Origin of the sequence: Pseudomonas sp. G34 (genome assembly GCF_031119625.1) — a bacterium.
Classification (GTDB): Bacteria; Pseudomonadota; Gammaproteobacteria; order Pseudomonadales; family Pseudomonadaceae; genus Aquipseudomonas.
Window position 1 is genome coordinate 113406 of record NZ_JAVHZV010000020.1, and the last position, 56518, is coordinate 169923.

The following is a 56518-nucleotide window of genomic DNA, read 5'->3' on the forward strand; positions in this document are numbered from 1 at the left end:
CGGCAGCACCTTCCAGGCTGCTGGCACCGCCGGTGGCCAGCAAGCGCCCCTCGCCGGCCAGGGCGGTCGAGGTGAACATGCCCAACAGCAGGGCACCGGTCAGTTGCGATAGCCACATGGTCAATGCACCAGGGAAACGGGAGAGGTTAACGGCCGCTGCATCCAGGCCTCGAACGCTTGCGCGGTCAGCGGTCGGCTGATCAGGTAGCCCTGCACGCTGTCGCACTGCCAGCGGTCGAGCAGGTCCAGGCTGCGCTGCAGCTCGACGCCTTCGGCCACTACCTTGAGGCCCAGGCTGTGGCTCATCTCGATGGTCGAGCGCACGATCACCGCGTCTTCGCTGGTGTCGTCCAGCTCGCGGATAAAGGACTGGTCGATCTTCAACTCCTGCACCGGCATGCGCTTGAGCTGTGCCAGTGAAGAGTAGCCGGTGCCGAAATCGTCCACCGACAGGCCGATACCTTTTTCACGCAGCCCGTGGAGCACCTGCAAGGCCACGGCCGGGTTGAGCATCACGCCGCTCTCGGTGATTTCGAAGATCAGCTGCGAGGCGGGAATCTGGTAATGCGCCAGCAAGCGGCCGACGCGGGTAGGCAGCTCGCCATCGACCAGGTCCTCGGTGGAGATGTTCAGCGACAACTGCACCACCTGGCCACGCTGGCGCCAGGCCTGCAACTGCCGCACGCCCTCCTCGATCACCCAGGCGGTGAGGGTCTGGATGCTGCCGGTGCGCTCGGCCAACGGAATGAATTCGCCCGGCGAGACCATGCCGAACTCTGGGTGCTGCCAGCGCAGCAGGCCTTCGGCCTGGAGGCACGCCGGATTGCGCAGGTCCAGCTTGGGTTGGTAGTGCAGCAGCAGTTCGTCACGCTGGGCGGCGCGGCGCAGGTCGCGGATCAGTTGCACCTGGCGCTGCTGGGCGGCATCGCGGCCACACTCGTAGACCTGGATGCGACCGGCCAGGTGGCCGGCGTCCTGCATGGCGATGCTGGCGCGGCGCAGCAGTTCTTCAGGCGTCACCCCATCGCTGGGGTAGCCGGCAATGCCGATGCGGCAATCCAGGGCGATGTCGAGGTTGTCGACACGAAAAGGCTTCATCGACAGCTGCTGCACCCGGTCGGCCGTGGCCACCGCGCTGTCGACATCGGCGCCATCGAGCAGCAGCACGAACTCGTCGCCGCGCAGCCGTGCCAGGCTGTCGGCGGGGCGCAACGCCGCCTGCAGGCGGGCGGCCAGCTGTTGCATGACGCGATCACCACCCCCTGCCTCGCAGCTTTCGCTGACCGTGCGGAAGTTGCCGATGCTCAGGTACAGCAAGGCGATATGCCGCCGGGCCATGATCGCACTGCTCAGGCGCTCGAGGGCCAGGTTGCGATTGGGCAGGCCGGTCAGCGGATCATGCAGGGCATTGTGGGCCAGCTGCCGTTCCCGTTCGGCAATGCCCTGCTGCATGCTCTGGAACGCGCTGGCCAGGCTGCCGAGTTCATCGGAGCGGTCGAGGGCCAGGGGCACGTCGTAGTCGCCCTGGCCAACACGCTGGGCCGCACCGGCCAGCAGGCGGATTGGCCGCGACAGGCTGCGCGCCAGCAACAGCGCACCGAGCAGGGAGGCCACCAGGGCGGCCACGGCGATCAGCAGAATCTGCCTGTTGAGGGCGGCCACCGAGCCACGGGCCTGTTCGAGGGAACGCTGCAACAGCGCCTGCACGCGGAAACCGTCGCCGCTGGCGATTACCAGGCGTTGCACCAGGAAGGGTTCGTCACCATGCATGACCTCGCCGCTGTCGCCGTCGAAGGTGATCATCGGCATGTCCGGCAGGGTGCTCACGCGCACGTCCGGCTGGCCTTCCAGGCTGCCGGTGAGGGTCAATTCCAGGTGAGTCAGCTGGTTCAGTTCGCGGGCGAAACCTTCGTCGATGGAGAAACCCGTCACCAGCCGGGCAATCGGCACCGGCGCATTGACGGTGGCCTGCACCAGCAGATAGATGCGGCCATCGACCGGCATCAGCAGGCTCTGCCCATGCTGGCTGAGTTGCCCGTTGATCCGCTCGGCCTGCGCCACCGAGAGCGGCGCCAACGTGCTGGCGGTCAACTTGCCGTCCATGTCGAACATCATCACCAGGCCGGCGTTGATCCGCGCGCCATGGTTGAACAGCGCCGAGCGGATGGTCGCCTCGTCGCCACTGGCCACCGCTTCGCGGAAACCGAAATCGCTGGTCAGCACCTGTACCGCATCACGCAACTGCCGCGCATGGACGTCGAGCAGTTGCCCGAACACGCCGGTTCCCACCTCCAGTTGCTCACGCGCCTGGGTGCGGATCGAGGCAGTGGTGGCCGCCTGCACGGCGAAATACAGCGCGCCGATCACCACCAGCAACAGCAGGATCAGCACACTGGCGATACGCGCCTGGAAGCTAGTGCGAACCATGTTCCACGGCTTTCTTGAAGGCATCACCAAAGGCGCTGGGCGGCGCGCCCGGTGGCTCGGCTTCACCGGCGGCCTCGACCGGCAGGGCGAAGCGCTGCGCCGCGGCGCCCTCGACCTTCAACGCCTCGCCCTGGTGCGGCTGCATGTCGGGCAGCGCCGAATGCCAGAGGGTCACGCGGTAGTCGCCAGCCGGCAGGTTGTCGAAGCTGACCTTGCCCTCGGCATCGCTGACCGCGAACCAGGGATCATCGGTGACATAGATGTAGCCCACCATCCAGTCGTGGATATTGCAGCCCAGTACTACCAGGCCGGGCTTGTCGAACAGCACCGGCTCGCTGGGGGTCCCCTGGTACAGCCGCAGCTCGAAGCGCTTGGCCGGCGAGAACGAATAAACCTGATGACGAATGTCGTCGCGATTGGGAAAGGTCACCGCGGTGCCGGTACGCACGGCCAGCACACTGGGCACGAAACGCATCTCCTGCTGGTCCATCACCGCCTTGCCGGGCGCGGCGGCGCCACCTGCCGGGCCCTGCAGCGTCACCACGGCATTGCCCAGCGGCGCGCCCTTGGCGTCCACCACAGCGCCCTGCAGACTGGCGGCCTCGACGAGGCCCAGCGCGCCAATCAGATACAGAGGTGCAGCAAGGAACAAAGGTTTGGTCATAGGAGCTCGTCAAGGGCCGGCCAGCCCTGCCGAAAGGCCACAGGGGCCTCTGCGCTGATCAGGAAGGTCTGCGGGAAAGATTAGCCGCCCGCGGCGATAAGTTCGAGCTTTTATAGCGGCCATAACAGGCAAAACGCCACTATCGGACGAAATGGCCGCAACCCTTGGGCCTGGGGTTATTCGCTGCCGCGCAGACGCTTTGGCGTGAGCCCCAGGTAGCGGCGCATGGCGGTGGTCAGCGCGCTCTGGCTGGAGAAACCGCACTCCTCGGCGATACGCACCAGCGGCAACCCGCTGCCACGCAACAGACGAGTGGCGCGATCGAGGCGCGCCTTGAGCAGGTACTGGTGCGGCGTGAGGCCGACGCTGTCCTTGAATTGCGCGTGGAAGTGGCTCGGGCTCAGGCAGGCGACATGGGCCAGCTCGGCCACGCTGATGCGCCGCGCCAGGTTGTCGGCGATGTAACCGTCCAGGCGTTGCACGTCCAGCGAGCCGTGGCCGCGAACGGACGGCTCGCCGAACAGCCGCAGGTGCAGGGCGCGCAGCAGCACGCCGCCCAGCGAACGGGCCAGCATCGGGTCGCTGCCGTAGCGCTCCAGCTCGGCGCCGGCGTAGCAGAGCAGGTGCTGGAAGTCGGCATCGAGTTGCGGGTAGCGCGGGGTGTCGAACAGGTGACCGAGCAGCTGCAGGTCTTCGCTGCTCATGTCCTGCTCGTTGAGGTCGACGATCAGCATGCGGTTGTCGCCGATACCGGCGAACTGGTGGTCGGCATCGCCCGGCACCAGGCAGGCACGCATGCGGCAGACCTCACCACCCCGCCCCACCACCTCGAACTCGGCACGCCCGGACACCGACATCACCAATTGGTGATGGTCGTGGGTATGTTCGTGGGCCTGATCGTCCAGGCGCATGAGGCGGGCCTTGAGCATGATTCGCGACTCGATGGGCGAAGTGCCCACTCTACCGCGTTGCCGGGCAAAACTGTATGGGTGGCGACAGGACGCCTGAAGCCGCGACAACCCCAGTGTCGCAGGGCCGACAAGCGAAACGCCTGAGCCACGAATAAATGTTGAAAAAAGCCGGCGGCGCCCCATCTAACCCTCAACGTCAATGGACAGGTGCCGCATGAACGACCCGCACGATATCGAAATCGCTTCGGAGCAGACCAGCCACAGCCTGATGCTGCCCGGCCAGAACCTGCCGGACAAACTCTATGTGATTCCGATCCACAACCGCCCGTTCTTCCCGGCGCAGGTGCTGCCGGTGATCGTCAACGAGGAACACTGGGCGGAAACCCTGGAGCTGGTCAGCAAGACCGAGCACAAGACCCTGGCCCTGTTCTACGTCGACAAGCCGGTCACCGACCCCCGCCACTTCGACACCTCCAGCCTGCCCGAACACGGCACCGTGGTGCGTGTGCACCATGTCAGCAACGACGACGGCAAGCTGCAGTTCGTCGCCCAGGGCCTGACCCGCGTGCGTATCCGCGGCTGGCTCAAGCATCACCGCCCGCCCTATCTGGCCGAGGTGGATTACCCGCGCAACGCCAATGACTCGCGTGACGAGGTCAAGGCCTACGCCATGGCGCTGATCAACGTGATCCGCGAGCTGCTGCCGCTCAACCCGCTGTACAACGAGGAGTTGAAGAACTACCTCAACCGCTTCAGCCCCAACGACCCCTCACCGCTCACCGACTTCGCCGCCGCGCTGACCACCGCGCAATCGAAGGTGCTGCAGGAAGTGCTCGACACCGTGCCGATTCTCAAGCGCATGGAAAAGGTGCTGCCGCTGCTGCGCAAGGAAGTCGAGGTCGCACGCCTGCAGAACGAACTCTCCGACGAGGTGAACCGCTCGGTGGGCGAACACCAGCGCGAGTTCTTCCTCAAGGAACAGTTGAAGATCATCCAGCAGGAACTGGGCATCACCAAGGATGACCGCAGCGCCGACGCCGAGCAGTTCAGCGGGCGCCTGGAGGGCAAGACCCTGCCCGAACAGGCGCGCAAGCGCATCGACGAGGAGATGAACAAACTCTCCGTGCTGGAAACCGGCTCCCCGGAATACGCGGTGACCCGCAATTACCTGGACTGGGCCACCAGCGTGCCCTGGGGCGTGGTCGGCAAGGACAAGCTCGACCTCAAGCATGCCCGCAAGGTGCTCGACGATCACCATGCCGGCATGGACGACATCAAGCAGCGGATTACCGAGTTCCTCGCCGTGGGCGCCTTCAAGGGCGAGATCGCCGGTTCCATCGTGCTGCTGGTCGGCCCGCCGGGCGTGGGCAAGACCAGCATCGGCAAGTCCATCGCCGAATCCCTGGGCCGGCCGTTCTACCGCTTCTCGGTCGGCGGCATGCGTGACGAGGCCGAGATCAAGGGCCATCGCCGCACCTACATCGGCGCCCTGCCCGGCAAGCTGGTGCAGGCGCTCAAGGATGTCGAGGTGATGAACCCGGTGATCATGCTCGACGAGATCGACAAGATGGGCAGCAGCTTCCAGGGCGACCCGGCCTCGGCGCTGCTGGAAACCCTCGACCCCGAGCAGAACGTCGAATTCCTCGACCACTACCTGGACCTGCGCCTGGACCTCTCCAAGGTGCTGTTCGTGTGTACCGCCAACACCCTGGACTCGATTCCCGGGCCGCTGCTCGACCGTATGGAAGTGATTCGCCTGTCCGGCTACATCACCGAGGAGAAACTGGCCATCGCCAAGCGCCACCTGTGGCCCAAGCAACTGGACAAGGCCGGCGTGTCGGCCAAGCAGTTGTCGATCAGCGACAGCGCCCTGCGCGCCCTGATCGAAGGCTATGCCCGCGAAGCCGGCGTGCGCCAGCTGGAAAAGCAGCTCGGCAAGCTGGTGCGCAAGGCGGTGGTCAAGCTGCTCGAAGACCCGCAAAGCAAGGTGAAGATCGCCGCCAAGGACCTGGAAGGCTACCTGGGCATGCCGGTGTTTCGCAGCGAGCAGGTGCTCTCCGGCGTCGGCGTGATCACCGGCCTGGCCTGGACCAGCATGGGCGGCGCCACGCTGCCGATCGAGGCGACGCGCATCCACACCCTCAACCGTGGCTTCAAGCTCACCGGCCAGCTCGGTGAGGTGATGAAGGAATCGGCGGAGATCGCCTACAGCTACGTCAGCTCCAACCTGAAGACCTACAAGGGCGACCCGACCTTCTTCGACCAGGCCTTCGTGCACATGCACGTACCCGAAGGCGCCACGCCCAAGGACGGCCCGAGCGCTGGCGTCACCATCGCCAGCGCCCTGCTGTCCCTGGCCCGCAACCAGGCGCCGAAGAAGGGCGTGGCGATGACCGGCGAGCTGACCCTCACCGGCCAGGTGCTGGCCATCGGTGGCGTGCGCGAGAAGGTGATCGCCGCGCGCCGGCAGAAGATTCACGAGCTGATCCTGCCCGAGGCCAACCGCGGCTCCTATCAAGAGCTGCCGGACTACCTCAAGCAGGGCATCACCGTGCACTTCGCCAAGCGCTTCAGCGATGTCGCCAAGGTGCTGTTCGACTGACCGTCCTATGCTGCGGGCTGCCTGACGGGGCAGCTCGCTACCGCTTAGTACCTGTTCACGATCTTCATGCCCGGTTCTATCCACGTTGGCTGCGACATGGCGATAGCGGCCGTTGGCGATCTCGTGGGAGGGGCTTTAGCCGCGAGCTCTTTACGCCTGGTCAGGCAAAATCGAGGCTAAAGCGGATCACCCCCCGGCCTGCTCCACAAAATCTCTGTCAGACCTGTAGGGCTCTAGCTCGCAAGATCGTGAACAGGCTCTTGTAGCCCCCCGTGCCTGCCTGCTGGCAAATCGATAGATCGAAACCCGAATGCTGCTGTCAGAACCTGACCCGGCTGCCGTGAGGCTCGCCCGTGCAGGTCGATCCGTGGCGGGGCGATAGTCGATATAAGGAGAACGGGGATGCCCCGCACCGACAAGGAACATTTCATCGGGCTCGAGTGGCTGCGCTTCATACTCGGCCTGTACATCGTGGTCTTCCACACCCTGCACAACTACCCCGAACAGCAGTTGCCAATCCTCAAGCAGCTCAGCGGCGCGGGCTTCTTCGCCACCAGTACCTTCTTCGTGCTCTCCGGCTTTCTGCTCGCCCACGTGTACTGCCAGCGCGGCCAGATGCGCGAACCGGCGGTGAGTTTCTGGAGCCGGCGCTTCGCCAACCTCTACCCGCTGCATATCTTTTCGCTGCTGCTGACCATCTCGGTGATCTTCGTCATCAGCAGCCTGGGCATTCCGCCGGACGACACCAAGGCCAGCGTGCGCTTCGTGGTGTACGACACCAACGAAGACATGACCGACATCTCGCGCGCCACGCTCGAGCATTTCATGAGCAACGGCGAGCTGGCCTTCAACAGCGTGCTGCAACTGTTGATGCTGCAGGCCTGGAACCCCTTCTACCTGACCTTCAACGCGCCACTGTGGTCGATCTCCACGCTGTTCTTCTTCTACCTCACCTTCCCCTTCGTGGCGCCGCGCCTGGCGCGCCTGAAGCACAAGGTGCTGTGGCTGGGCATCATCACCCTGATCTACCTGATTCCGCCGCTGCTGGTGATTCTCAACGGTGACTACGGCATGCCGTTCACCGGCATCCTGCACCGCAACCCGCTGGTGCGCCTGCCCGAGTTTCTCGCCGGCATCCTCGCCTACGGCCTGTTCCGCGACCTGCAGGATGCCGGCCGCACGCCGGGTGCTGGCGGGGTCGGGCTGATGATCGCCACGGTGCTGGCCTGTTTCCTCGGCACGGCCTGGCTGATCGAAGGGCCGCAGTTCTGGTACTACCTGCTGCACAACGGCCTGCTGCTGCCGGCGCAGATCATGCTGATCTACCTCTGCGCCCTGGCAGCCTCGCCAAACAGCGAATCGGTGCAACGCTGGTCACAGCGCCTGGGCGCCGCCTCGCTGCCGCTGTTCGTGCTGCACGTGCCGGCCTTCACCCTGTTCTCACGCTCGGAAAAACTGCTCGGCGTGGCCTCCGGCGAATGCTTCGCCAACTGGGCGCAGTGCGCGGCGCAGGCTGGCGAGCAGGAGCTGTCGATCGTCTTCTACCCGCTGTTCCTGCTGCTGACCGTGATCCTCTGCGTGTGGGCCCAGGAGAACGCCGTGGTGCCGACCCGCAAACGGCTGCTCAAGTGGCTGCCCGTGCGGCGTAGCACAAGCTGAGCCAAAGGAAAGGAAATTCCCAGGAATCATCTGCAACGGCGACGGTCGGAAGGAGATGTTCGGCCGACCGTGCCGCTGTTTCTTACTGTTTTCTGGAGGGATCCGTGATCCTCAAAACCGTCAAGGCATCTGTCCGCCACAGCATGCTTCCAGCCGCGCTGTGCCTGGCCTGTACCACCACACTGTTCAGTGCCCAGGTGCTGGCTTTCTCCCTCGATGACGTGGCTTCGCAAGCCAAGGGACTGCTGGACAAACCCTACGCGGCATCTGCCAGCAACCTGCCCAGCGAACTGCGCACCCTGTCGTTCAAGGACTACCAGCAGATCAAGGCACGTGAAGACAAGTACGAATGGGCCGACAGCAAGACGCCCTTCAAGCTGAGCTTCTATCACCAGGGCATGCACTTCGAGACCCCGGTGAAGATCAACGAAGTCACCGCCACCAGCGTCAACGAGATCAAATACGACCCCGAGCGCTTCGACTTCGGCGACGTCAAGGTCGACAAGGATGCCACCAAGGATCTGGGCTACGCGGGCTTTCGCGTCATGTACCCCATCAATGAAAAGGGCAAGCTCGACGAGATCATGAGCCTGCTCGGCGCCAGCTACTTCCGGGTGGTGGGCAAGGATCAGGTCTACGGCACCTCGGCCCGCGGCCTGGCCATCGATACCGCGCTGCCCAGCGGCGAGGAATTCCCCTATTTCCGCGAGTTCTGGATCGAGCGCCCGAAAGCCGGCGACAAGCACCTGGTGATCTTCGCCCTGCTCGACTCGCCCCGCGCCACCGGCGCGTACCGCTTCATCCTGCGCCCCGGCAAGGACGCGGTGGTCGATGTGCAATCGCGGGTATTCCTGCGCGACAACGTCAGCAAGCTGGGCGTCGCGCCGCTGACCAGCATGTTCCTGTATGGCAGCAACCAGCGCTCGACCAAGGCCAACTATCGCCCTGCCCTGCACGACGCCAATGGCCTGGCGATTCACACCGGCAGCGACGAGCATATCTGGCGCCCCCTGAACAACCCGCAGAACCTGGCGGTGAGCACCTTCGAAGTGCAGAACCCGAAAGGTTTCGGCTTGCTGCAACGCGGCCGTGACTTCGCCCAGTACGAAGACCTCGACGACCATTACGAGCAGCGCCCCAGCGTGTGGATCGAGCCCAAGGGCGAATGGGGCAAGGGCAAGGTCGAACTGGTGGAGATTCCCACCCCGGACGAAACCAACGACAACATCGTCGCCTTCTGGACGCCTGACGAGCAGCCCAAGCCGGGCGAGCCGATGCAGTTCGACTACCGCATGCACTGGACCAAGGACGAGCGTGCCCAGCTGGGCCAGGACATCGCCTGGGTCAAGCAGACCATGCGCAGCGCCGGTGAGGTCAAGCAGCCCAACCTGACCCGCAAGCTCGATGGCAGCATCGCCCTGCTGGTCGACTTCGAAGGCCCGTCCCTGGAGGCGCTCAAGCCCGACGCCGCGGTGGCCAGCAACTTCAGCATCAACGACAACGCCGAGGTGCTGGACAACCACCTGCAGTACAACAAGGCCACCAAAGGCTGGCGCATGACGGTGCGCTTCAAGGTCAAGGATCCCAAGCAAGCGGTAGAAATGCGCGCGGCTCTGGTCGAGGGTGACAAGACCCTCAGCGAGACCTGGAGCTATCAACTTCCGCCCAATACGGTTGCCCCGCAATGAAAACCACCGAGCAGTCCGCCCTGGACGAGTACCTGGACAGCCTGCCTCTGAGTGCCGCCGAGCGTGACGCACTGGCTGATTGCCGCGACTTCGGCGAACTGCACAGCCGCCTCGCCGGCGTGCAGGCAGCCGATGCCGAACAGGCGGTGCACCAGTCCGCCGCCCGACGCATCGAGCTGGGCGCCGGCGAGTCGCTGCAAGACACCGGCCTGCTGTCGCTGGACGCCGCCGGCCGGCCAGTGCTGCGCGCCACGCCGCCGCTCAACCGCACCAAGATGACCCCCGAGCCGTGGCACACCAACCTGTTGAGCCGCGGCCTGCGCTCGCTGTTTGGCAAGCGCAATCCGCCGCGCCCGCCCAAGCGCGAACTGGAGCCAGCGCGCTGGCGCCGGGTCGGCTCGCTGCGCCGGCACGTCTTGCTGTTGCTGATGCTCGGCCAGACAGCCGTCGCCACCTGGTACATGAACAGCATCCTGCCCTACCAGGGCTGGGCGCTGATCAACCTGCAGGAGGTGATGGAGCAAGGCTGGCAGGAAAGCTTCTTCCAGGTCCTGCCCTACCTCGTGCAAGGCAGCATCCTGGCGCTGTTCTCATTGTTGTTCTGCTGGGTGTCGGCCGGTTTCTGGACGGCCCTGATGGGTTTCTGGGAACTGCTGCGCGGCTACGACCGCTACGGCATTTCCGGCAGCAGCGCCGGCGACGAGCCGATCGACCCGCAGGCGCGTACCGCGATCATCATGCCGATCTGCAACGAGGACGTACCCCGGGTTATCGCCGGCCTGCGCGCCACCTATGAGTCGGTCAAAGCGTCTGGCGAGCTCGAGCAATTCGATTTCTTCATCCTCAGCGACACCGGCGACGCCGACATTGCCGTCGCCGAACAGCGCGCCTGGCTGGAGCTGTGCCAGGAGACCGAGGGCTTCGGCAAGATCTTCTACCGCCGCCGCCGCCGCCGGGTGAAGCGCAAGAGCGGCAATATCGACGATTTCTGCCGCCGCTGGGGTGGCGACTACCGCTACATGGTGGTGCTCGACGCCGACAGCGTGATGAGTGGCGAATGCCTGACCAAGCTGGTGCGCCTGATGGAGGCCAACCCCCAGGCCGGCATCATCCAGACTTCGCCGAAAGCCGCGGGCATGAACACCCTGTATGCGCGCCTGCAGCAATTCGCCACCCGCGCCTACGGCCCGCTGTTCACCGCCGGCCTGCATTATTGGCAGCTTGGTGAATCCCATTACTGGGGTCACAACGCGATCATCCGCATGCAGCCGTTCATCGAGCACTGCGCCCTGGCACCGCTGCCGGGCAAGGGCTCGTTCGCTGGCGCGATCATGTCCCACGACTTCGTCGAGGCATCCTTGATGCGCCGCGCCGGCTGGGGGGTGTGGATCGCCTACGACCTGCCGGGCAGCTATGAAGAGTTGCCGCCGAACCTGATCGACGAGCTGCAGCGTGACCGTCGCTGGTGCCACGGCAACCTGATGAACTTCCGCCTGTTCCTCGTCAAGGGCATGCACCCGGTACACCGCGCGGTGTTCCTGACCGGCGTGATGTCCTACCTGTCGGCGCCGCTGTGGTTCATGTTCCTGCTGCTCTCCACTGCCCTGCTGGCCATTCACACGTTGATGGAGCCGCAGTACTTCCTGGTGCCGGGCCAGCTGTTCCCGGTGTGGCCACGCTGGAACCCTCAGTTAGCGGTGACCTTGTTTTCCACCACCCTGACCTTGCTGTTCCTGCCCAAGCTGCTAGCGGTGATCCTGATCTGGATCAAGGGTGCCAAGGCCTACGGTGGCGCCTTCAAGGTCACGCTGAGCATGCTCCTGGAGATGTTCTTCTCGGTGCTGCTGGCGCCGGTGCGCATGCTGTTCCACACCATGTTCGTCACCGCGGCATTCCTCGGTTGGTCCGCCACCTGGAATTCCCCACAGCGTGACAACGGCATCACCACCTGGGGCGACGCCACGCGCCGTCATGGCTGGCAGGCATTGCTGGGCATGGTCTGGATGGCCGGCGTGGCCTGGCTCGACCCGAACTTCCTGTGGTGGCTGTCCCCGATCGTGGTTTCGCTGATGCTGTCGATCCCGGTGTCGGTGTTCTCCAGCCGCCTGAGCCTGGGCCTGGGGAGCAAGAAGGCCAAGCTGTTCCTGATTCCCGAGGAGTCCAACCCGCCCCAGGAGCTGCTGTCGACCTACGCCTACACGCGGCACAACCGCGAACACGCGATGGAAAACGGCTTTATCGAAGCGGTGCTGCGCCCGTTCCCCAACGCTCTGGCCTGCGCCATGGCCACCGCGCGTCACGGCCAGGCACCGCTGCTCGAACAGGCGCGCCAGCGTGCCCTGGGCGAAGCCCTGGAACTGGGCCCGAAAAAGCTCGATGGCAAGCGCAAGCTGGCGCTGCTCAGCGACCCGGTGCTGCTGGCTCGTTTGCATGCACAGCTGTGGCAGCAGGCCGAGCAGCACCCGCTGTGGCGCCATGCTTATCAGCAGAGCCCGCCGGCCCAGCCAAGGCATGACAACCAGGCGCTCAAGCTGGCGCCGGTCAGCACCGGCTCACCCCTGGTGAACTGACCGCCACGCGGCCATCCAGCCCAGGCTGGCACGGGTATCGCCCTCTTCGGGGCGGTACTCGGCGCCCAGCCAGCCGCGGTAAGCGGCCTTCTCCAGCGCCTTGTGCACCGCGATGAAATCGATGCTGCCACTGCCTGGCGCACCACGCCCCGGACAGTCGGCGAACTGCACATGGCCGATTCGCCCGGCCAGCATTTCGATGGCAGCCACCGGATCGATGCCCTGTCGGGCCATATGGTAGATATCCAGCTGCGCCCGGAAATTGCCGTGGTCAACGGCAGCCAGCAGCGCCTGCAGGTGCTGCGGCGTATTGACCAGAAAGCCCGGCATGTCGAGGGGATTGATTGCCTCACTGACCACGCCAATGCCGAGCAGTCCGAACGCCTCGGCCGCCTTACGGATATTGCCGGCCAAGGTGTCCAGTGCCTGCTTGCGCGTCAGGTCCTCGGCCAGCCGCCCGGGCAGCACATTGATCACGCTCGGCCTTACCATGGCCGCGTAGGTCAGCGCCTCCTGCAACGCTTTATCGAATGCATCCTGGCGCTGCGGCACCGCTGCCAGCCCAGGGCCGCCCTGGACAAAATCGCCGCCCGGAAAATTCATCAACGCCAGCGGCAGCCCTGCCCGCTCAAGCTGATCCTTCAGGCGCAGCGCCGGCACCTCATAGGGGAACTGGATTTCCACACCGTCGAAACCCGCTGCCGCAGCAGCGACGATGCGCTCGAGCAAAGGCCGCTCGGTGAACAGCATGGTCAGGTTGGCGGATAGCTTCATGTACGACTCCCTGGGCTGCCCGCTCGATAGCTCGGCACGGGCGATAGAGAGGCTTTAGCCTCGATTTGCCTAGCTAGCTGAACGTGAAGAACTCGCGGCTGAAGCCGCTCCCACGCCATCGCTGAGCGACCGTTCTGCCTCTTGGTTGCCGCGTGAGCAACTTCTTACAGGCCGTCCTTTTGCAGATGATCGAGATCGACCGGATCGCCGCTGTGGGCATCGAGCCGATGACGAATGTCCTCGAACATCTGGTCGAATTCCTCGTGCTCGTGGCTGATCAGCACCACGCTCGTCGGCAGGCCATGCTTGTGCGCCAGGCGGCTGACCACACTGGCGAAGTTGAAGGCGGTGTCGCGGTGCAACTCGAAGGACTCTTCGAAGGCCGTACCGTCGACCTCGCCTTTCAGGGTCATGTGCAGCATCGGCCCCTCGGCCGCATCCTGGCGGATGTCGTAATGCAGGTCGATGGCGTAGAGCGGAATGTCAGCGGTTGCCACGCTGTTGCTGCGATGGAAATGGCCGGGCTCGAACATGGGTTGCCTCCTGTGCTGAGGGATTGACCGAAGCGCCAGTCAGCTTCGGACTCTTCACCATAGACAGTGCCGACAGAGGATGATGCGAAAACCCGACCGCACCACAAATGAGCACACAAAGCACCAATAGTGGGCAAATTCGAAACAGACAAGGCGCTGCAAATACCCAGCGCAGAGGGCTTGATACGCCCGTTTGAACTCAGTGCTTCTTTTCGGCGCGTTCCTGCACCAGCACCCAGGGAGCGACGACCACGGCCCACAGCGACGGATCACGATTGAGCAGGTCCTCGGCACGGGTATCGCTCAACACCGCGACACGCCCCGCTTCCAGCCAGGCGGCGACCACCTCCTGACGGTTTTCGGCGACCGCTTCGGCCACCTCGATCAGGTCCTGCTCGCTGTCGACCCACAGTAACGAGCCGCGAGCGAAGAACGGCTGCAGCTCTTGCCAGGTGATGGGAGCGGTTTCGCCGAGCAATTTGGCATAGAGGGTGCTTGGTTCTTGGTTCATGGCAGTTCCGTATTTCGATGGCCGTTTTTTGACGGCCGCCATGATAACGACGGATGGCTGACAGGCAAGGGACTGTCAACCGCCCGGCGGTCAGGAACCAGCCGTTTTTCTATACATTTCTTGCAATTACGCGACATTCTTACCGATCTCTTTCGACTGCCGACTTTCCAAGGCGCAAATCTGCGCTCTACACTGTATCGGTACAGTTGCCGGGGGATCTGGCCGGAAGTCGACTCCGGTTCTGCTGCTTTGGCTACCAGAACTACAACAAAACACAACGAGTGGAGCACTATGAACAACGCTACTAAGCAGATTTCCAAGCTGTTCGCCGCTATGGCCCTGGCTGGCTGTGCCAGCTACTCGGTCGCCGCCGACACCATCAAGATCGCCATGGCTGGCCCGGTGACCGGTGCCGTCGCTCAGTACGGTGAAATGCAGTTCGTCGGTGCCAAGATGGCCATCGAGCAGATCAACAAGGCCGGTGGCGTGAACGGTGCTCAACTCGAAGGCGTGGTCTACGATGACGCGTGCGATCCCAAGCAGGCCGTGGCCGTTGCCAACAAGATCGTCAACGATGGCGCCAAGTTCGTCGTTGGCCACCTGTGCTCCAGCTCCACTCAGCCGGCTTCGGACATCTACGAAGACGAAGGCATCCTGATGATCACCCCGGCGGCTACCAGCCCGGAAATCACCGCCCGTGGCTACGAGCTGATCTTCCGCACCATCGGTCTGGACAGCCTGCAGGGCCCGACAGCCGGCAACTTCATCGCCGACCACGTGAAGCCGAAGAACGTCGCCGTCATCCACGACAAGCAGCAGTACGGTGAAGGCATCGCCAGCGCCGTCAAGCAGACCCTGGAATCCAAGGGCGTGAAGGTCGGTGTGTTCGAAGGCATCAACGCCGGCGACAAGGACTTCTCCTCGCTGATCGCCAAGCTCAAGCAGCAAGGCATCGACTTCGTCTACTACGGCGGCTACCACCCGGAACTGGGCCTGCTGCTGCGTCAGTCCAAGGAAAAAGGCCTGGACGTTCGTTTCATGGGCCCTGAAGGCGTAGGCAACAAGGAAATCTCGGCCATCGCCGGCCCGGCTTCCGAAGGCATGCTGGTGACCCTGCCGCAATCCTTCGACCAGGACCCGAAGAACAAGGCGCTGGTTGAAGCGTTCAAGGCCAAGAACGAAGACCCGAGCGGTCCGTTCGTATTCCCGGCTTACGCTGCCGTTCAAGTCATTGCCGAAGGCATCAAGAAAGCCGGCAGCACCGACACCGCCGAAGTAGCCGCAGCCCTGCGTGCCAACACCTTCGAAACCCCGACCGGCACCCTCGGTTTCGACGAGAAAGGCGACCTGAAGAACTTCAACTTCGTGGTCTACGAATGGCACCAGGACGGCACCAAGTCCGAAGCCAAGTAAGCCCCCCGCCGAAGAAGCTGATTCATGAGCTAGCGAGCTAGCGCCCTGCAAGGCAAGAACAGGCGAGGAAGCGGAGTGTACTTTTGTACATGAGCATTCCGAACCTGTTCTTAACGCAGCAGGGCCGACGCGCAGCAGATCATGAACAGTTTCTGAACCAAGAGCCCACTGCTGCGGTGGGCTTTGTTTATTAGCAAGAATCCCGGTTTCGCGCTGCGCCACAAGCGCTGTCGTGCGCGCAAACCCAGGAGCTAGGCAATGCCTGATCTTTATCACTACCTGCAACAACTGCTCAACGGCCTGACCGTCGGCAGTACCTATGCCCTCATCGCCATTGGCTACACCATGGTGTACGGCATCATCGGCATGATCAACTTCGCCCACGGCGAGGTGTACATGATCGGTTCCTACGTCGCCTTCATTGCCATCACCCTACTGGCGATGATGGGCCTCGACAGCCTGCCCCTGATCATGATCTGCGCCTTCGCGGCGAGCATCATCGTCACCAGTGCTTTCGGTTACAGCATCGAACGGGTCGCCTACCGGCCGCTACGCGGCGGCAACCGGCTGATTCCGCTGATCTCGGCGATCGGCATGTCGATCTTCCTGCAGAACGCCGTGATGCTGTCCCAGGACTCCAAGGACAAGGCCATCAGCAACCCGCTGCCGGGCAATTTCATCTTTGGCGAAAGCGCCATGAACGGCGTGGTGATCTCCTACATGCAGGTGCTGATCTTCGTGGTCACCTTCCTGACCATGATCGGCCTGACCCTGTTCATCTCCCGCTCCCGCCTGGGCCGCGCCTGCCGCGCCTGCGCCGAGGACCTGAAGATGGCCAACCTGCTGGGCATCAACACCAACAACATCATCGCCCTCACCTTCGTCATCGGCGCCGCCCTGGCGGCCGTCGCGGCCGTGCTGCTGGGCATGCAATACGGCGTGATCAACCCGCACCTGGGCTTCCTGGCCGGCATCAAGGCGTTCACCGCGGCGGTACTCGGTGGTATCGGCAGCATCCCGGGCGCCGTGCTCGGCGGCCTGGTGCTCGGTGTGGCCGAAGCCTTTGGCGCCGACATCTTCGGTGACCAGTACAAGGACGTCGTGGCGTTCAGCCTGCTGGTGCTGGTGCTGCTGTTCCGCCCGACCGGTATTCTCGGCCGTCCGGAGGTTGAAAAGGTATGAGCAAGAACCTCAAGACCGCCCTGTTCAGCAGCATCCTTCTGCTGCTGATCTCCTACCCGATTCTCGGCCTCAAGCTCAGCGTCGTCGGCATCAGCCTGCAGGTACAGGGTGCCAGCGCGCAGACCCTGTGGACCATCGGCATCGCCGCCGCGCTGCTGTTCGTCTGGCACCTGGTGCTGCGTGACCGCCTGCTCGGCGGGGACAAGCTCAAGGGCGCGCTGCCGAGCATTCCGGCCAACCTCAAGGACACCCTGACCCTGCCCAGCGTGCAACGCTGGATCATGCTGGCGTTGTTCGTGGTGGCGTTGGCCTGGCCGTTCTTCGGCTCCCGCGCGGCGGTGGACATCGCCACGTTGATCCTCATCTACGTGATGCTGGGTATCGGCCTGAACATCGTGGTCGGCCTCGCCGGCCTGCTCGACCTGGGTTACGTCGGCTTCTACGCGGTGGGTGCCTACACCTACGCGCTGCTCGCCGAGTACGCCGGTTTCGGCTTCTGGACGGCGCTGCCGATCGCCGGGCTGATGGCCGCTACCTTCGGCTGCCTGCTGGGTTTCCCGGTGCTCAGGCTACGGGGTGACTACCTGGCCATCGTGACCCTGGGTTTCGGTGAAATCATCCGCATCATGCTGCGCAACCTCACCGACATCACCGGCGGCCCGAACGGCATCAGTTCGATCCCCAAGCCGGAGCTGTTCGGCCTGTCGCTGGATCGTCGCGCGCCGGATGGCGGCCAGACCCTGCATGACTTCCTCGGCATCGCCTACAACTCCACCTACAAGGTGATCTTCCTCTACCTGATCGCCCTGCTGCTGGTGCTGCTGGCCATCTTCGTGATCAACCGCCTGATGCGCATGCCGATCGGCCGCGCCTGGGAAGCGCTGCGCGAAGACGAAATCGCCTGCCGTGCCCTGGGCCTCAACCCGACCACGGTCAAGCTCTCGGCCTTCACCATCGGCGCCAGCTTCGCCGGTTTCGCCGGTAGCTTCTTCGCTGCCCGCCAGGGCCTGGTGACACCGGAGTCGTTCACCTTCATCGAGTCGGCGATGATCCTCGCCATCGTCGTACTGGGTGGCATGGGCTCGCAGCTGGGCATCATCTTTGCCGCGGTGGTCATGACCCTGCTGCAGGAGATGCGCGACTTCAACGAGTACCGCATGCTGATATTCGGTCTGACCATGATCGTGATGATGATCTGGCGTCCGCAGGGCCTGTTGCCCATGCAGCGCCCACACCTGGAGTTGAAACAACGATGAGCCGCCCGATTCTAGAAGTGAGCGGCCTGTCCATGCGTTTTGGCGGCCTGCTGGCCGTCAACGGGGTCAGCCTCTCGGTCAATGAAAAACAGGTGGTGTCGATGATCGGCCCGAACGGCGCCGGCAAGACCACCGTGTTCAACTGCCTGACCGGTTTCTACAAACCGACCTCGGGCAGCATCCGCCTCAACGGTGAACAGATCGAAGGCCTGCCGGGCCACAAGATCGCCCGCAAGGGTGTGGTGCGTACCTTCCAGAACGTTCGCCTGTTCAAGGAAATGACCGCGGTGGAAAACCTGCTGGTCGCCCAGCACCGCCACATCAACACCAACTTCCTGTCCGGGCTGTTCAAGACCCCGGCGTTTCGCCGCAGCGAGCGCGAAGCCATGGATTACGCTGCGCATTGGCTGGAGCAGGTCAACCTGACCGAATTCGCCAACCGCCCGGCCGGCACCCTGGCCTACGGTCAGCAGCGCCGCCTGGAAATCGCCCGCTGCATGATGACCCGGCCGAGCATCCTGATGCTCGACGAGCCGGCCGCCGGCCTCAACCCGCGGGAAACCGACGACCTGAAGGCGCTGATCGGCGTGCTGCGTGACCAGCACGACGTGACCGTGCTGCTGATCGAACACGACATGAAGCTGGTCATGAGCATTTCCGACCATATCTTCGTGATCAACCAGGGCACGCCCCTGGCCGACGGCAGGCCGGAGCAGATCCGCGGCAATCCGGACGTGATCAAAGCCTACCTGGGGGAAGCGTAATGCTGTATTTCGATAACGTTTCCACCTTCTACGGCAAGATCCAGGCGCTGCATGGCGTCAGCGTGGAAGTGCGTCAGGGCGAAATCGTCACCCTGATCGGTGCCAACGGCGCCGGCAAATCCACCCTGCTGATGACCCTCTGCGGCACCCCGCAGGCCACCAGCGGCAGCATCCGTTATCAGGGTGAAGAGCTGGTCGGCATGGAAACCCCGCTGATCATGCGCAAGAGCATCGCCGTGGTGCCCGAAGGCCGCCGCGTGTTCGCCCGCCTGACCGTCGAGGAGAACCTCGCCATGGGCGGTTTCTTCGGCAGCAAGGCGGACAATCAGGAGCAACTGGACAAGGTGCTGCACCTGTTCCCGCGCCTGAAGGAACGCCTGGCACAGCGCGCCGGCACCATGTCCGGCGGCGAACAGCAGATGCTCGCGATCGGCCGTGCGCTGATGAGCAAGCCCAAGCTGCTGCTGCTCGACGAGCCGTCGCTGGGCCTGGCACCGATCATCATCCAGCAGATCTTCGACATCATCGAACAGCTGCGCAAGGACGGGGTAACGGTGTTCCTGGTCGAGCAGAATGCCAACCAGGCGCTCAAGCTGGCCGACCGCGGCTACGTGCTGGAGAACGGGCGGATCGTCATGCAGGGCAGCGGACACGATCTGTTGAATGATCCAAAAGTACGCGACGCTTATTTAGGCGGCTGATGCCTTTGAATCCCGGCAGCCCCATGGTCGCCGGGACATTTACCCTGAACGATGCCTGACGCGCTCCAGTCCCAATACTGAACGGACAACTACAGGAGTCGCACCATGCTGAAGTTCCTCGGCAGCACCATCGGCATCATCTTCCTGATCGGCCTGCTGGTCGTGATCGGTATCTTCTCGCTGATCTTCTGATCGCCGTCATCTGCAAGCCGGGCGCCCGCCCGGCTTTCTTCATGCCACGCGCATGACTCGGCTCACGGCGTTACAATGGGCATCACTTTGCTGATGATGCTCCTGCCATGACCGAACCCCTGCGCCTCTCCAAACGCCTGATCGAACTGACCGGCTGCTCACGCCGCGAAGCCGAGCTGTATATCGAGGGCGGCTGGGTCACGGTCAATGGCGAAGTGGTCGACGAGCCCCAGCGCAAGGTCACCGACGAAACCGTGGTGCTGCTGCCCGATGCCGTTGCCGAACCTTTGCTCCCGGTTACCCTCCTGCTGCACATTCCCAGCGGCCGCTTTCCCGAGCGCGCTGCCGAGGAAATCGGCCCGGACAGCCGCTGGCCCGAGGACCGCTCCGAGCAGCGCACGCTCAAGGGCCACTTCGCCAACCTGACGCCTTGCATCCCCCTGCAAGCGGGCGCCGATGGCCTGCACGTGCTGACGCAGGACTGGCGCATCGAACGCAAGCTCAAGGACGACTTGAGCAAGCTGGAGCAGGAGTACGTGGTCGAGGTCAGCGGTGAGCTGTCCGCGCGCGACCTCAAGCGCCTCAACCATGGCCTGGTGTTCAACGGTACGCCGCTGGCGCCCTGCAAGGTCAGCTGGCAGAACGAAACCCGCCTGCGCTTCGCCCTGAAGAACCCGCTGCCTGGCCAACTGGTGTTCATGTGCAACAGCGTTGGCCTCAAGGTGCTGGGCATGAAGCGCATCCGCGTCGGCGCCGTGTCGATGGGCAAGGTGCAACCCGGACAATGGCGTTATCTGGGCGCCAAAGAGCGCTTCTAACCTCCCCCCGTTTTCGGCCGCGCCACTATGCGCGGCCTCTGCAATCAGGAATATTCATGCTCAATAATGATGTGCTGCGCAGCCTGCGCTACATGCTCGATGTCAGCGATGCAAAGATGGTCGAAATCGTCGAGCTCGGCGGCAAGACGGTCAGCGAACAAGAGATCACTGCCGTTCTGAAAAAGGACGACGAGCCTGGTTACCAGGATTGCCCCGACGACCTGCTGACCCATGCGCTCGACGGCCTGGTGTACTTCAAGCGTGGCAAGGATGAGAGCCGCCCGGCTCCAGCCCTGGAGCTGCCGGTTAGCAACAATCAGGTGCTGAAGAAACTGCGCGTGGCCTTCGAGCTGAAGGAAGAAGACATCCACGCGATCATGCGCAGCGTCGATTTCGAGGTGTCGAAGCCGGAAATGAGCGCACTGTTCCGCAAGGCAGGCACCAGCAACTACCGCGTCTGTGGCGACCAGTTCCTGCGCAACTTCCTCAAGGGCCTGACCCAGCGCCTGCGTGACTGATACGCCATGAGCTACCAGGTTTCGCCCATCGGCTACGTGCGCTCCTGCTTCAAGGAGAAGTTCGCCATCCCGCGCCAGCCGCACCTGGCGCCGGCCGCGCAGGGCGTGCTGGAACTGTGCGCGCCGTTCGATGGCGGCGATGCGGTTCAGGGCCTGGAGCAGGTCAGCCATGTGTGGCTGTTGTTTCTCTTTCACCAGGCATTGGAAGACAAACCGCGCCTCAAGGTGCGCCCGCCGCGCCTGGGCGGCAATCGTTCGATCGGCGTGTTCGCCACCCGGGCGACCCACCGGCCCAACGGCATTGGCCAATCGGTGGTACGCCTGGATCGCGTCGAGAGCGGGCGTTTGTGGTTGTCGGGTATCGACCTGCTCGACGGCACGCCGGTGCTCGACGTCAAACCCTACGTGCCCTATGCCGACAGCGTGGCCGATGCTCACAATCACATCGCGGCCGCTGCACCGGTACGAATCGACGTGCTCTGGCAAGACAGCGCCTTGGAAAGCGCACGCGCTCATGCCCTGCGCCTGGGCGAGCCGCTGGTCGAGCTGATCGAGCAATGCCTGGCCCAGGATCCACGCCCGGCCTACCAGCAGCCCACCCCCGAACGCCGTTACGGCGCACGGCTGTGGGATGTGGATGTGCAGTGGCACTACCCGCAGCCGGGCTGCATTCGCGTACTGGATGTGACCCTGCCCTGACGGCGCGCAGGCACGTCTCTGCAATGGGCGGTCTAAGACAAAAGCGCCCCCCAACTGATCGTTCCTCACGTCGAGTCGTCGAACCGTCCGCGTGGGAATGCCTGCGAAGACGCTCTGCGTCGGCTGTTGCATGCCGTGCGCAGTGGGAGCAGGCGCAGAGCGCCTTGGCCCGAGCTACCACGCTGGAGCGTGGGAGCCATCGTACCCTGGCCTATGCGATTCCCTGTGGGAGCGGCTTTAGCCGCGAGCTCTTTACGTTCAACACGCTATGCGTGAGCTATGGTTTGCCAGCCTTATCGCGTTGCTCGTACATTCGGTTCCGCTCTGTCGAGCGGGTTTCTTTTGGCATCGCCCCAAAAGAAACCAAAAGGTCTAGCCCCGGCATACGGCCCCGGCTTCGCCGGGGTTCCCTCGCTACATCGTTGCTCCGAGGGCCCGCCGCGAAGAGCCATCCCTGGCCCATCGCGGCTCTCGCGACATCCATGTCGCTCAACCCTCTCCGCAACGATTCCGCTCGGCCTCCTGAAGGGGCGATTGGAGTCGCCTGATAATTCTGTGGCATGAGGAGCACCAAAAAGGCAAAGCGGCCGACCGGCTGCTCCCGCTACATTCTTGCCTCGACGCAAGCACTGAACACTTTCCTGCAGGCGAAAAAAATCCGCAGCCATCGCTGGCTGCGGATTGGGATCGTCAGTCGATCAGGCGCCGGCTTTCTGCACGGCATCCTTGATCAGGGTCTGCAGCTCACCCTTTTCGTACATTTCCAGCAGGATGTCGCTGCCGCCGACCAGCTCACCGGCTACCCACAGTTGCGGGAAGGTCGGCCAGTTGGCGTACTTGGGCAGGTTGGCGCGAATTTCCGGGTTCTGCAGGATGTCGACGTAGGCGAACTTCTCGCCACAGCCCATCAGAGCCTGGGAAGCGCGAGCGGAAAAGCCGCACTGCGGCGCATTCGGCGAGCCTTTCATGTACAGCAGAACGGTATTGCTGGCGATCTGCTCTTTGATGGTTTCGATGATATCCATTGGGCACCTCAGAACTGGACTATCCGACTCGTGGGTCGATACGGTGGCGCATTGTAACCAAAAGCCGAGCGCAATGCTCAGTCATGCAGACGCACCGCAGCTGATTCAAGCGGCCACCACCTCCACCGGCACGCCATTGAGCGCGGCATTGCCGGACAGCGCGTCGAGCAGGCGTTCGTCGGTCAGGTCGTTGGCGCTCACCCCGGGTGTCGCCTGGGCGATGCTCATCTGCACACCGGGGCGCCCGTGCCCCCAACCATGGGGCAGGCTGACCACGCCCGGCATCATCTCGGCGCTGGCCAGCACCTCGACCTCCAGGGTGCCAACCCGCGAGCGCACGCTGACTCGCTGGCCATCGCCGAGGCCGCGCTGCGCCAGGTCCTGGGGGTGCATCAACAGCTGATGACGCGGCTTGCCCTTCACCAGCCGGTGATAGTTGTGCATCCAGGAATTGTTGCTGCGCACATGGCGACGGCCGATCAACAGAAGCTGGCCCTCAACCCATGCCGGCTGTGCGGCAAAGCGCTGCAGGTCGTTGAGCAGCAATGCCGGCGCTGCCTGCACCTGGCCATCGGGGGTTTTCAGGCGCGCCGCCAGGTTCGGCTTCAGCGGGCCGATATCCAGGCCGTGGGGGTGATCCTGCAAGGTCTGCAAACTCAGCTTGAGCGGCGAGCGGTCGCCATAAGGCCCCATGCGCAAGCCCATGTCGATCATCTGCGCGGGCGCTTGAGTCGGCTTCAAGGTGGCGCCGGTCTGCGCGGCGAAGGCTTGCGCCAGGCCGACGAAGATCTCCCAGTCGTCCAGCGCGGCCTCGGGCTTGGGCAGTACCGCCTGATTGAAACGCGTGACATTGCGCACCGCGAACAGGTTGAAGGTGGTGTCGTAGTGGTCATGCTCCAGCGGCGCGGTGGACGGCAGGATCAGGTCGGCATGGCGGGTGGTTTCGTTGATGTACAGATCGACGCTGAGCATGAACTCCAGGCCCTCGAGCCCGCGCTCCAGCTGACGACCATTGGGCGTGGAGAGCACCGGATTGCCCGCCACGGTGATCAGCGCCCGTACCTGCCCGTCACCCGCGGTGAGCATTTCCTCGGCCAGCGCGCTGACCGGCAGCTCGCCGCCATACTCAGGCAACCCGGACACCCGGCTCTGCCAGCGATTGAAGTGCCCGCCGGAGGTCGCGCCGACCAGGTCCACCGCGGGCTCGGTGCACAGTGCCCCACCCTCGCGATCCAGGTTGCCGGTGACCAGGTTGATCACCTGCACCAGCCATTGGCACAGGGTGCCGAATACCTGGGTCGATACGCCCATGCGCCCGTAGCAGACGGCTCGCTCGGCGGCGGCGAAGTCGCGGGCCAATTGGCGGATCGTTTCGGCTGCAACGCCACACTGCGCGGCCATGCGCGCTGCGCTGAACGCTGCAACCGCACTGCGCAGCTCATCCAGCCCGGCGACTGGCAGATGGCTGCCGCGCCCCAGCCCCTCCTCGAACAGCGTATTGAGCATGCCGAGCAGCAAGGCGGCGTCCTGTCCCGGACGGATGAACAGGTGCTGGTCAGCGATGGCTGCCGTCTCGGTATGCCGTGGGTCGACCACCACCAGCTTGCCGCCGCGGGCCTGGATGGCCTTGAGGCGCTTCTCGACATCCGGCACGGTCATCAGGCTGCCGTTGGAGGCCAGCGGGTTGCCACCGAGGATCAGCATGAAGTCGCTGTGATCGATGTCCGGGATCGGGATCAGAAAGCCGTGGCCGTACATCAGGTGGCAGGTCAGGTGATGGGGCAGCTGATCGACCGAGGTGGCGGAGTAGCGGTTGCGGGTCTTGAGCAGGCCGAGAAAGTAGTTGCTGTGGGTCATCAGCCCATAGTTGTGCACGCTGGGGTTGCCCTGATAGACCGCCACCGCATTCTGCCCGTGGGCCGCCTGCACGGCGGCCAGGCGGCTGGCCGCGAATTCGAAGGCCTCCTGCCAGCTGATGGCCTCCCAGGCGTCACCGGTACGGCGCATCGGCTGGCGCAGGCGATCCGGGTCATTCTGAATGTCCTGCAGGGCAACGGCCTTCGGGCAGATATGGCCACGGCTGAACGGATCGTCACGGTCGCCCTTGATGGAGCGCACCTGCGGTTGGCCATCGGCAGCCTGCTCGACTTCCAGGGTCAGCCCACAGATGGCCTCGCACAGGTGGCAGGCACGGTGATGGAGGGTCGTGGTCATGGCCAGCCTCGCTTTATTGTTGAAGCGCCATCATGGGCGCCAGCGCCGTTTCCTGCCAGCAGCCTTGGCACCGTGAATCGCCGCCCATCAGGGCCATGCATCACGCCGGTTTGCAGGCCTGCGAGGCCCGTCATATCTGGCAATCCGGGCAAATTTGCGCCTAGGCGTCATTTACTTATAAGATCGGCGGCTTCCCGTTTCGTCGCACTGTGCGGCCCCCAGCCGCAGGTTCTCTCATTTTTTCCGAAAAAAGAGCCTGCGCCCTGTTTGTCAAAAGGTAGTTAACGATGAGCGCAAGACACTTTCTCTCGCTGAAGGACTGCACACCGGATGAACTGGTGGGCCTGATCCGACGCGGCATGGAGCTGAAAGGCTTGCGCAACAGCGGCGTATTGTTCGAACCCCTGCGCAATCGCGTGCTGGGCATGATCTTCGAGAAGGCCTCGACGCGTACTCGCGTGTCCTTCGAAGCCGGCATGATCCAGCTCGGCGGCCAGGCCATTTTCCTGTCGCCGCGCGACACCCAGCTGGGCCGTGGCGAGCCAATCGCCGACTCGGCCATCGTCATGTCGCGCATGCTCGATGCGATCATGATCCGCACCTTCGCCCACAGCACCCTCACCGAATTCGCCGCCAATTCCCGGGTGCCGGTGATCAACGGCCTGTCGGACGACCTGCACCCCTGCCAGTTGCTGGCGGACATGCAGACCTTCCACGAACACCGCGGCAGCATCGTCGGCAAGACCGCCGCCTGGATCGGCGACGGCAACAACATGTGCAACTCCTATATAGAAGCGGCCATGCAGTTCGATTTCAAATTGCATGTCGCCTGCCCGCAAGGCTACGAGCCAGACGCCGCGCTGCTGGCCGAAGCCGGTGAGCGGGTGCGGATCTTCCGCGATCCCCGCGAGGCGGTGGCCGGCGTCCACCTGGTGAGCACCGATGTCTGGGCCTCCATGGGCCAGGAAGAGGAAATCGCCGAGCGCCACAAACTGTTCGCGCCCTATCAGGTGAACCGCGCGCTGCTCGACGCCGCCGACGAGAACGTGCTGTTCCTGCACTGCCTGCCGGCCCACCGCGGCGAGGAAATCAGCGTCGACCTGCTCGATGATCCGCGCTCGGTGGCCTGGGACCAGGCGGAGAACCGCCTGCATGCGCAGAAGGCACTGCTCGAGTTCCTGGTCGAGCCGGCGTACCACCACGCATGAGCCAGCCGCTGCTGTTGAGCCTGCGTAATCTGGGTTGCGGCTACGGTGACCAGCGCATCGTGCAGCAGCTGAACCTGCACCTCAATGCCGGGGAAATCGGTTGCCTGCTCGGCCCGTCGGGCTGCGGCAAGACCACCACCCTGCGTGCCATCGCCGGCTTCGAGCCGGTGCTGGAAGGGGAAATCGCCCTGGCCGGCGAGGTGATCTCCCGCCCCGGTTTCACCCTGGCGCCGGAGAAACGCCGTATCGGCATGGTGTTTCAGGACTACGCCCTGTTCCCGCACCTGAGCGTGGCGCAGAACGTGTCCTTCGGCATTCGCAAGCAGGCCGACTGCGAGCAGGTGACCCGCGAATTGCTGGAGCTGGTCAAACTCGAGCACCTGGGCAAACGCCATCCGAACGAGCTGTCCGGCGGCCAGCAACAGCGTGTGGCCCTGGCCCGCGCCCTGGCCACCAACCCACAGTTGCTGCTGCTCGACGAGCCATTCTCCAACCTCGATGGCGAACTGCGCCGACGCCTCAGCCATGAGGTGCGCGACATTCTCAAGGCCCGCGGCACCAGCGCCATCCTGGTCACCCATGACCAGGAAGAGGCCTTTGCCGTCAGCGACCAGGTCGGCGTGTTCAAGGCCGGTCACCTCGAGCAATGGGACACGCCCTTCAACCTCTACCACGAGCCGCAGACGCCCTTCGTCGCCAGCTTTATCGGCCAGGGTTACTTCATTCGTGGCCAGCTGCAGGCACCCGATGAGGTACAGACCGAGCTGGGCGTGATCCGCGGCAACCGCGCCTATGCCTGGCCGATCGGCAGTGCGGTGGATGTACTGCTGCGTCCGGACGATATCGTCCACGACCCGCAGAGTGCGCAAAAGGCCAAGATCGTCGGCAAGAGCTTCCTTGGCGCCGCCACCCTGTATCGCCTGCAACTGCCCACCGGCAGTCAACTGGAGGCGCTGTTCCCCAGCCATGCCGATCACCAGCCCGGCGAGCAGGTGGGGATCCGCATCGCTGCCGACCACCTGGTGGCGTTCGCAGCACCGGGCAGTGTGGCCGCGCCGTCGACGCTGGAGCTGGCCGACTAAAAGGGCAGCTTAGATATGCAGCTGGCCACTACTCACCAACCTTGCATGGCCGGCGATCTTCACCCGTTCCCCATTCAGCCGGCACCACAGAAAACCGCCGCGCTTGCCGCCCTGGTAGGCGCTCAGTTCAGGCTTGCCCAGCGTCTGCGCCCAGTAAGGCGTAAGAATGCAGTGCGCCGAACCGGTGACCGGGTCTTCGTCGATGCCCACCGCGGGCGCGAAGTTGCGTGACACGAAATCCACCGACTCCCCCCTTGCGGTGATGATCACTGCCGGCCAAGGCAATTGCGCCAGCGCTTTCAGATCCGGCTGGCAGGCATCCACAGCGGCCTGCGACTCGAGCACGACCAGCAACTGCGGCGCATCCAGCACGGCGATCGGCGTCTGCCCGAGAATGTCTGCCAAGCCCTGAGGCGTGGCAATCGGTGTCGGTTGCACGCAGGGAAAATCCAGCACCAGGCGATCACCTTCACGGTCGACCGCCAAGGTGCCGTCCATATAGGTGAAATCGATACGCTGACCCGGCTCGCCATGGCACTCGAACAAGGCATGGGCACTGGCCAGCGTGGCATGCCCGCACAGCGGCACTTCGGTGGTCGGGGTGAACCAGCGGATGCGCCAGGCGGCGCCCTCCTTCACCACGAACGCGGTTTCGGCCAGGTTGTGCTCGGCAGCAATCTGCTGCATCAACCCATCCTCGAGCCACTGGTCGAGGCGATAGACCACCGCCGGGTTGCCCGCGAAAGGCGTGTCGCTGAAGGCATCGATCTGGTGAAAGAACAAAGGCATCGGGATTTCCTCAAGACGGCAACTACGCTCAGCATGCCTGCTTCGCGCCGCTTGGCTGCGATACAGCGCGGCGCCAATACGGCGCAACAGTGCAATCAGCGCGGCGTGTGAATGCCGTAGCGCTGCAGCAACGCATCGAGACGACCATCCTGCCGATAACGCCGTACGCCGTCGTCGAAGATGTCGCGGTAGCGGGCGCTGGAGGCAAGCGCCGGGGAGAAGGCGATGTAGATCGGTACGTCCGGTACCCGGCAGCCGACCTCGACCAGGCCATCATCAGTGCCGTGCTGATCCTGGTACAGGGCCATGATCCAGGTGTTTTCCAGCAAGGCGTCCAGACGCCCCAGTTCGACCTTGCGCACGTTCAGCGCCAGCGCCTGCTCGCCGGCAGCGAGCTGCAACAGCTCCTGGTCTCGCTGATGACGACGAATGTACTCATCGAGCTCCTCGCCGTAGCTATAGCCATTGATCACTCCCAGGCGCACCTGGGCGAGCGAATCCAGCCCGGTATAGCGCCAGGTGCTGTCGGCGCGGGCATAGAAGCAGTTGCGGGAGATACCCGGGGCCGACTTGCCGAAGAGAAAGTCCGGCGCATCACGTACGCCAGCACCGACCAGCGCGTTGGCGCGGCCACTGCGCACGTCCTGCACGGCGCGCGCCCAGTTGGTGACGCGGTACTCGACCTCGATGCCGGCCTCGGCAAAGATCTGCGTGGCCAGCTCGATGAAGATGCCAGGGCGTTCGGCGTCCGGCGCGCAATTGACAGGACACCAGACGTCGGCCTCCATGATCAGGGTTTCAGCCCGGGCACAGGCACTGCTCAGCAGCCAAGCCGCCAACAGCCCTGAAGTCACCCAACCAACGCCTTTCACTGTTCGCCTAGCCTCCTGCCGATGCGGGCGCCGTTACCGCCACGCTCCATGATACGCCGCCCCCGGCCCTGACGGGCAAGCGCGGCGGCAATGCCGACAGTGCCAGTGTCCGGCGTTCGCTTCAAGCTCGGCGCGCGTCGCCCCCGGCCCAGGCGCCCGCCCATGGTGCCGCGCGGCTCAGCGACCGATGTCGGCGAATTGTGCCTGGGTGTGTTCGGCCAGAATCTCGGCGCTCAGCTCGACCTCCAGCCCACGTCGCCCGGCACTGACATAGACGGTGGAAAAATTCCTGGCGCTGTTATCGATAAAGGTGCGCAGGCGCTTCTTCTGCCCCAGCGGGCTGATGCCGCCGACCAGGTACCCGGTCGCGCGCTGCGCGGCATCGATTGGCGCCATGTCCACCTTCTTGACCCCGGCCGCCTGGGCCAGGGCCTTGAGGTCGAGGCTGCCAACCACCGGCACCACCGCCACCAGCAACTCGCCTTTCTCGCTGGCCGCGAGCAACGTCTTGAACACCTGAGCCGGCTCAAGACCCAGTTTCTCGGCCGCTTCCAGGCCATAGGAAGCGGCCTTGGGGTCATGTTCATAACTGTGGACTCGATGCGCGGCACGAACCTTCTTCAGCAGATTCAATGCAGGGGTCATGAAGGCTCCGAATGGCATGAAAAACGACGAGAGGCCCGGCGATTCTAGCCTCGCGACCGGCGAAACGCAGCGCCAATGTGCGGCCGCTGAGGAAACTTGTTTCACAACGGAACCTATTTGTCGTGAAACTGACCTATTGAACTGTACGCGCGATTGATATCGAAAACATTTACCGCTTATGCGGTTCGTTTTTTGACAATACGCGCAAAGTTGATCTATTTTTTTCGATTACGAACATCAAGACCATTACCCGATGGCAATGGTGTAGACGCTGCCCTACCCCGCAGTGGGCCGTCGTACCCGACACCAGCGCCGCACAACAACAAAAAAACGAGGCTTTCCCCATGACAGCTGCACAACAACCCTCGCTATCGGGCCAATGCATGGCCGAGTTTCTGGGCACGGCCCTGCTGATCTTCTTCGGTACCGGCTGCGTTGCCGCCCTCAAGGTCGCAGGCGCCAGCTTCGGCCTGTGGGAAATCAGCATCATCTGGGGCGTCGGCGTCAGCATGGCCATCTACCTGACGGCCGGCGTGTCCGGCGCGCACCTCAATCCGGCAGTGAGCATCGCCCTGTGCATTTTCGCCGGGTTCGAAAAGCGCAAGCTGCCGTTCTACATCCTCTCCCAGATTGCCGGCGCCTTCTGCGGTGCCCTGCTGGTGTACACGCTGTACAGTGGGCTGTTCGCCGAATTCGAACAGGCCAACCAGATGATTCGTGGCTCCCAGGCCAGCCTGGAACTGGCGTCGGTGTTCTCCACCTTCCCCAATCCGGTTCTGTCCACCGGCCAGGCGTTCATGGTCGAAGTGGTGATCACCGCCATCCTGATGGGGGTGATCATGTCCCTGACCGACGATAACAACGGCCTGCCCCGCGGCCCCATGGCGCCGCTGCTGATCGGCCTGCTGATCGCCGTGATCGGCAGTGCCATGGGCCCGCTGACAGGCTTTGCGATGAACCCGGCGCGGGACTTCGGCCCGAAACTGATGACCTTCATCATGGGCTGGGGCGAGATCTCGCTCACCGGCGGCCGTGACATTCCCTACTTCCTGGTACCGATCTTCGCGCCGATCCTCGGGGCCTGTCTCGGCGCCGCGGCCTACCGCACCCTGCTTGCGCGTCACCTGCCCAGTGTGGTCGAGGCGCCGACGGTAGAACGCGCCGCCGACCGCGACGTCAAAGCTTCCTGATTTCAACGGCGCACATCCCTCAGGGCGTGCGCCCCTTTTGTCCTCCGCTCACTCGCTCAAGGCAATCGACATGACAGACGCTCAAAACAAGAACTACATCATTGCCCTCGACCAGGGCACCACCAGCTCCCGGGCGATCATCTTCGATCGCGATGCCAATGTGGTGTGTATCGCCCAACGCGAATTCACCCAGCATTACCCGCAAAGCGGCTGGGTCGAACACGACCCGATGGAAATCTTCGCCACGCAAAGCGCGGTGATGGTCGAGGCGCTGGCCAAGGCCGGCCTGCACCACGACCAGGTGGCCGCCATCGGCATCACCAACCAGCGCGAAACCACGGTGGTGTGGGACAAGAACACCGGCCGGCCGATCCATAACGCGGTCGTCTGGCAGTGCCGGCGCAGCACCGAGATCTGCCAGCAACTCAAGCGCGACGGCCTGGAAGACTACATCAAGGAAACCACCGGCCTGGTCACCGACCCCTACTTCTCCGGCACCAAGCTCAAGTGGATCCTCGACCATGTCGAAGGCAGCCGCGAACGCGCCCGCAAGGGTGAACTGCTGTTCGGCACCATCGATAGCTGGCTGATCTGGAAATTCACCGGCGGCAAGGTGCACGTCACCGACTACACCAACGCCTCGCGTACCCTGCTCTTCAACATCCACACCCGTGAGTGGGATGCGAAGATGCTCGAGGTGCTGGACATCCCTCGCGAGATGCTGCCCGAGGTCAAAACCTCGTCCGAGGTCTACGGCCACACCAAGAGCGGCATCGCCATCGCCGGTATCGCCGGCGACCAGCAGGCTGCGCTGTTCGGCCAGATGTGCGTCGAACCAGGCCAGGCCAAGAACACCTATGGCACCGGCTGTTTCCTGCTGATGAACACTGGCGACAAGGCGGTCAAATCCCAGCACGGCATGCTCACCACCATCGGCTGCGGCCCGCGCGGCGAGCCTGCCTATGCGCTGGAAGGGGCGATTTTCAACGCCGGCTCCACCATCCAGTGGCTGCGCGACGAACTGAAATTGGTCAACGACGCCTACGACACCGAGTACTTCGCCGGCAAGGTCAAGGACAGCAACGGCGTGTACCTGGTACCGGCCTTTACCGGCCTGGGCGCGCCCTACTGGGATCCCTACGCCCGTGGCGGCCTGCTCGGCCTGACCCGCGGCGTGAAGATCGACCACATCATCCGCGCCGCCCTGGAGTCTATCGCCTACCAGACCCGCGATGTGCTCGACGCCATGCAGCAGGACTCCGGCGAGCGCCTCAAATCCCTGCGCGTGGATGGCGGCGCGGTGGCCAACAACTTCCTCATGCAGTTCCAGGCCGACATCCTCGGCACCCAGGTGGAGCGCCCGCAAATGCGCGAGACCACGGCCCAGGGCGCCGCCTACCTGGCCGGCCTGGCCACCGGTTTCTGGAGCAGCCTGGAGGAGCTGCGCGGCAAGGCGGTGATCGAGCGCGAGTTCGAGCCACAGCTCGCCGATGCCGAGAAGGAAGCCCTCTACGCCGGCTGGAAGAAGGCCGTGGGCCGCACCCGCGACTGGCAGCCCCACGAAGAGCAGAAGTGAGCCACAGCGACCAGGGCCTGTTAGCACTTGCGCAACACCGCGCCCGAGCCCTTCGGCTTGCGCGGCAGTGTTAACAGGCCCTAGCCCCCGGCTGTCGCTGGCAGTGAGCAGATTCGTGCGGCATCATGGCGCAATTCCGTGCGGCCCGAAGGACACTCAATGAATCTGCCCCCTCGCCAGCAGCAAATCCTCGATCTGATCCGCGAACGCGGCTACGTCAGCATCGAGGAGTTGGCCACCCAGTTCGTCGTTACCCCGCAAACCATCCGCCGCGATATCAATCAGCTGGCCGATGCCAACCTGCTGCGCCGCTACCATGGCGGCGCGGCCTATGATTCCAGCGTCGAGAACACCGCCTATGCGATGCGCGCCGACCAGATGCGTCAGGAGAAGCAGCGCATCGGTGAAGCGGTGGCCGCGCAGATTCCCGACCATGCCTCACTGTTCATCAACATTGGCACCACCACCGAGGCCATCGCCCGGGCACTGTTCAACCACAACCACCTGAAGATCATCACCAACAACCTGCACGTTGCCGCGATGCTCGCCGCCAAGGATGACTTCGACGTGCTGCTGACCGGCGGTAACGTGCGCCGCGATGGCGGTCTGGTGGGCCAGGCCAGCGTGGACTTCATCAACCAGTTCAAGGTCGATTTCGCCCTGGTCGGTATCAGCGGCATCGACGAAGACGGCAGCCTGCTGGATTTCGATTACCAGGAAGTGCGGGTTTCCCAGGCAATCATCGCCAATGCTCGCCAGGTGATTCTCGCCGCCGACTCCAGCAAGTTCGGCCGCAACGCGATGATTCGCCTGGGCCCGATCAGCCTGATCGACTGCCTGGTCACCGACCAGCAGCCGGTAGCCGGCCTCTGCCAACTGCTCGAGCAGCACAAGATCCGCCTCGAAGTCGTCTGACCCCCTCCTGCAACCAACACCGCGATGGGCCTGACGCGCCCATCGCGGCGCCGCCTGTGGTTTTTTATTCCAATTCGAACATCTCGCGAACCTTATCGGCCCGCGAGTATCTGTAACTGTGTTCGCTAATTTTCATTCCAGCGCTTTACGTGATCTTTTTTGATCGAAGACCCCTGGATACCTATCTATTCATGCGCTAGTATTTTCGTAAATGAACATTCATGTTCGATTTGAAAATACAAACGCTATACGAGGCCACGACGATGCCCACATCCAGCCTGTCCAACAGCCCGCTGTCCGAGGTTTACGATATTGCCGTGGTCGGCGGCGGCATCAATGGCGCCGGTATTGCCTGTGATGCGGCGGGTCGCGGCCTGTCGGTGTTCCTGTGCGAGAAGGACGACCTGGCCCGCCACACCTCCTCGGCTAGCAGCAAGCTGATCCACGGCGGGCTGCGTTACCTGGAGCACCACGAATTCCGCCTGGTGCGCGAAGCCCTGGCCGAACGTGAAGTGCTGCTCGCCAAGGCGCCGCACATCGTCAGCCCGATGCGCTTCATCCTCCCCCACCGCCCGCATCTGCGCCCCGCGTGGATGATTCGCGCCGGCCTGTTCCTCTACGACAACCTGGGCAAGCGCAAGGCACTGCCGCGCTCGCGAGGGCTGAGCTTTGGCGCCAACAGCCCGCTCAAACCGGAGATCAGCAAAGGTTTCGAATACTCCGATTGCTGGGTCGACGATGCCCGCCTGGTGGTGCTCAACGCCATGGCAGCCCGCGAGCACGGCGCCCATGTGCACACCCACACCCGTTGCGTCAGTGCCCGGCGCAGCAAGGGTGCCTGGGAAGTCGACCTGGAACGCGCCGATGGCAGCCGCTTCTCGATCCGCGCCAAAGCGCTGGTCAATGCCGCCGGCCCCTGGGTGGCGCGCTTCATTCGTGATGATCTGCAGCAGAAGTCGCCCTACGGCATCCGCCTCATCCAGGGCAGCCACATCGTCGTGCCGCGCCTGTTCGAGGGCAAAGAAGCCTATATCCTGCAGAACGAAGACCGCCGTATCGTTTTCGCCATCCCCTACCTGGACCGCTTCACCCTGATCGGCACCACGGACCGCGAGTACCAGGGCGACCCGGCTGCCGTGAGCATCAGCGAGGAAGAAACCAGCTACCTGCTCAAGGTGGTCAACGACCACTTCCGCAAGTCGCTCAGCCGCGAGGACATCCTCCACAGCTACGCCGGCGTGCGCCCGCTGTGCGATGACGAGTCCGACGAGCCCTCGGCCATCACCCGCGACTACACCCTGTCGCTGTCCGCCCAGGGCAATGAACCGCCACTGCTGTCGGTGTTCGGCGGCAAGCTGACCACCTACCGCAAGCTGGCGGAGTCGGCGCTGGCCCAGCTGGCGCCGTTCTTCCCGAACATGAAGGCGCGCTGGACGGCCGAGGCGCCGCTGCCGGGCGGCGAGAACATGCACAGCCGCGAGAGCCTGGTCGAGGCCCTGCGCGCTCGCCATGCCTGGCTGAACGCCGAGCTGGCGAGCCGCTGGGCCGTCACCTATGGCAGCCGTACCTGGCAATTGCTCGACAAGGTGCAGAGCGAGGCCGACCTGGGCGAGCACTTCGGCCATGGCCTGTATGCCCGCGAGGTGGATTACCTGCGCGAACAGGAATGGGCCACCGAGGTGGATGACATCCTCTGGCGCCGCAGCAAGCTGGGGCTGTTCCTGTCGGCCGCCGAGCGCAGCCGGCTCGAAGCCTACCTGGCACCCGCCGCGACCGCGATTCTTACAGCTGTACCAGGTGCTCATCCTGCCGATGAGCCTGCAGGTGTGGCAGTACCGCGGCAAGCAACGGCGCCTTGAAGCGCTCCTGAAGCCGGTGAGCGAGCCCTGGAATCAGGCGCAGCTCACTGCCACGGATATGCGCGGCGACATGTACGCCGTGCATCACCGGCAGCAGCGGATCGGCAGTGCCGTGCACCACCAGCGTCGGCACCTGCAGGCGGTTGAGCAGGTCGACCCGGCTGCCTTCGGCAAGAATCGCCAGCAATTGCCGCTCCACCCCCGCCGGATTGAAGGCACGGTCGTAGGCGATTTCGGCCTGGTGCAGCAGCATCGCACGATCATCCACCACACTCGGGCTGCCCAGCGCGGCCAGCAGATCGGCCTGCTGCTCCAGGGCCACTTCCCGGCTCGGTGCCTCGCGGCGTGCCAACAGGTGCAACAACGCCGGGCTCGGTGCCGGCAGCCCCTGGGCGCCGGAGCTGGTCATCACCAAGGTCAGGCTGCGCACCCGCTGCGGCGCCATGTCAGCGATGTGCTGGGCGATCATGCCGCCCATGCTGGCGCCGAGCAGGTGAAACTCGTCAATGCCCAACGCATCCATCAGGCCCAGTGAATCGCCGGCCATGTCGCGCAAGCTGTACGGTGCACCGACCGCCAGGCCAAGGCGGTAACGCAGCACTTCATAAGCCAGGTTGGCGCTGGGCGCTTCGGCGTTCCAGCGGCTCAAGCCGACGTCACGATTGTCGAAGCGGATCACCCGAAAGCCCTGCTCGCACAGCTGCTCGACCACGTCGTCCGGCCAGTGGATCAGCTGGCCACCCAGGCCCATGACCAACAACAGTGCGGGATCGCTGCTGCGCCCGATGCTCTGATACGCCAGGCTCACCTCGCCCACCGAGACACGCTCGACATCCACACCGACCTTGCACACATCAGCCGCCAGGGAGGACAGGCTGCACAGCAAGGCAGCCAGAAAAATAACCACGCGCATCTTCAAATTCCACAAGCGATAGGCCGGATAGCAGGCAAGTCTCGCAGTGATGGGCCACGGCGCGCTGCCACAGAACAATGACAGTTTGATGAAACCCGCCAGGCGGACGAATGGAGGATGACTCGACAACGGGCCGCCCATTGCGCGACACTCGCCAAATGAATACTGCTCATCTTATTTACCGAGCAGTTGAATAACCTGCAGGTAACCAGATGCTCGAAATCCGCCATTTGAAGACCCTTCACGCCCTGCGCGAAACCGACAGCCTGGTCGAAGCCGCTGAACGCCTGCACCTGACCCAGTCGGCGCTGTCGCACCAGTTCAAGGAACTGGAAGAACGCCTGGGCATGCAGTTGTTCGTGCGCAAGACCAAGCCGGTGCGTTTCACCAGCGCCGGGCTGCGCCTGCTGCAACTGTGCGACAGCGTGCTGCCGCTGCTGCGCAGCGCCGAACGCGACCTGGCGCGCCTGGCCGGTGGCACGGCCGGCCGCCTGCACATGGCCATCGAATGCCACAGCTGCTTCCAGTGGCTGATGCCGACCATCGACCAGTTCCGCGACGCCTGGCCGGAAGTGGAGCTGGATCTGGCCTCGGGGTTTTCGTTCGCTCCCCTGCCCGCCCTGGCCCGCGGCGACCTCGACCTGGTGGTGACCTCCGATCCCGTGGAACTCTCGGGCATCACCTACGTGCCGCTGTTCACCTACGAAGCCATGCTGGCGGTGGCCAACCAGCACGCCCTGGCCAACCGCCCCCATATCCGCCCCGAAGACCTGCTCAAGGAAACCCTGATCACCTACCCGGTGGAGCGTGATCGCCTGGATATCTTCACCCGCTTTCTCGAACCCGCCGACATCGAGCCGGCCCAGGTGCGCACCTCGGAGTTGACGGTGATGATGATGCAGCTGGTGGCCAGCGGCCGTGGCGTCTGCGGCCTGCCCAACTGGGCGCTGCACGAGTACAGCTCGCGCGGCTACGTGACCGCCAAGCGCCTGGGCGACAAGGGCCTGTTCGCCACGCTCTATGCCGGCGTGCGCACCGACATGCTCGACGCGCCGTTCATGCGCGACTTCCTGCTCACCGCCAAGGACACCTCGTTCGCCAACCTCGAAGGCGTGAGCGTTGCCCGGCAATAACCCTCTCCTTTCATTGCAGGGCCATCCGATGAACATCAGCGATATCCCCTTTGGCGTTACCGACTGGAGCACGGTCGAAGCCACCGAACACGCCGGCGAAAACGGTATGGCCTACTGGCGCACCTGCCAGTTCGGTGCGCTGCGCGTGCGCATGGTCGAGTACACCGCGGGCTACCTGGCCGACCACTGGTGCAACAAGGGCCATATCCTGCTGTGCCTCGAAGGCGAGCTGCACACCGAGCTCGACGATGGCCGCCACTTGGTGATGACGCCGGGCATGAGCTATCAGGTGGCTGACGGGGCGGAAGCGCACCGCAGCTCGACCGCTACTGGCGCGCGGCTGTTCATCGTCGATTGAATCGGCCGGTGGGCGGGTTACAGCCCCGGCGTTCTGCCGTTATGCTGGCAGTCGATTTCTGCGTCTGGAGCCCGTCATGATCAACGCCTACCGTCTGCCCGTTCTCGCCAGCCTGGTTCTGCTAAGCGCCTGCGCCAGCCCCTCGAAGAGCCTGCAGGTGCAGAAGCAGAGCCAGTGCCCGATCAGCCTGCAGGCAGGCCAGCAGCTGATTCTCAGCCTGCCGAGCAACCCGACGACGGGCTATCGCTGGACGGTGCAGGAAGACGCCGCCGCAGTACTCAAGGCGCTAGGCCCGGAAGTCTACAGCGCGGCCGAAGACTCCGACCTGGTTGGCGGCGATGGCACCTCCACCTGGCGCTTCCAGGCCACCGAACCGGGTGAGGCGCAGCTGCTGCTGACCTATGCCCAGCCCTGGGATAGCAGCGCCGCCCCCGCCGACACCTTCGACTGCCAGATCCGCGTGCGCTAGCCCACGCACGCCGACTATCGAATCAGACTTGCGACGAGGTTTGGCTAATCGCCGGACTTGGCTAAAATGCGCGCCTTTCCCGCGCCATGCAGACCGACCGTGAACAGACAGCCCGACCAACTCTTCGCCCAGCCACTGGATCAGGTGCCGGATTTCGTCTTCAACGAGGACGTCGCCCGGGTGTTCCCGGACATGATCAAGCGCTCGGTGCCGGGCTACCCGACCATCGTCGAGAACATCGGTGTGCTGGCCAGCCAGTTCGCCCAGCCCGGCAGCCTGCTGTATGACCTGGGCTGCTCGCTGGGCGCGGTGACCCAGGCGCTGCGTCGCCACGTTCAGGCAGACGGTTGCCGGGTGATGGCCGTGGACAACTCCGCGGCGATGGTCGAGCGCTGCCGCGAATACCTGCACGCCCAGGACGCCATGTTCCAGGAGCTGCTGCCGGTCGAGGTGCTCGAGGCGGACATCCTCGCCATGGACTGGCAGCCTGCCTCGCTGGTGGCGATGAACTTCACCCTGCAGTTCATCGCCCCGGAAAATCGCCTGCAATTGCTGAGCCGTATTCATCGCACGCTGCTGCCGGGCGGCGCCTTGATCCTCTCGGAAAAGCTGCGTTTCGAAGACCATCAGCAACATGCCCTGCTCACCGATCTGCACGTCGCCTTCAAACGCGCCAACGGCTACAGCGAACTGGAAATTGCCCAGAAGCGCAGCGCCATCGAGAACGTGATGCTGCCCGACAGCCTCGAACAGCACCGCGAGCGCCTGCACGCCGCCGGCTTCAGCAAGGTGGTGCCCTGGTTCCAGTGCCTCAACTTCGCCTCGCTGGTGGCCCTGCCATGATGCGCCGCATGGATCTGGACGCCCTGCAGGCCGAGCTCGCCGGCACACCGTTGCAGGACTGGAGCGCGGATCTGCCTGGGCAGATCGACGCCAAACTGGCCATCGGGCATGGCGACCTGCAGCGTTGGCATGCCGCTGTCGAGGCGCTGCCGCAGTTGCAGGCCGAGCACATCGACCTGCAGCAGGACTTCCGGCTCGACGGCCCCTGCGACGACGCCACCCGCGCGGCGCTGGACAGTGCGCTGCGCGGCCTGATTCCCTGGCGCAAAGGCCCCTTCCATCCGTTCGGCGTGCACGTGGACACCGAATGGCGTTCGGACTGGAAATGGCAGCGGGTCTCCCCGCACCTGGATCTGACCGGCCGCCGGGTGCTCGACGTCGGCTGCGGCAACGGCTACTACATGTGGCGCATGCTCGGCGACGGTGCCCGCAGCGTGGTCGGCATCGACCCGAACTGGCTGTTCCTCTGCCAGTTCCTGGCCATGAAGAACTACCTGCCTGACCTGCCCGCCTGGCATCTGCCACTGGGTATCGAAGAGCTGCCGGCCAAGCTGCTGGGCTTCGACACCGTGTTCTCCATGGGCGTGCTCTACCACCGCCGTTCGCCCATCGACCACCTGCTGGAACTCAAGGACTGCCTGCACAAGGGCGGCGAACTGGTACTGGAAACCCTGGTGGTGGAAGGCGATGCCCAGCAGGTACTGGTACCCGAAGACCGTTATGCACAGATGCGCAACGTCTGGTTTCTGCCCTCGGTGCCCGCGCTGGAGCTATGGCTGCGCCGCGCTGGCTTCGTCGACGTACGCTGCGTGGATGTCAGCGTCACCTCGGTCGAGGAGCAGCGCAGCACCGACTGGATGCGCTACCAGTCGCTGCCCGAGTTCCTCGACCCGCTCGACCACCGCCGCACCATCGAAGGCCTGCCGGCGCCCCGTCGCGCCGTACTGGTCGCGCGCAAGCCGTGAGAACGGCCTAGCCGGCGGCATCACCCTGGCGCCGCCATTCGGCCTGCCGCGCCGCGATCATGGCAAGGGGCATCTGCGCCCCGGCGCTGACGCGCGCATGAGCGCTTCCCAGGCGAATCTGCCCGGCACGGTCGAGCATCAGCAGGCGGCGCATCTTGCGCCTCCAGCTCCAGGCGAAGTACCAGTCGCCCAGCCACTGGGTCAGCTCAAGGGGGTTGCTACCCAGCGACCTCGCGGTGTCGACGCGCTCGGCAGGTGCGGCATGCTGTTCATTCGATCTCATGGCAACTCTCCTCGGCAACCCATGCTCACCGGTTATCGGTGAGTGCTTGCCGCCAGTTTGAGCTGCGCCTATCGTTAATAAAATCGACAAATACCTAATAGCCAATTAACTAAATATTAACGACGCCATGAAAACTCCACCACCAGGCAACGCGCCCGCCCCCCTGCCCCTGTTGGAAAGCGATGTGCTGAAGACCTTTGTCGGCATCGCCGAAAGCGGCAGCTTCACCCGCACCGCCGCCCAGGTATTCCGCACCACGGCAGCGGTCAGCCAGCAGATCAAACGCCTGGAGGAAAGCCTCGGACGCACGCTGTTTCTCCGCGAGAGCCGCCGCGTACGGCTCACCCCGGATGGCGAAATGCTGCTCGGCTATGCCCGCCGCCTGCTCAAACTCAACGAGGAAGCAGTGGCGCAATTCCGCGTGCCCGACCTGACGGGTACCGTGCGTTTCGGCACGCCTTTCGACATCGGCGTCGGCTCGCTGCCGGATCTGCTGGCGCAGTTCGCCCTCAGCCATCCGGCCGTGCAAGTCGATGTGTCGGTGGCTCGCAGCGGCGAGCTGATCGAACGTGTGGACGCCGGCGAACTCGACCTGACGTTGCTCAATACCGGCGACGCCAATGCCGATGGCACCCGCGGCGAAGTGATTTGCAGCGAATCACTGGTGTGGGCAGGCCGCGAGGGTGGCCTGGCCGTCAAGCGCAACCCGTTACCGCTCGCGCTGGCCAACACCGGCTGCGCCTGGCGTCACGCAGCCCTGGACGGCCTGGATCGCCTTGGGCGCAGCTACCGAATCGCCTATTCCAGTGAACAGTGCGCTGGCCAGGAAGCTGCGCTGCTGGCCGACCTGGCCATTGCGGCCTTCCCGGCCAGCCGGGTCAAACCGCCGCTGCGGCGGCTTTCCCAGCAGGAGCACGGTTTGCCGCCCTTGGGCCACTATCACATCAAACTGCTGCGCGGCAGTAACCGCAGCGCCGCCGCCGAAGCACTGGCGGCGCAGGTGGCCGTGGCTTACGGCGGCAAGCGTTAGCGCGACGCAGCCCCTTGGATCAACTGCTTCATCTCGCGCACGGCGTCCTTGAAGCCGACGAACAGCGCGTGGCTGACCAGCGCATGACCGATGTTCAACTCGTTGATGCCAGGGATCGCCGCCACCGGCTCGACGTTGTGGTAGTGCAGGCCGTGGCCGGCATTGACGATCAGGCCCAGAGAAACGCCCAAGGCGACACCATCACGGATGCGCTGCAGTTCGGCCTCAGCCTCTTGCGGGGTCTGCGCATCGGCATAGCGCCCGGTATGCAACTCGATGGCCGGCGCGCCAACCCGCTTGCTCGCCTCGATCTGCCGCGGGTCGGCATCGATGAACAGCGAAACCTCACTGCCAACCGCCGCCAGCCGCTTTACCGCGGCAGCAATCCGCGCCTCCTGCCCAGCCACGTCCAGGCCGCCTTCGGTGGTCAGTTCCTGGCGGGTTTCCGGTACCAGGCACACGTGCTCGGGACGTATCTCTTCGGCGAAGGCGAGCATGAAATCGGTCACCCCCATTTCGAAGTTCATGCGTGTCTGCATGACCTCCTTGAGCACGCGCACGTCGCGTTCCTGGATATGCCGGCGATCTTCGCGCAGGTGCACGGTGATGCCGTCGGCGCCGGCCTCTTCGGCATCCAGCGCGGCCTTGACCGGATCCGGATAGCGGGTACCGCGCGCCTGGCGCAGGGTGGCGACGTGATCGATATTCACGCCCAGCAAAACACGGTTGGCTTCAGTCACGGGTCGGCTCCTTGAGCGTCATGAACAGTTCGCGGCTGACCAGCGGTCGGCCGCCTAGATGAGGGGCGAGTGCCTGACGCATCAGGCGCTTGGCGGCAGCCAGCGCACCAGGCGTACTCCAGTCCGCGTCGGCCATGGCCAGCAACTCGCTACCGAGAAACGCGCCGGGCTGCCAGTGACCGATGGGCAAGAAGCCGCTGTCGGCCTGCCATCGATACAGGCCTTCAGCGACCACGGCATGGCCCTGCATATCGCTGTCGAGGGCGAAACCATAGCCGAGTTCATCGAGCAGCCGCCATTCGAACGCGCGCAACAAGGGCTCCAGCGCACGGCCCTGGGCCAGCGCGAGAATGGTCATGGCGTAGTGGTCGAAGAGCGCCGGGTGCGGGTCCTCGGCGGGCAGCACGCGGATCAGCAGCTCGTTGAGGTACAAGCCACTGAACAGCGCCTCGCCGGAGAGCAGGTTGGGAATGCCGGCAGCCTCCAGGCGGCCGACGTTCTTCAGCTCGCCACGGCCACGGGTTTCCAGCTCGAGGGGGATGAACGGCCGAGCCAGGCTGCCGGCCTTGCCACGCGCGCCGCGCAGCACGGCACGTAGACGGCCTTGCGGGGTGAGGAAATCCACCAGCGCACTGCTTTCGCGGTACGCACGGCTGTGCAGGACATAGGCGGGCTGGCTGAGTGCAAGCATTGCTGAATCACTCGCTAGGGAAGCCAGCCGCGAGGCGGCGGGGGTACCGAATCAGATATTGTCGTAGCCCAGAGAACGCAGGGCGCGCTCGTCGTCGGACCAGCCACTTTTGACTTTGACCCAGAGGTTGAGCATGACCTTGGTGTCGAACATCGACTCCATGTCCTTGCGCGCTTCCTGGCCAATGCGTTTGAGGCGCTCGCCCTTCTCGCCGATGATGATCTTCTTCTGGCCGTCACGCTCGACCAGGATCAGCGCATGGATGTGCATGATCCGCCCTTCGCGCTTGAACTCCTCGATCTCCACGGTGATCTGGTACGGCAGCTCGGCACCCAGCTGACGCATGATCTTCTCGCGGACCAGCTCGGCGGCGAAGAAACGCCCGGAGCGGTCGGTGATCTGGTCTTCCGGGAAGAAGTGCACGCCCTCGGGCAGGCGCTCGCCGACCAGCTTCTCCAGCGCGTCGAGGTTGTGGCCGTGCTGCGCCGAAACCGGCACGATCTCGGCATTCGGCAGTTGCTCTGCCAGCCACTGCATGTGCGGCATCAGGTCGGCCTTGTCTTCCAGGCGGTCGGTCTTGTTGACCGCCAGGATCACCGGCCCCTCGATGTACTGGACGCGCTCGAGCACCATCTGGTCCTCGTCGGTCCAGCGGGTACGGTCAACCACGAAGATCACCACGTCGACGTCCTTGAGGGCCGACGAGGCGTTCTTGTTCATGTAGCGGTTGATCGCCTTGTCGTTGTTCTTGTGCAGGCCGGGGGTATCGACATAGATCGCCTGCACCTCGCCCTCGGTCTTGATGCCGAGCATGTTGTGGCGAGTGGTCTGCGGCTTGCGCGAAGTGATCGCCAGCTTCTGACCGAGAATGTGATTGAGCAACGTCGACTTGCCCACGTTGGGCCGGCCAACGATGGCGACATAGCCACAGCGCGTTACGGGCGAATCAGTCATTGCCGTTCTCCACACCCAGGGCGATCAGCGCGGCGGTGGCCGCGACCTGTTCGGCGATCCGGCGACTGGCGCCTTGGCCCAGGGTCTTGTCATTGAGTAGATTGACCTGACATTCGACCACGAATGTCCGGCAATGGGGTTCGCCCTGGATGTCGACCACCTCGTAACGCGGCAGCTCACAGGCCCGCGACTGCAGGAATTCCTGCAGGCGGGTCTTGGGGTCCTTGTTGGTATCGACCAGGGTCAGGCCGTCCAGCTCGTTGGTCAGCCAGGCCAGCACACGCTCGCGGGCGACTTCCATGCCGGCATCCAGGTAGATGGCACCGATCAGCGCTTCGAGGGCATCGGCGAGGATCGAGTCGCGGCGAAAGCCACCGCTCTTCAGCTCACCGGAACCCAGGCGCAGGTACTCGCCCAGATCGAAACCACGGGCCAGCACGGCCAGGGTCTCGCCCTTCACCAGGCGCGCGCGCAGCCTCGACAGCTGGCCTTCACGGGCCTGGGGGAAGCGCTCGTAGAGCGCCTCGCCGGCGACGAAATTGAGGATGGCATCACCGAGGAACTCCAGACGCTCATTGTTGCGCCCGGCAAAACTGCGATGGGTCAGCGCCAGGATCATCAGATCCTGGTCTTTGAAACTGTGCCCGAGCTGGCGCTCGAGGCGGGTCAACGAAACACTCACGGCATTCGCACACGGAATTCTTTATCGAAATTAACCACCAGGTCGATGTTCTCGATCAGGTGCTCACGTTTGTCATATTTGAGGTGGGCAAGAAACTCGTTGCCATCCTGGGTCACTTTCAGCACGTCCTGCATGTTCAGGTCGCGAATGCTGTTGACCGTCATGCCACGGCTCACGTGGGCGTAGAAATCGGCCACGGTTTTGACGCTATCCACGCGGTCGGTTTCCACCGAGGTGATGATCTTTTCCATCGACATGTAGTCGAGGTAATGCGGTACCACCTTGAACGCCGTGCTGGCCAGAAATGCCACAACAGCGAGTACCACCAGCCAGCTGACGATCGACAAGCCCTGCTGCGAGCGTGCGAATTTCATGTTCATCCCCAAAAATATCCAGATAGTCCGATGCGCGCCTGGCGCATCTCAAGACTATAGATAGCTGGCGGCGCCGTATTGAACAGCGCCGCAAATTTTCATCAGATCAGTGAATCAGCCCAACGCGGGAGAAGTTCGGCAGGGTCTTGAACTTCGGATCCGGCCAGCTCATCCAGATGGCGAATGCCTTGCCGACGATGTTGCGATCCGGAACCATGCCCAGTACGTCTTTGGGGATATTCGGGTCGTTCCAGTAGCGGCTGTCGTTGGAGTTGTCGCGGTTGTCACCCATCATGAAGTAGTGACCTTGGGGAATCGTCCACTCCTTGCCGGGTTCGGCGCGGTAGCGGGTCATTTCCTTGCGGATGCGGTGCTCCACATCGCCCAGGCGTTCGCTGTACAGCGTGGCGCTGCCCAGGCTGCCGGGTTCCTCGCCGATCAACTGCTCGGCCACCGGCTTGCCGTTGATGAACAGGCGCTTGTCGCTGCTGTAGCGCACCTGATCACCCGGCAGGCCGATTACCCGCTTGATGTAGTTGACGTTGGGATCGCTCGGGTAGCGAAACACCATGACGTCGCCGCGCTGCGGGTCACCGACTTCGATCACCTTGGTGTCCAGCACCGGCAGGCGAATGCCGTAGGCAAACTTGTTGACCAGGATGAAATCGCCCACTTCCAGGGTCGGAATCATCGAGCCGGACGGAATCTGGAACGGCTCGACCAGAAAGGAGCGCAGCACCAGCACGATGGCCAGCACCGGAAAGAACGACTTGCCGTATTCAACCAGCAGGGGTTCCTTGTTGAGCTTCTCGACCACTGCATCGTCGACTTGCTCGACCTTGCCCTGGTAACTGGCGATCGCTGCACGACGCCGCGGCGCCAGGAATACCAGATCGAACAAGGCCAGGGCGCCGCACACGGCGACGGCAATGACCAGCAACAGCGGGAAATTGAATGACATAGGCCTCAGCTATCCAACTTGAGTACAGCAAGGAAGGCTTCCTGTGGAATCTCCACGTTCCCCACCTGCTTCATGCGCTTCTTACCGGCCTTCTGCTTTTCCAACAGCTTGCGCTTACGGCTCACGTCACCGCCGTAGCACTTGGCCAGAACGTTCTTTCTCAGTGCCTTGACAGTGGTTCGCGCGACGATCTGCCCGCCAATGGCGGCCTGAATCGCAACGTCGAACATCTGCCGAGGGATCAGCTCTTTCATCTTCTCGGTCAACTGACGCCCTTTGTAGTGGGCGTTGTCGCGGTGCACGATCAGCGCCAGCGCATCGACCTTGTCGCCGTTGATCAACACGTCCAGCTTGACCAGATTGGCCGACTGGTAACGGTCGAAATGGTAATCCAGCGAAGCATAGCCACGGCTGGTGGATTTCAGGCGGTCGAAGAAATCGAGTACCACTTCGTTCATCGGCAGGTCGTAGCGAACCTGCACCTGGGTGCCGAGGAACTGCATGTCGCGCTGCACGCCACGCTTCTCGATACAAAGGGTGATGACGTTGCCCAGGTGCTCCTGCGGCACCAGGATGGTCGCGGCCACGATCGGCTCGCGGAAATCCTCGACCGAGGAAACATCCGGCAGCTTGGACGGGTTGTCGACGTAAATCGTTTCACCGGTCTTGAGCAGAACTTCAAAAATAACGCTCGGCGCGGTGGTGATCAGGTCCAGGTCGTACTCGCGCTCCAGGCGCTCCTGGATGATCTCCATGTGCAGCATGCCGAGGAAGCCACAACGGAAGCCGAAGCCCAGGGCGTCGGAGCTTTCCGGCAGGTATTGCAGCGACGAATCGTTGAGGGTCAGCTTCTGCAGCGCATCGCGGAAGTCCTCGAAGTCGTCGGAGCTGACCGGGAACAGCCCCGCGTAAACCTGCGGCTGAATCTTCTTGAAGCCCGACAGCATTTCGACGTCCGGGGTCGAACTGAGGGTCAGGGTGTCACCTACCGGCGCGCCGTGAATATCCTTGATGCTGGCGATGATGAAGCCCACTTCGCCGGCTTTCAGATCTGCCGTGGCGGTGTGCTTGGGGTTGAACACACCCACGCTGTCGACCAGGTGAATCTTGCCGGTGGACTTGACCAGGATCTTGTCGCCCTTCTTCACCCGGCCGTGACGTACACGCACCAGGGACACGACGCCCAGGTAGTTGTCGAACCAGGAGTCGATGATCAGCGCCTGCAGCGGCGCCTCGATATCACCGGTCGGCGCCGGAATGGTGTGCACCAGGCGCTCGAGCACTTCATCGACACCCATGCCGCTCTTGGCGCTACAGGCCACGGCGTCGGTGGCGTCGATACCGATGATCTTCTCGATTTCGTCCTTGACGCGATCGGGGTCGGCTTGCGGCAGGTCCATCTTGTTCAGCACGGGCATGACTTCCAGGCCTTGCTCGATGGCGGTATAGCAGTTGGCCACCGACTGCGCCTCGACACCCTGGCCAGCATCGACCACCAGCAACGCCCCTTCACAGGCTGCCAGCGAGCGGCTTACCTCATAGGTGAAGTCGACGTGCCCCGGGGTGTCGATGAAGTTCAGCTGATAGGTGATGCCGTCCTTCGCCTTGTAATAGAGCGTGACGCTGTGGGCTTTGATGGTGATGCCGCGCTCACGCTCCAGGTCCATGGAATCGAGAACCTGGGCCTCCATCTCGCGCGCAGTCAGGCCACCGCACATCTGGATGAAACGGTCAGCCAGCGTCGACTTGCCGTGGTCAATGTGGGCAATGATGGAAAAATTGCGGATATGACTCAGGTCACTCACAGGACAACACTCGAAAAAGGCCGCAGGCGACTGCCCGCCGAAAATAGCCGCAAAGTTTACCCGAGTGGTTGCCCCCACGTCACGTCAGGACAAGCGTGCGAACGCAGTAATTGACCACCCGCCTGTCTCACCTGCCTTGAACGGTCGGTTATTTCTCGGGCAGCCCTGCATACCGGGATGTGAGACAGCCATAAAAAAGGGCGACTCTCGTCGCCCTTCCCTGCAGCCGTCGGCTACTGACAGACCTACTCGGCCAAGCCTACTCGGCCAGACCTACTCGGCGAGTTTGAAAGTAATGAAGCTGGCGCGGCCCTGGCGCAGCACGCGCATCGACACCGAGCGATTCTTGGGCAGCGATTGGGCCACCTCGGTGAAGTTCTTCGCCGAAGTGATCGCCTGGTTGTTCAGGTGGGTGATCACGTCACCGGGGCGCAGACCGATCAGCGCCGCCGGACCGTCCTGCACCTCACGAATCACCACGCCACCGCGCAGATCCAGGGCTTTCTTCTGCTCGTCGGTCAGCTCGGCCACACTGACGCCCAGGCGGTTGCTGCTACGCTCGACGCCTGGCGTGGCCCCGGGGGTCGCTTCGTCGGCGTCATCCGCCGGCATGGTGCCGACCGCCAGCTTCAGGTTCCTGCGGGCGCCCTCACGAACGATTTCCAGGTTGGCCTTGGTTCCCGGCTTCAGCGCACCGACCAGATGAGGCAGGTCGGCCGACATGATGATCGGCTTGCCATCCAGGCTGAGGATCACGTCACCGACCTGCAGGCCGCCCTTGGCAGCCGGGCCATCCTCGAGCACCTGGGCAACCAGCGCTCCAGCCGGGCGCTCGAGCCCGAACGATTCGGCAAGATCCTTGTTCACTTCCTGAATCACCACGCCCAGCCAGCCGCGACTGACCTTGCCGCTGGTCTTGAGCTGGTCGGCCACATCCATCGCCACGCTCATCGGGATGGCAAAGGACAGCCCCATGAAGCCGCCGGAACGGGTGAAGATCTGCGAGTTGATACCCACCACTTCGCCATCCAGGTTGAACAGCGGGCCGCCGGAGTTACCCGGGTTGATGGCCACGTCGGTCTGGATGAACGGCACATAGCTCTCGTTTGGCAGGCTGCGCCCCTTGGCGCTGACGATACCGGCGGTTACCGAGTGATCGAACCCGAACGGCGAGCCGATGGCCAGCACCCACTCACCCACCTTGAGATTGTCGGAGTTGCCCAGTTTCACGGTGGGCAGGTCATCGGCCTCGACCTTGAGCAGCGCCACGTCGCTGCGCGGGTCGGTACCGATCAGCTTGGCTTCCAGCTCGCTGCGATCAGACAGGCGAACGATGATTTCATCGGCGTCGGCGACCACATGGTTGTTGGTCAGGATGTAACCATCCTTGGAGATGATGAAACCCGAGCCGAGCGATTGCGCTTCACGCTGGCGACCACCGCCACCTGGCGCGCGTGGCTGCTGGGGGATGCTGCGCTCGAAGAACTCGCGAAACATCGGCGGCAGGCCTTCCAGATCCGGCACGGAGAGCCCGCCACTGCTGGCGACGGCATTCGGCACTTTTTGCCGGGTACTGATATTGACCACGGCAGGTGAAGCCGCCTCGACCAACGGGGTGAAGTCCGGCAGTTGCGCGTGCGCCGCCACGGATTGCCCCATCAGAAACACCGCGAACAACGCGGCCGCATAATTTTTCAGGCTAGGCATCGACATTGCAGTTTCTTCCCCATCCAGAACAAACGAGGCCCCTGCGGGGCCAGTGGTACAACAAACAGGCGGCACATCGGCCTTGATCGTTATCGTCGACCGTTACCGCGTGACATGCACATCGTCGGTACGCATCGACATGGCGACACGCTCCGCCGTTCCCAGCGGAATTTCGCCCACCACCGTTACCATGACATCTCCGTCGCCTGTTGTCAGGCGCCTGGACACTGCCACGGTAGGCCCAAGCTGGTTGCGCGCATCCGCAACCGCAGCATCGTGCAAAGGCTCGAGAAACACCGAAAAGCGCGCCAGTCCGTCATCATAAACCAGACAATCGACGCTATCAGCGGAGACCGGGCTGCGCTGCTGGGTTACCGCGCTGAGGTTGAACCCTGGCGGCAACCACTCGGAGCGCCAGGATTCGGCGGACGGCGTACGCGCCTTGACGACACGCACTGGCGCACAATGGGTAGAAGGCTGCAGCACGGCAGTTGGCTGGGCATCAGTGGTATCAAGCTGGGTAAACTGGAATCGCTCGAGCAGCTCACCGCGGTCATTGACCAACAGCGACTTGAGCGGCAAGCCGGTTTCCTTGTCCACGTAAAGCTGAACGCCGTAACGATACTGATCACGGGGAATCAGCCCAACAATCACCGCCGAGCGCCCGGCCACGCGGGACTCTCCACTCAAGCGCAGCTCGTACCACTGCTCGATCTGCCTGGCATCGAGACCATGGGCAGGCCAGGCCTGCTCATCGACAACGGTAGAAGCAATCGGGCCGTTGGCGCACTGCGCCTGACCATTGACCCGCAGGATTTCCTGCGGCGCACCATCGAGCTGCAACAAACGCTCACGCACAGTTCCACCCGGCTCGACCTGACGCCAGATGCTGTGAGTGGAAAGATTGCCGTTGCGTTCGTAAACGAAGGTGCCTTGGAAGCTTTGCTTGCTTTCGGCCTGGCTCAGCCGTTGCAACCATCCCTGTGCATCGGCGGCTATGGCAGGGGTTGCCAAAATACCACCGAGCAGCAGAGAGGTGACCAGAATGGAGCGCATACGCGTCGTTCTTAACGCTCTTCTACACTCGCAGACCGTGCAAACGGCAGTGCATTCTCGGCAGTGCCAGGGGCAGACTGCTGACCATGCTGACGCAGGTACTCAGGCAGACGCTGTTCATGCCAGCCTTCACCTTCGGCAGAGACGGTCTCTACAGCCGGCTGCTCGTCCGAAGTCTTGAAGCCTGCCAGAATGGCCGGCCCTTGAGCTTGCGGCAGCGCGATGGATGGCTGATCCTGCTGCGCCAACTGGGCACCAGAAACGTCATCCTGATTGTAGAAACGCACGCCAGCCAGCACGGCAACCGTCACGGTTGCAGCAACGGCCACGCGTCCCAGGCTGCGCCACGGACCACGCACGACCTTCTCCTGCACAACTGGAGTGGCATCGTTTTCCAGAGCCGCGGAAACGGCTGCAGCGATGTCCAGCTTGGGCACGAGCAGATCCTTGTGCATCGCGGCGCGGGCTACCTGGTAACGAGACCAGGTGGCACGCAGTTCGGCATCGTTGCTCGCACCGAGCACACGCCGAAGTTCAAGTTCATCCGCTTCGTTATCCATCACCGCGGACAGCGATTCCTGCAGGGCTTCACGACTCATAGCGGTTCCTCTCTTGGCTGTCGCCGCTGTCTCAGGCTTCCTGCAACAAAGGTTGCAGGGACTTGTCGATGGCTTCACGCGCCCGAAAGATTCGCGAACGCACGGTACCAACTGGACACTGCATGACGCTCGCAATGTCTTCATAACTAAGACCATCAAATTCACGTAACGTTAGCGCCGTTCGTAAATCTTCTGGAAGTTGCTGGATGCTCCGATGCACGGTGGCTTCGATTTCATCCCTCAACAGGGCTCGCTCGGGAGATTCGATATCCTTGAGGGCGTGATCGCCATCGTAGAACTCGGCATCCTCTGCACTTACATCGTTGTCCGGTGGCCGGCGGCCACGGGAAACCAGATGATTCTTCGCCGTGTTAATGGCGATGCGGTACAGCCATGTATAGAACGCACTGTCGCCGCGAAAGTTTCCCAGTGCCCGATAAGCTTTTACAAAAGCTTCCTGGGCGACATCCTGAGCTTCATGGGTGTCGTGCACGAATCGCACGATCAACCCGAGAATCTTGTGCTGATACTTCAGCACCAACAGATCAAATGCTCGCTTGTCACCGCGCTGTACGCGCTCGACCAGCTGCTGATCTTCTTCCTGGGTTAGCATGAATACTCCTCGTTGAGCCCGTAGGAGGTCTGCGCCCGCCAGAAGATCGATCTGCCGAAATAGACTCGAGCCATATGCAAAAGTTCTCCCCCCTACGAACAAGCTTCCCACAAAACATTTTTTGGTTTTGCACGAAACCACGCACCAGGGCCACTGCCTGCTGCGCGAATTGTCTTTAGATCACCTGACGGACCGAATCGAATGGTACGACCACTTCGCTCACCAGCTCGCCAGACACATTCCCTCTCCGGGGCGACTCCGCTATAGAACCCTGCTCCATGACAAAGTTCATACAGGTTTCAGCGGATGAGATGCAGCTCCAGCATGGCGGTCAGCCGCGCAGGCATATCGCCATCCCGCCACGATACACGTTCTGCGCCGGACAACCTACCAGGCCGGCTATTGTGCCGTTGCCCCCCTCTATATACTAGGGGTCACCGAGCCGTCGCCATGACCCCTGAAGCCCCGCCCCAGGCTCATACCGACCAGCCGAGTGATTCTCGGATACAAAAAATCAGAGGCCCTGGCCGCACCAACAGAGCAACCGAGGTGATCCTCGATTTCCCCTGTCTAGCTGCATGCCACCCCAGCGGAATCCATCACGATGAGCCAACACTTTCAGCACGACGTTCTGGTTATCGGCAGCGGTGCCGCCGGCCTTACCCTGGCGCTCACACTTCCCGACAACCTGAGCATCGCCGTGCTGAGCAAGGGCGAGCTGGCCAATGGCTCGACCTACTGGGCCCAGGGCGGCGTCGCTGCGGTGCTGGACCACGGCGACACCGTCGACTCCCACGTGAACGACACCCTCGACGCCGGTGCCGGCCTGTGCCGTGAAGATGCCGTGCGCTTCACCGTGGAGCACAGCCGCGAAGCCATCGAATGGCTGATCGAACAAGGCGTGCCCTTCACCCGCGACGATGAACACGATCGCGAAGACGGCGGCTTCGAATTTCACCTGACCCGCGAGGGCGGCCACAGCCATCGGCGCATCATCCACGCCGCCGACGCGACCGGCGCGGCCATCTTCAATACCCTGCTCGAGCGCACCCGCCAGCGCAGCAACGTGGAACTGCTCGAGCAGCGGGTCGCCGTGGACCTGATTACCGAGCGCAAGCTGGGCCGCGACGGCCAGCGCTGCCTCGGCGCCTACGTGCTGAACCGGCGCAGCGGCGAGGTGGACACCCACCACGCGCGCTTCGTGATTCTCGCCACCGGCGGTGCGGCCAAGGTCTACCTCTATACCAGCAACCCCGACGGCGCCTGCGGCGACGGCATTGCCATGGCCTGGCGCGCCGGCTGCCGGGTCGGCAGCCTGGAATTCAACCAGTTCCACCCCACCTGCCTCTACCACCCCCAGGCCAAGAGCTTCCTGGTTACCGAAGCGCTGCGCGGTGAAGGCGCGTTGCTGCGCCTGCCCAACGGCGAGCGCTTCATGCCGCGCTTCGACCCCCGCGAGGAACTGGCGCCACGGGACATCGTGGCCCGCGCCATCGACCATGAGATGAAGCGCCTGGGCATCGACTGCGTCTACCTGGATATCAGCCACAAGCCGGCGGAATTCGTCAAAAGCCACTTCCCGACCGTTTACCAGCGCTGCCTGGAGTTCGGCATCGACATCACCCGCCAGCCGATTCCGGTGGTTCCCGCGGCCCACTACACCTGTGGCGGCGTGCTCGTCGATCAGGCCGGGCGCAGCGACGTGGCAGGCCTTTACGCGATTGGCGAAACCAGCTTCACCGGCCTGCATGGCGCCAACCGCATGGCCAGCAATTCGCTGCTCGAATGCTTCGTGTATGCGCGCTCGGCCGCTGCCGACATCGTCGCCAACCTGGAGCAGGTGGCGATGCCAGCCGACCTGCCCTCCTGGGACGCCAGCCAGGTCACCGACTCGGACGAGGACGTGATCATTGCCCACAACTGGGACGAACTGCGGCGCTTCATGTGGGACTACGTGGGCATCGTGCGCACCACCAAGCGCCTGCAGCGCGCCCAGCACCGGGTACGCCTGCTGCTCGATGAAATCGACGAGTTCTACAGTAACTACAAGGTCAGCCGGGACCTGATCGAGTTGCGCAACCTGGCCCAGGTGGCCGAACTGATGATCCTCTCGGCCATGGCGCGCAAGGAATCGCGCGGCCTGCACTACACCCTGGATTACCCCGGCCTGCTACCCGAAGCACGCGACACTATTCTGCAACCCGCCAACGCTGACGACTGAATTTCAGGCGTACCCGCAATCGTCGATGCATGTCCGGCGACATCGCATCGGCAGGGATGCACAGGCTGTGGCTGAACCAGCGGCCCGGCAGCCGAAAGCGCACGATCACCAGCCAGGGCAGCGCCATGCTGTCCGGCTGCAGGGTGACGGGCTGCCATTGCCCGCCGCTGCGCAGCACCTGCCAACCTTCGTCGTCGTGGCGCAACCGCTTGAAGACCGCCGAATGGGTCAGCAACAGGTGCCTGGGCAACACCCAGGCAGCGTGGCAAGCGCAGGCCAATACGCCGAGCAGGCGTGCCCAGAGCGCAATCTCGACGAGCAGCACCGTCAGCAGCGCCAGGGCCTGGGCGCACAGGTAGACTTCCAGCAGCCGCGGTGACGGCCGCCAGTCGCATTCGAACCGCTTACTTGGGCTGGACACGATCCAGGATCATGCGCACGATGTGACGCAGATCAGCGTCCTCGGGCTCGCCGCGCTGCATGAACCAGCCGAACATGTCCTGATCCTCGCACTCGAGCAGCTTGCGGTAACGGGCACGATCGTCCTCGTCGAGCGAGGGGTAGACCTCGCGCACGAAAGGCACCAGCAACACGTCAAGCTCCAGCATGCCGCGCCGGCTGTGCCAGAAAAGACGGTTGAGTTCAGTGGCATCGACCATGACAGTGCTCCTCGGAAAAAGGCCGGCAGTATACCAACAGCCGCGCCCTGCATGAGCGTCACGAGGCGAAACGCGACGCGGCACGCTTTGCCTGTAGCTAGACGCTTGCCGCTGCTCTTATCATGGCAGCCTCATTCTTTGCCCACGATTGTCTCGACCATGGCCGACAGCGCTTTCTATTGCCCGCTCACCCACGAAGGCATCCTCGCCGTACGCGGCCCCGACGCGGGTAAGTTCCTGCAGGGCCAGATCACCTGCAACATCGCCTACCTCGGCACCAGCGGCTCGAGCCTGGGCGCTCGCTGCACGCCAAAGGGGCGCATGCTGTCGAGCTTTCGTATCGTCAGCGTCGCCGAGGGTTTTCTCCTGGCCATGAGCCAGGAGTTGCTCGCCCCGCAACTCGCCGAACTGCAGAAGTACGCGGCCTTCTCGAAAGCCAAGTTGAGCGACGAGAGCGCCGCCTGGGTTCGTTTCGGCCTGAGTGGCGCGGATGCCACCCTGCAGGCCATGGGCCTTGACCTCGCGGCAGAGGCTGACAGCGTGACCGGCAGCGACTCGTTGCTGGCCATCCGCCTCAGCGATGGCCGTGCCGAGCTGTGGGCACCGGCAGAGCAGGCCGAGCCCCTGCGCGCGCGCCTGAGCGAGCAACTGCGCGAAGCCAGCCTCAATGACTGGTTGCTGGCGCAGATCCGCGCAGGCATTGGCCAGGTGACCGGCCCGACCCGCGAGCTGTTCATCCCGCAGATGATCAACCTGCAGGCGGTGGGTGGCGTGAGTTTCAAGAAGGGCTGCTACACCGGCCAGGAAATCGTCGCCCGCATGCAATACCTGGGCAAGCTCAAGCGCCGCCTGTATCGCCTGCGCGTCGCCAGCGAGCAACCGCCCGCGCCCGGCAGCGAACTGTTTTCCCCAGTGCACCGCAGTGCCGTGGGCGAAGTGGTGCTGGCGGCAGCGAGTGAGGATGGCGTTGAATTGCTGGCAGTGCTGCAGGAAGACGCAGCGCTCGATGGCCATATTCACCTGGGCAGCCTGGAAGGCCTACCGCTCGACCTGCTCGACCTGCCGTACGCGCTGGACAGCAACCGCGAAATCCAGCGCTGACGTACACTGCACAGCGTCTGCCACCCTTGCGCCAATAACGAGAATTTCATGAGCAAACTCGCCGAGAAAGTCCTGCTGGATCTGACCAGGGCCATCGACCACGATGAACTGGTGCTGCCCACCCTGCCCGAGGTCGCCCTGAAGGTTCGCGAGGCGGCGGAGGATCCCAACGTCGGCATCCCCGAGATGACCAAGGTCATCGGCAACGACGCGGCGCTCACCGCGCGCATCATCAAGGTGGTGAACAGCCCACTGCTGCGCACCAACCGGGAAATCACCGACCTGCAGATGGCCATCGGCCGCCTGGGCATCAACTACACCTGCAACCTGGCCACCGGCCTGGCCATGGAGCAGATGTTCCAGGCGACCACCGATGTGGTCGACCGCAAGATGCGCGAAGTGTGGACCAAGAGCACCGAGATCGCCGGCATCTGCCACGTGCTGTGCCGCCACTACACGCGCCTGATGCCGGATCAGGCCACCCTCGCCGGCCTGGTCCACCAGATCGGCGTATTGCCGATTCTCACCTACGCCGAAGAGCACAGTGAGCTGCTGGCCGACTCGATCAGCCTCAACCACGTGATCGAGCAGATCCACCCGATCATTGGCGACAAGATCCTGCGCACCTGGGAATTCCCGGAAATGATCGCCTGCATCCCGAGCCAGTACCTGAACTTCAGCCGCGACAGTGGCAAGGTGGACTACGTCGACATCGTTCAGGTAGCCACGCTGCAGAGCCACCTCGGCACCCCGCACCCCTACACGCAACTGGACTGGAGCCAGACGCCGGCATTCGCCAAGCTGGGCATCAAGCCGGATCTGGATATCCACGCCGACGAAGATCTGTCGGCGGCCATGGACGCTGCCATGACCATGCTGCAGTGATCCTTGCGGGGCGAGCACTGTCTCGCCCCAGCACGGTCAACTGACGTCGCTGCGGAACACCACGCGCACCAGCAGCCCATGGGGGCTGGCCTGATGCAGGCTGATATCGGCGCGGTGGGCGCGGCAGATCTCGCCGACGATGGCCAGCCCCAAGCCGGCGCCCAGCCCCTGGGCCTGGCGTCGATAGAAGCGTTCGAACACCCGTTCGCGATCCTCCTC

55 protein-coding genes (2 of these 55 only partly in view) are annotated in these 56518 nt (G+C 63.6%); 27 read left to right on the forward strand and 28 right to left on the reverse strand.

Features of this window, described 5'->3' with window-relative positions; genetic code table 11:
* From QYS36_RS14100 to QYS36_RS14115, 4 genes are all read right to left on the reverse strand, one after another.
* Positions 1-118, reverse strand: the 5' end (the start) of a protein-coding gene (locus QYS36_RS14100; RefSeq protein WP_374990457.1) for a DUF3034 family protein. The gene continues 743 nt to the left of window position 1, outside the view; only the first 118 of its 861 coding nucleotides appear in the window; its start codon is at positions 116-118; the stop codon falls past the left edge of the window.
* A 2-nt stretch (positions 119-120) separates the two neighbouring features.
* Positions 121-2427, reverse strand: coding sequence for an EAL domain-containing protein (locus tag QYS36_RS14105; protein ID WP_308840074.1), 2307 nt, complete (start codon positions 2425-2427; stop codon positions 121-123).
* A complete protein-coding gene (locus tag QYS36_RS14110) occupies positions 2414-3091 on the reverse strand; it encodes a methylamine utilization protein (protein WP_308840075.1) in 678 nt (225 codons plus the stop codon). The genes QYS36_RS14105 and QYS36_RS14110 overlap by 14 nt, the downstream gene beginning before the upstream one ends.
* 176 nt (positions 3092-3267) lie before the next feature.
* Positions 3268-4020 carry an AraC family transcriptional regulator gene (locus tag QYS36_RS14115; protein WP_308840076.1) on the reverse strand — a complete coding sequence of 251 codons (753 nt, stop codon included), beginning with the start codon at positions 4018-4020 and terminating at the stop codon, positions 3268-3270.
* A gap of 196 nt (positions 4021-4216) precedes the next feature.
* Between QYS36_RS14115 and lon the strand changes: the two genes are divergently transcribed.
* The 4 genes from lon to mdoH all read left to right on the forward strand — a co-directional run bounded on the left by lon (position 4217) and on the right by mdoH (position 12521).
* The gene (gene lon / locus QYS36_RS14120) at positions 4217-6604 is read left to right on the forward strand and encodes an endopeptidase La (protein ID WP_308840077.1); all 2388 of its coding nucleotides are present in this window, start codon (positions 4217-4219) and stop codon (positions 6602-6604) included.
* 402 nt (positions 6605-7006) lie between these two features.
* Complete coding sequence (locus QYS36_RS14125) at positions 7007-8263, forward strand: acyltransferase (protein WP_308840078.1); 1257 nt, start codon at positions 7007-7009, stop codon at positions 8261-8263.
* 143 nt (positions 8264-8406) lie between these two features.
* Positions 8407-9951, forward strand: a complete 1545-nt coding sequence (locus QYS36_RS14130; protein WP_308840128.1) for a glucan biosynthesis protein G — start codon at positions 8407-8409, stop codon at positions 9949-9951.
* On the forward strand, positions 9948-12521 hold the full coding sequence (mdoH, locus tag QYS36_RS14135; protein WP_308840079.1) for a glucans biosynthesis glucosyltransferase MdoH: 2574 nt from the start codon (positions 9948-9950) through the stop codon (positions 12519-12521). Before QYS36_RS14130 ends, mdoH begins: the two co-directional genes overlap by 4 nt.
* On the opposite strand, the gene QYS36_RS14140 is transcribed toward mdoH, so the two are convergent.
* The 3 genes from QYS36_RS14140 to QYS36_RS14150 form a co-directional block, all read right to left on the reverse strand.
* A complete protein-coding gene (locus tag QYS36_RS14140; protein WP_308840080.1) occupies positions 12504-13295 on the reverse strand; it encodes a TIM barrel protein in 792 nt (263 codons plus the stop codon). The genes mdoH and QYS36_RS14140 overlap by 18 nt on opposite strands.
* Before the next feature lie 164 nt (positions 13296-13459).
* Positions 13460-13828 (reverse strand): DUF5064 family protein, encoded by a 369-nt coding sequence (locus tag QYS36_RS14145; RefSeq protein ID WP_308840081.1) that lies wholly within the window; start codon positions 13826-13828, stop codon positions 13460-13462.
* A gap of 199 nt (positions 13829-14027) precedes the next feature.
* Positions 14028-14339 carry a DUF2288 domain-containing protein gene (locus tag QYS36_RS14150; RefSeq protein WP_308840082.1) on the reverse strand — a complete coding sequence of 104 codons (312 nt, stop codon included), beginning with the start codon at positions 14337-14339 and terminating at the stop codon, positions 14028-14030.
* A gap of 291 nt (positions 14340-14630) precedes the next feature.
* Between QYS36_RS14150 and QYS36_RS14155 the strand changes: the two genes are divergently transcribed.
* From QYS36_RS14155 to tsaA, 8 genes are all read left to right on the forward strand, one after another.
* Positions 14631-15752, forward strand: coding sequence for a branched-chain amino acid ABC transporter substrate-binding protein (locus QYS36_RS14155; protein ID WP_308840083.1), 1122 nt, complete (start codon positions 14631-14633; stop codon positions 15750-15752).
* Between the two features lie 258 nt (positions 15753-16010).
* On the forward strand, positions 16011-16934 hold the full coding sequence (livH, locus tag QYS36_RS14160) for a high-affinity branched-chain amino acid ABC transporter permease LivH (RefSeq protein WP_308840084.1): 924 nt from the start codon (positions 16011-16013) through the stop codon (positions 16932-16934).
* Positions 16931-18190, forward strand: coding sequence for a high-affinity branched-chain amino acid ABC transporter permease LivM (locus QYS36_RS14165; protein WP_308840085.1), 1260 nt, complete (start codon positions 16931-16933; stop codon positions 18188-18190). Before livH ends, QYS36_RS14165 begins: the two co-directional genes overlap by 4 nt.
* Positions 18187-18954: a high-affinity branched-chain amino acid ABC transporter ATP-binding protein LivG gene (gene livG, locus QYS36_RS14170; RefSeq protein WP_308840086.1), complete on the forward strand. Its 768-nt coding sequence runs from the start codon at positions 18187-18189 to the stop codon at positions 18952-18954. Before QYS36_RS14165 ends, livG begins: the two co-directional genes overlap by 4 nt.
* On the forward strand, positions 18954-19655 hold the full coding sequence (locus tag QYS36_RS14175; protein WP_308840087.1) for an ABC transporter ATP-binding protein: 702 nt from the start codon (positions 18954-18956) through the stop codon (positions 19653-19655). Before livG ends, QYS36_RS14175 begins: the two co-directional genes overlap by 1 nt.
* A gap of 299 nt (positions 19656-19954) precedes the next feature.
* A complete protein-coding gene (locus QYS36_RS14180; protein WP_308840088.1) occupies positions 19955-20665 on the forward strand; it encodes an rRNA pseudouridine synthase in 711 nt (236 codons plus the stop codon).
* Between the two features lie 56 nt (positions 20666-20721).
* The gene (locus QYS36_RS14185) at positions 20722-21183 is read left to right on the forward strand and encodes a DUF1456 family protein (RefSeq protein ID WP_308840089.1); all 462 of its coding nucleotides are present in this window, start codon (positions 20722-20724) and stop codon (positions 21181-21183) included.
* Between the two features lie 6 nt (positions 21184-21189).
* Positions 21190-21882 (forward strand): tRNA (N6-threonylcarbamoyladenosine(37)-N6)-methyltransferase TrmO, encoded by a 693-nt coding sequence (tsaA, locus tag QYS36_RS14190; protein ID WP_308840090.1) that lies wholly within the window; start codon positions 21190-21192, stop codon positions 21880-21882.
* A gap of 698 nt (positions 21883-22580) precedes the next feature.
* Here the strand turns inward: tsaA and grxD are convergent.
* Positions 22581-22907 (reverse strand): Grx4 family monothiol glutaredoxin, encoded by a 327-nt coding sequence (grxD, locus tag QYS36_RS14195; protein WP_111463134.1) that lies wholly within the window; start codon positions 22905-22907, stop codon positions 22581-22583.
* A 105-nt stretch (positions 22908-23012) separates the two neighbouring features.
* Positions 23013-25121 carry a molybdopterin oxidoreductase family protein gene (locus QYS36_RS14200; protein WP_308840091.1) on the reverse strand — a complete coding sequence of 703 codons (2109 nt, stop codon included), beginning with the start codon at positions 25119-25121 and terminating at the stop codon, positions 23013-23015.
* A gap of 287 nt (positions 25122-25408) precedes the next feature.
* Here QYS36_RS14200 and argF point away from each other — a divergent pair, with 287 nt between their 5' ends.
* A complete protein-coding gene (gene argF, locus QYS36_RS14205) occupies positions 25409-26329 on the forward strand; it encodes an ornithine carbamoyltransferase (protein WP_308840092.1) in 921 nt (306 codons plus the stop codon).
* Positions 26326-27411 carry an ABC transporter ATP-binding protein gene (locus QYS36_RS14210; RefSeq protein WP_308840093.1) on the forward strand — a complete coding sequence of 362 codons (1086 nt, stop codon included), beginning with the start codon at positions 26326-26328 and terminating at the stop codon, positions 27409-27411. Before argF ends, QYS36_RS14210 begins: the two co-directional genes overlap by 4 nt.
* 9 nt (positions 27412-27420) lie before the next feature.
* Here QYS36_RS14210 and QYS36_RS14215 read toward each other — a convergent pair whose 3' ends face one another.
* The 3 genes from QYS36_RS14215 to ybaK all read right to left on the reverse strand — a co-directional run bounded on the left by QYS36_RS14215 (position 27421) and on the right by ybaK (position 29717).
* Complete coding sequence (locus tag QYS36_RS14215) at positions 27421-28200, reverse strand: PhzF family phenazine biosynthesis protein (RefSeq protein ID WP_308840094.1); 780 nt, start codon at positions 28198-28200, stop codon at positions 27421-27423.
* A gap of 95 nt (positions 28201-28295) precedes the next feature.
* Positions 28296-29054 carry a transporter substrate-binding domain-containing protein gene (locus QYS36_RS14220; protein ID WP_308840095.1) on the reverse strand — a complete coding sequence of 253 codons (759 nt, stop codon included), beginning with the start codon at positions 29052-29054 and terminating at the stop codon, positions 28296-28298.
* Positions 29055-29249: 195 nt separating this feature from the next.
* Positions 29250-29717 carry a Cys-tRNA(Pro) deacylase gene (gene ybaK, locus QYS36_RS14225; RefSeq protein ID WP_308840096.1) on the reverse strand — a complete coding sequence of 156 codons (468 nt, stop codon included), beginning with the start codon at positions 29715-29717 and terminating at the stop codon, positions 29250-29252.
* Between the two features lie 344 nt (positions 29718-30061).
* Here ybaK and QYS36_RS14230 point away from each other — a divergent pair, with 344 nt between their 5' ends.
* From QYS36_RS14230 to glpD, 4 genes are all read left to right on the forward strand, one after another.
* On the forward strand, positions 30062-30907 hold the full coding sequence (locus tag QYS36_RS14230; RefSeq protein WP_308840097.1) for an MIP/aquaporin family protein: 846 nt from the start codon (positions 30062-30064) through the stop codon (positions 30905-30907).
* Between the two features lie 70 nt (positions 30908-30977).
* Positions 30978-32483, forward strand: coding sequence for a glycerol kinase GlpK (gene glpK, locus QYS36_RS14235; RefSeq protein ID WP_308840098.1), 1506 nt, complete (start codon positions 30978-30980; stop codon positions 32481-32483).
* Positions 32484-32642: 159 nt separating this feature from the next.
* Positions 32643-33398, forward strand: coding sequence for a DeoR/GlpR family transcriptional regulator (locus QYS36_RS14240; protein ID WP_308840099.1), 756 nt, complete (start codon positions 32643-32645; stop codon positions 33396-33398).
* A 263-nt stretch (positions 33399-33661) separates the two neighbouring features.
* Positions 33662-35257, forward strand: a complete 1596-nt coding sequence (gene glpD, locus QYS36_RS14245) for a glycerol-3-phosphate dehydrogenase (RefSeq protein ID WP_308840100.1) — start codon at positions 33662-33664, stop codon at positions 35255-35257.
* Here glpD and QYS36_RS14250 read toward each other — a convergent pair.
* Positions 35181-36170 carry an alpha/beta hydrolase gene (locus QYS36_RS14250; protein WP_308840101.1) on the reverse strand — a complete coding sequence of 330 codons (990 nt, stop codon included), beginning with the start codon at positions 36168-36170 and terminating at the stop codon, positions 35181-35183. The two genes, glpD and QYS36_RS14250, sit on opposite strands and share 77 nt — an antisense overlap.
* Before the next feature lie 212 nt (positions 36171-36382).
* Between QYS36_RS14250 and metR the strand changes: the two genes are divergently transcribed.
* The 5 genes from metR to cmoB all read left to right on the forward strand — a co-directional run bounded on the left by metR (position 36383) and on the right by cmoB (position 39938).
* Complete coding sequence (gene metR, locus QYS36_RS14255; RefSeq protein WP_308840102.1) at positions 36383-37303, forward strand: transcriptional regulator MetR; 921 nt, start codon at positions 36383-36385, stop codon at positions 37301-37303.
* Between the two features lie 28 nt (positions 37304-37331).
* Positions 37332-37661, forward strand: a complete 330-nt coding sequence (locus QYS36_RS14260) for a DHCW motif cupin fold protein (protein WP_308840103.1) — start codon at positions 37332-37334, stop codon at positions 37659-37661.
* Positions 37662-37737: 76 nt separating this feature from the next.
* Positions 37738-38130 (forward strand): protease inhibitor I42 family protein, encoded by a 393-nt coding sequence (locus QYS36_RS14265; protein WP_308840104.1) that lies wholly within the window; start codon positions 37738-37740, stop codon positions 38128-38130.
* A 66-nt stretch (positions 38131-38196) separates the two neighbouring features.
* Positions 38197-38973, forward strand: a complete 777-nt coding sequence (gene cmoA / locus QYS36_RS14270) for a carboxy-S-adenosyl-L-methionine synthase CmoA (RefSeq protein WP_308840105.1) — start codon at positions 38197-38199, stop codon at positions 38971-38973.
* Positions 38970-39938 (forward strand): tRNA 5-methoxyuridine(34)/uridine 5-oxyacetic acid(34) synthase CmoB, encoded by a 969-nt coding sequence (cmoB, locus tag QYS36_RS14275; protein WP_308840106.1) that lies wholly within the window; start codon positions 38970-38972, stop codon positions 39936-39938. Before cmoA ends, cmoB begins: the two co-directional genes overlap by 4 nt.
* 7 nt (positions 39939-39945) lie before the next feature.
* On the opposite strand, the gene QYS36_RS14280 is transcribed toward cmoB, so the two are convergent.
* A complete protein-coding gene (locus QYS36_RS14280; protein WP_308840107.1) occupies positions 39946-40221 on the reverse strand; it encodes a hypothetical protein in 276 nt (91 codons plus the stop codon).
* A gap of 127 nt (positions 40222-40348) precedes the next feature.
* On the opposite strand from QYS36_RS14280, the gene QYS36_RS14285 reads away from it, so the two are divergent.
* Positions 40349-41251, forward strand: coding sequence for a LysR substrate-binding domain-containing protein (locus tag QYS36_RS14285; protein WP_308840108.1), 903 nt, complete (start codon positions 40349-40351; stop codon positions 41249-41251).
* On the opposite strand, the gene pdxJ is transcribed toward QYS36_RS14285, so the two are convergent.
* The 11 genes from pdxJ to rpoE all read right to left on the reverse strand — a co-directional run bounded on the left by pdxJ (position 41248) and on the right by rpoE (position 51433).
* A complete protein-coding gene (gene pdxJ, locus QYS36_RS14290) occupies positions 41248-41991 on the reverse strand; it encodes a pyridoxine 5'-phosphate synthase (RefSeq protein ID WP_308840109.1) in 744 nt (247 codons plus the stop codon). The genes QYS36_RS14285 and pdxJ overlap by 4 nt on opposite strands.
* Positions 41984-42682: a DNA repair protein RecO gene (gene recO, locus QYS36_RS14295; RefSeq protein ID WP_308840110.1), complete on the reverse strand. Its 699-nt coding sequence runs from the start codon at positions 42680-42682 to the stop codon at positions 41984-41986. Before recO ends, pdxJ begins: the two co-directional genes overlap by 8 nt.
* A gap of 51 nt (positions 42683-42733) precedes the next feature.
* Positions 42734-43636 (reverse strand): GTPase Era, encoded by a 903-nt coding sequence (gene era, locus QYS36_RS14300; RefSeq protein WP_308840111.1) that lies wholly within the window; start codon positions 43634-43636, stop codon positions 42734-42736.
* The gene (rnc, locus tag QYS36_RS14305) at positions 43629-44318 is read right to left on the reverse strand and encodes a ribonuclease III (RefSeq protein WP_027903302.1); all 690 of its coding nucleotides are present in this window, start codon (positions 44316-44318) and stop codon (positions 43629-43631) included. Before rnc ends, era begins: the two co-directional genes overlap by 8 nt.
* Positions 44315-44692, reverse strand: a complete 378-nt coding sequence (locus tag QYS36_RS14310; protein WP_111463114.1) for a DUF4845 domain-containing protein — start codon at positions 44690-44692, stop codon at positions 44315-44317. The genes rnc and QYS36_RS14310 overlap by 4 nt, the downstream gene beginning before the upstream one ends.
* A gap of 106 nt (positions 44693-44798) precedes the next feature.
* A complete protein-coding gene (gene lepB, locus QYS36_RS14315; RefSeq protein ID WP_308840112.1) occupies positions 44799-45653 on the reverse strand; it encodes a signal peptidase I in 855 nt (284 codons plus the stop codon).
* 5 nt (positions 45654-45658) lie between these two features.
* The gene (gene lepA / locus QYS36_RS14320) at positions 45659-47458 is read right to left on the reverse strand and encodes a translation elongation factor 4 (protein WP_308840113.1); all 1800 of its coding nucleotides are present in this window, start codon (positions 47456-47458) and stop codon (positions 45659-45661) included.
* Between the two features lie 273 nt (positions 47459-47731).
* The gene (locus tag QYS36_RS14325) at positions 47732-49165 is read right to left on the reverse strand and encodes a DegQ family serine endoprotease (RefSeq protein WP_308840129.1); all 1434 of its coding nucleotides are present in this window, start codon (positions 49163-49165) and stop codon (positions 47732-47734) included.
* 102 nt (positions 49166-49267) lie between these two features.
* The gene (locus QYS36_RS14330) at positions 49268-50221 is read right to left on the reverse strand and encodes a MucB/RseB C-terminal domain-containing protein (protein WP_308840114.1); all 954 of its coding nucleotides are present in this window, start codon (positions 50219-50221) and stop codon (positions 49268-49270) included.
* A gap of 11 nt (positions 50222-50232) precedes the next feature.
* Positions 50233-50820 (reverse strand): RseA family anti-sigma factor, encoded by a 588-nt coding sequence (locus QYS36_RS14335; protein ID WP_308840115.1) that lies wholly within the window; start codon positions 50818-50820, stop codon positions 50233-50235.
* 31 nt (positions 50821-50851) lie between these two features.
* Positions 50852-51433, reverse strand: coding sequence for an RNA polymerase sigma factor RpoE (gene rpoE, locus QYS36_RS14340; protein WP_013792331.1), 582 nt, complete (start codon positions 51431-51433; stop codon positions 50852-50854).
* 604 nt (positions 51434-52037) lie between these two features.
* Here rpoE and nadB point away from each other — a divergent pair.
* Positions 52038-53654: an L-aspartate oxidase gene (gene nadB / locus QYS36_RS14345; RefSeq protein WP_308840116.1), complete on the forward strand. Its 1617-nt coding sequence runs from the start codon at positions 52038-52040 to the stop codon at positions 53652-53654.
* Here the strand turns inward: nadB and QYS36_RS14350 are convergent.
* Both QYS36_RS14350 and QYS36_RS14355 read right to left on the reverse strand, forming a co-directional pair.
* Positions 53623-54075 carry a protein YgfX gene (locus QYS36_RS14350; protein ID WP_308840117.1) on the reverse strand — a complete coding sequence of 151 codons (453 nt, stop codon included), beginning with the start codon at positions 54073-54075 and terminating at the stop codon, positions 53623-53625. The two genes, nadB and QYS36_RS14350, sit on opposite strands and share 32 nt — an antisense overlap.
* A complete protein-coding gene (locus QYS36_RS14355) occupies positions 54059-54313 on the reverse strand; it encodes a succinate dehydrogenase assembly factor 2 (RefSeq protein WP_308840118.1) in 255 nt (84 codons plus the stop codon). Before QYS36_RS14355 ends, QYS36_RS14350 begins: the two co-directional genes overlap by 17 nt.
* Before the next feature lie 159 nt (positions 54314-54472).
* Here QYS36_RS14355 and QYS36_RS14360 point away from each other — a divergent pair, with 159 nt between their 5' ends.
* Both QYS36_RS14360 and QYS36_RS14365 read left to right on the forward strand, forming a co-directional pair.
* Positions 54473-55414 (forward strand): folate-binding protein YgfZ, encoded by a 942-nt coding sequence (locus QYS36_RS14360; RefSeq protein ID WP_308840119.1) that lies wholly within the window; start codon positions 54473-54475, stop codon positions 55412-55414.
* A 48-nt stretch (positions 55415-55462) separates the two neighbouring features.
* The gene (locus QYS36_RS14365; RefSeq protein WP_308840120.1) at positions 55463-56299 is read left to right on the forward strand and encodes an HDOD domain-containing protein; all 837 of its coding nucleotides are present in this window, start codon (positions 55463-55465) and stop codon (positions 56297-56299) included.
* A 36-nt stretch (positions 56300-56335) separates the two neighbouring features.
* Here the strand turns inward: QYS36_RS14365 and QYS36_RS14370 are convergent, their stop codons facing one another.
* Positions 56336-56518, reverse strand: partial view of a sensor histidine kinase gene (locus QYS36_RS14370; protein WP_308840121.1) — the final stretch only. 1209 nt of this gene lie beyond the right edge of the window; 183 of the gene's 1392 nt are visible here — the last part of the coding sequence; its start codon lies off the right edge, out of view — the gene reads right to left on this strand; it ends in the stop codon at positions 56336-56338.

What these genes read in the sequence shown, in the direction of transcription:
- QYS36_RS14105 (WP_308840074.1), bottom strand. Translation starts at nt 2,427, where the DNA reads ATGGTTCGCACTAGCTTCCAGGCGCGTATCGCCAGTGTGCTGATCCTG.
- QYS36_RS14110 (WP_308840075.1), bottom strand. Translation starts at nt 3,091, where the DNA reads ATGACCAAACCTTTGTTCCTTGCTGCACCTCTGTATCTGATTGGCGCG.
- QYS36_RS14115 (WP_308840076.1), bottom strand. Translation starts at nt 4,020, where the DNA reads ATGCTCAAGGCCCGCCTCATGCGCCTGGACGATCAGGCCCACGAACAT.
- lon (WP_308840077.1), top strand. Translation starts at nt 4,217, where the DNA reads ATGAACGACCCGCACGATATCGAAATCGCTTCGGAGCAGACCAGCCAC.
- QYS36_RS14125 (WP_308840078.1), top strand. Translation starts at nt 7,007, where the DNA reads ATGCCCCGCACCGACAAGGAACATTTCATCGGGCTCGAGTGGCTGCGC.
- QYS36_RS14130 (WP_308840128.1), top strand. Translation starts at nt 8,407, where the DNA reads ATGCTTCCAGCCGCGCTGTGCCTGGCCTGTACCACCACACTGTTCAGT.
- mdoH (WP_308840079.1), top strand. Translation starts at nt 9,948, where the DNA reads ATGAAAACCACCGAGCAGTCCGCCCTGGACGAGTACCTGGACAGCCTG.
- QYS36_RS14140 (WP_308840080.1), bottom strand. Translation starts at nt 13,295, where the DNA reads ATGAAGCTATCCGCCAACCTGACCATGCTGTTCACCGAGCGGCCTTTG.
- QYS36_RS14145 (WP_308840081.1), bottom strand. Translation starts at nt 13,828, where the DNA reads ATGTTCGAGCCCGGCCATTTCCATCGCAGCAACAGCGTGGCAACCGCT.
- QYS36_RS14150 (WP_308840082.1), bottom strand. Translation starts at nt 14,339, where the DNA reads ATGAACCAAGAACCAAGCACCCTCTATGCCAAATTGCTCGGCGAAACC.
- QYS36_RS14155 (WP_308840083.1), top strand. Translation starts at nt 14,631, where the DNA reads ATGAACAACGCTACTAAGCAGATTTCCAAGCTGTTCGCCGCTATGGCC.
- livH (WP_308840084.1), top strand. Translation starts at nt 16,011, where the DNA reads ATGCCTGATCTTTATCACTACCTGCAACAACTGCTCAACGGCCTGACC.
- QYS36_RS14165 (WP_308840085.1), top strand. Translation starts at nt 16,931, where the DNA reads ATGAGCAAGAACCTCAAGACCGCCCTGTTCAGCAGCATCCTTCTGCTG.
- livG (WP_308840086.1), top strand. Translation starts at nt 18,187, where the DNA reads ATGAGCCGCCCGATTCTAGAAGTGAGCGGCCTGTCCATGCGTTTTGGC.
- QYS36_RS14175 (WP_308840087.1), top strand. Translation starts at nt 18,954, where the DNA reads ATGCTGTATTTCGATAACGTTTCCACCTTCTACGGCAAGATCCAGGCG.
- QYS36_RS14180 (WP_308840088.1), top strand. Translation starts at nt 19,955, where the DNA reads ATGACCGAACCCCTGCGCCTCTCCAAACGCCTGATCGAACTGACCGGC.
- QYS36_RS14185 (WP_308840089.1), top strand. Translation starts at nt 20,722, where the DNA reads ATGCTCAATAATGATGTGCTGCGCAGCCTGCGCTACATGCTCGATGTC.
- tsaA (WP_308840090.1), top strand. Translation starts at nt 21,190, where the DNA reads ATGAGCTACCAGGTTTCGCCCATCGGCTACGTGCGCTCCTGCTTCAAG.
- grxD (WP_111463134.1), bottom strand. Translation starts at nt 22,907, where the DNA reads ATGGATATCATCGAAACCATCAAAGAGCAGATCGCCAGCAATACCGTT.
- QYS36_RS14200 (WP_308840091.1), bottom strand. Translation starts at nt 25,121, where the DNA reads ATGACCACGACCCTCCATCACCGTGCCTGCCACCTGTGCGAGGCCATC.
- argF (WP_308840092.1), top strand. Translation starts at nt 25,409, where the DNA reads ATGAGCGCAAGACACTTTCTCTCGCTGAAGGACTGCACACCGGATGAA.
- QYS36_RS14210 (WP_308840093.1), top strand. Translation starts at nt 26,326, where the DNA reads ATGAGCCAGCCGCTGCTGTTGAGCCTGCGTAATCTGGGTTGCGGCTAC.
- QYS36_RS14215 (WP_308840094.1), bottom strand. Translation starts at nt 28,200, where the DNA reads ATGCCTTTGTTCTTTCACCAGATCGATGCCTTCAGCGACACGCCTTTC.
- ybaK (WP_308840096.1), bottom strand. Translation starts at nt 29,717, where the DNA reads ATGACCCCTGCATTGAATCTGCTGAAGAAGGTTCGTGCCGCGCATCGA.
- QYS36_RS14230 (WP_308840097.1), top strand. Translation starts at nt 30,062, where the DNA reads ATGACAGCTGCACAACAACCCTCGCTATCGGGCCAATGCATGGCCGAG.
- glpK (WP_308840098.1), top strand. Translation starts at nt 30,978, where the DNA reads ATGACAGACGCTCAAAACAAGAACTACATCATTGCCCTCGACCAGGGC.
- QYS36_RS14240 (WP_308840099.1), top strand. Translation starts at nt 32,643, where the DNA reads ATGAATCTGCCCCCTCGCCAGCAGCAAATCCTCGATCTGATCCGCGAA.
- glpD (WP_308840100.1), top strand. Translation starts at nt 33,662, where the DNA reads ATGCCCACATCCAGCCTGTCCAACAGCCCGCTGTCCGAGGTTTACGAT.
- QYS36_RS14250 (WP_308840101.1), bottom strand. Translation starts at nt 36,170, where the DNA reads ATGCGCGTGGTTATTTTTCTGGCTGCCTTGCTGTGCAGCCTGTCCTCC.
- metR (WP_308840102.1), top strand. Translation starts at nt 36,383, where the DNA reads ATGCTCGAAATCCGCCATTTGAAGACCCTTCACGCCCTGCGCGAAACC.
- QYS36_RS14260 (WP_308840103.1), top strand. Translation starts at nt 37,332, where the DNA reads ATGAACATCAGCGATATCCCCTTTGGCGTTACCGACTGGAGCACGGTC.
- QYS36_RS14265 (WP_308840104.1), top strand. Translation starts at nt 37,738, where the DNA reads ATGATCAACGCCTACCGTCTGCCCGTTCTCGCCAGCCTGGTTCTGCTA.
- cmoA (WP_308840105.1), top strand. Translation starts at nt 38,197, where the DNA reads ATGCGCGCCTTTCCCGCGCCATGCAGACCGACCGTGAACAGACAGCCC.
- cmoB (WP_308840106.1), top strand. Translation starts at nt 38,970, where the DNA reads ATGATGCGCCGCATGGATCTGGACGCCCTGCAGGCCGAGCTCGCCGGC.
- QYS36_RS14280 (WP_308840107.1), bottom strand. Translation starts at nt 40,221, where the DNA reads ATGAGATCGAATGAACAGCATGCCGCACCTGCCGAGCGCGTCGACACC.
- QYS36_RS14285 (WP_308840108.1), top strand. Translation starts at nt 40,349, where the DNA reads ATGAAAACTCCACCACCAGGCAACGCGCCCGCCCCCCTGCCCCTGTTG.
- recO (WP_308840110.1), bottom strand. Translation starts at nt 42,682, where the DNA reads ATGCTTGCACTCAGCCAGCCCGCCTATGTCCTGCACAGCCGTGCGTAC.
- era (WP_308840111.1), bottom strand. Translation starts at nt 43,636, where the DNA reads ATGACTGATTCGCCCGTAACGCGCTGTGGCTATGTCGCCATCGTTGGC.
- QYS36_RS14310 (WP_111463114.1), bottom strand. Translation starts at nt 44,692, where the DNA reads ATGAAATTCGCACGCTCGCAGCAGGGCTTGTCGATCGTCAGCTGGCTG.
- lepB (WP_308840112.1), bottom strand. Translation starts at nt 45,653, where the DNA reads ATGTCATTCAATTTCCCGCTGTTGCTGGTCATTGCCGTCGCCGTGTGC.
- QYS36_RS14325 (WP_308840129.1), bottom strand. Translation starts at nt 49,165, where the DNA reads ATGCCTAGCCTGAAAAATTATGCGGCCGCGTTGTTCGCGGTGTTTCTG.
- QYS36_RS14330 (WP_308840114.1), bottom strand. Translation starts at nt 50,221, where the DNA reads ATGCGCTCCATTCTGGTCACCTCTCTGCTGCTCGGTGGTATTTTGGCA.
- QYS36_RS14335 (WP_308840115.1), bottom strand. Translation starts at nt 50,820, where the DNA reads ATGAGTCGTGAAGCCCTGCAGGAATCGCTGTCCGCGGTGATGGATAAC.
- rpoE (WP_013792331.1), bottom strand. Translation starts at nt 51,433, where the DNA reads ATGCTAACCCAGGAAGAAGATCAGCAGCTGGTCGAGCGCGTACAGCGC.
- nadB (WP_308840116.1), top strand. Translation starts at nt 52,038, where the DNA reads ATGAGCCAACACTTTCAGCACGACGTTCTGGTTATCGGCAGCGGTGCC.
- QYS36_RS14355 (WP_308840118.1), bottom strand. Translation starts at nt 54,313, where the DNA reads ATGGTCGATGCCACTGAACTCAACCGTCTTTTCTGGCACAGCCGGCGC.
- QYS36_RS14360 (WP_308840119.1), top strand. Translation starts at nt 54,473, where the DNA reads ATGGCCGACAGCGCTTTCTATTGCCCGCTCACCCACGAAGGCATCCTC.
- QYS36_RS14365 (WP_308840120.1), top strand. Translation starts at nt 55,463, where the DNA reads ATGAGCAAACTCGCCGAGAAAGTCCTGCTGGATCTGACCAGGGCCATC.